Origin of the sequence: Caballeronia sp. SBC1 (assembly GCF_011493005.1) — a bacterium.
Classification (GTDB): domain Bacteria; phylum Pseudomonadota; class Gammaproteobacteria; order Burkholderiales; family Burkholderiaceae; genus Caballeronia.
In genome coordinates this window covers 1,724,167-1,781,837 of the sequence record NZ_CP049158.1, presented here as the reverse complement: position 1 = coordinate 1,781,837, position 57,671 = coordinate 1,724,167, and the positions used below count along the sequence as shown (strand labels likewise).

Sequence of the window (57,671 nt, the reverse complement as noted above, 5' to 3'; positions counted from 1 at the left end):
TTCGAGCCTGAAAACACGCAGTATTACCTCAACAACATTCCTTTCTCCGATCACGGCGCGTTGCTCGATCCGCCTACTGTTGATGTGTCGGGGCGTTGTCTTTCGATGCTCGCGCAGTTGGGTGAGCTGCCGGCGACGAGTGAGCCGGCGAAACGCTCGCTCGACTATATTTTGCGCGGTCAGGAACGCGATGGAAGCTGGTACGGGCGTTGGGGGCTGAACTATATCTATGGGACGTGGACGGCGCTGTGCGCGTTGAATGCAGCGGGACTGCCTCTTACCGATAGCCGCATGCAACGCGCCGCGCAGTGGCTCATCAGCATTCAGAACGCCGATGGCGGTTGGGGTGAGGGCGGGGAGAGTTATAAGCTCGACTATCGCGGATATGAAGCGGCGCCGAGCACGGCATCGCAGACATCGTGGGCGTTGCTCGGGTTGATGGCGGCGGGGTTTGTCGATCATCCGGCCGTGGCGAAGGGCGTGCAGTACTTGCATGCCACGCAGCGTGAACATGGCTTGTGGGACGAGACGCGATTTACCGCGACTGGATTCCCGAGAGTGTTTTATCTGCGATACCACGGGTATAGAAAGTTCTTCCCGCTATGGGCGTTGGCGCGGTACAGGAACATGATGCGCGACGGTACGTCGCGCGTGACGGCGGGCATGTGAGTTCGCGGTCTGGGTCCGGTGTTGGCTCTGGTTCTGGCGGCTCTGGCTTCAGTTCTGGCGATGTGCGTTTGCCCGTTATTGCCGCGACGGGGATGGCGTTTGAAGCGCGTATCGCTCGCGGGCCTGGGGTGGAAGCGGTGTTCGCGGCGCGATCGGATTTGCTTGAACGTGCGATCAGCGAAGCGTTGGCGCGGGGGTGTTCCGGGATTATTAGCTTCGGGACGGCCGGAGGACTTTCGCCGGAGTTGGAGCCGGGGACAGTGATTATCGCGAGTTCTGTTTCGGGGCCGTTCGGTGTGCTTGATACTGATCCGGAATGGTCCGCACGGCTGTTTGCGGCTTTTGCCGGGACGCCGCTGGAAGCGCGGGCGGTTCGAGGGACGATGGCCGGTGTGAGCGCGCCTTTGACCGGCGAGCAGCAGAAGAGCTCGCTTTATCGGGCTACCGGGGCGTTGGCCGTGGATATGGAATCGCATATTGCCGGGGCGATTGCCACGGCGCGGGGATTACCGTTTGCAGTTTGTCGGGCGATTGTTGATCCGGCTTGGCGGAGTTTGCCGAGTGCTGCAACGGCCGGGCTGCGGGACGATGGGACTACGACGATTCTGCCGATATTGCGCGAGTTGCTGAAGGAGCCTTCGCAGTTGGGTGCGCTGTTGAAGATTGCTGGCGATGCGCGGGCGGCAAGGACTTCGTTGGTCCAGGCGCGACACGCTATGGGCGCGGCGGGGGCTTTGGGGGTTTAGGGTTTTAGGTTTTTGCCTTGGCCGATGCGCGGCTGAGTAGGGAGTTGCGGTCGGTAAGTCGGCGTGCGACCGCGTTTCGATCTTGTTTCAATCATCCATGCAGCGATAAGCCCTTGATGGCTTTATCGACTGCTTTCTTCGGGCCTCTCACGGCCAGTCCGACCAGATCGGGCGCATCAGCCGGCTCCTTTAGAAACACTTCCCGATTGGCTTCATCGTGGCCAGTGGAAAACATCGCGCGGACGTAGACGGCGCGGGTTAGTTCTCGTTCTATCGCTTGGCGGAAGGCGCGGAGGAGGCCGGAAGGGTCGGCCTGGTAAACCATGATGGGCTGGCCGAGGAGGCGGGCGTGGGTTCTGCCAGCGGCATCGATGTACGGTTCGCCCATTGCGTCAGGAGCCGCGCCCGCGATGCCGGTCGCGAGGAACGCGGTTACGTTGAGCTTCTGCCAGACGGCGAGGTCGTCGAGGATGATGATGGCTACTTTGGTGTCGAATTCCATGGGGGTGGGGAGTTAAGGGATGGGCACTTTGGGATGGTAGTTAAATTGATGGGCGGGTGGGGTGGGGCCGTGTCAGAAACGAATATCCTTCGATGAAGTGAAGATTTGAAGCTGTCAGCAAGCTGTTTGGCTGAATGACATTCGGCGGATGGGCGGTCCGACGCCTGCCACCGCAGTTCTCTAAAACGGCAGCAAGAGTAAAAAGCCGTCGCGCCATCCGCACGTTGAACGTAGCCGATTGCTGCTTACATTTCTACTCAGGTCATCGCACGCTATAAACTGATTTGTATTGCAGGACGCGTTTGGGAGCGCGAATTCGATAGGCTACGTCTTGCAAAATCGCATAGGTGCGGCTGGCGGCGTGCCATGATCGATTGAGTTGGCCATAAAACGACGGTCGCCTTGGTTGGTTCGAACGTCTGTCCCTCAGCCCGACGCGGACATTCACGCTCGACGGGTTCCAGGCCCAGCGAACGGCTGCGCACAAGAAAGTCTTGGATCCGAAGTCGACCCGGAACTGCCAGTTGGTCGACATCGGCGGATATCCCGTCTCGGCTGCGAAAGAGCCAGTCGTCATTGACAACGATCGCCCTTGGCGGACGGGCAGGATGCGAAACGGAAACCGCTGAGGATGGGCCTCAGCTGGCCGCGGTTATCCACAGGGGTATGCAAAATAGCATATCGGTGGTCTCCATTCTTCGCCCGTCGCGGAAAATTTCGCACCCAGTAGAGCGTTTCGATTTGACGTCTAAAGGCGGACAGACAAATCCGATCTGCTCCAATGCCCGCACTCATTGCGGCGCTTCCCGTTTCCGAAGCGCCGAAAGTGGCTCATGCTCGCGTCTCCAAAATACTGTACAAATGTACAGTACAGGAAGATACTGGGTCGAGAAGACGCAGAACTCGATGGAGCCCAGCATACCGTGGGCGTGCTGTCGGCATCCCGCCGGCTGCTGTTGATTTGAAATCGCAAGTCTGAGTCATCGTTTAATAAAGTACACTACGGCAGTCAGCGCGACGCCGACGAATTGTCTGCCGACTACTCCTAACGACCGCTATGACGCAATGAATAAAAGATTATTTCAACTACTGCGAAGAGAAGTTGACGTGGATGTGCGTTCGGATTGAGACACTAGGCAAGCTAAACTTACTAAATCTTAATCTGCATGCAGAAGATTTTTATATAGAATTTTTCAACGTCTTATTTGGCTATGCTCTAGTGAACACTAATGCAACGAGCCAGAATGCTGAGGCTATTGATTTGATTGATAGCGGAGAAAAACTCGTCGTGCAAGTGTCTGCGACCGCTACCAAAGTCAAGATTGAGTCGGCGCTTGGAAAAAACTTGTCTGTGTACAAGGGTCATAAATTTCAGTTTATCTCGATTGCGAAAGATGCTTCACACCTTAGAAAACTGACGTATGTAAACCCTCACAGTCTCGTGTTCTACCCGAAGCAGGACATTCACGACCTCGCATCTATCCTGAGTCATTTGTTGCATCTGACGACAGCACAACAGCATGATGTCTTTGAGTTCATCAAGAAGCAGCTAGGCAGCGATACGGATCAGGCAAGGGTTGAAAGTAATTTGGCCGAGATAATTAAAATTCTCGCGCAAGAAGACCTTTCTGCAACCGGTAGTAGTGTCCCATCGACGGGATTCAGCGTGGATGACAAGATCAATTTCAACAACTTAGCGACGGCCGCTAGCGTTGTCCAGGACTACGCTGTTTATCATCCCCGGATGAATGGCATCTATGCGGAGTTCGATAGGGCGGGGAAGAATCGAAGCATCTCGGTGATGCAAGCTCTCAAGTCGGAGTACCTGCGGCTGCGAAAGGACTACAAAGACGATGATCTTTTTTTTCGCATCATTGACGCATCGATGGATCGGGTGATTGAAAGCCCCCGGCGTCAGAATAGTTGTCGTGTTATCTGATTCTTATAGACATGGTCCGGGGGCGGTAAAATCAGGGTGAATGAAAACCTACTCAGCAGAAAGAAAAGAAGCGCTGGTGCGGCGCATGATGCCACCGGAAAACGCGCTGGTTTCGGCGCTGGCCAGAGAAACGGGGATTACCGAACAGACGTTGTACACGTGGCGCCGACAGGCGAAAGGACAAGGGTTGGCCGTGCCGGGCGATGGGAAGAATCCCGAAGCATGGTCTTCGGAGGACAAGTTTGCAGTAGTGCTGGAAACCGCGCCGCTCAATGCAGCGGAGCTGGCCGAGTATTGTCGTCGAAAGGGTCTTTATCCAGAACAGATATCCGCCTGGCGAGCCGCTTGCCGTTCGGCCAATGCGAATGCCACGGAGCAGGCACGCGAGCAGCGCCATCAGTCGAAGGACGACAAGAAGCGGATCCAGCAGCTCGAGAAGGAATTGCAGCGCAAGGAGAAGGCGCTGGCGGAAGCGGCTGCGCTGCTGATTCTGAGAAAAAAAGCCCAGGCGATCTGGGGAGACAAAGAGGACGATTAATCAACGTCCCGGATCGCCTGTTATGTGTATCGTTGATACGCGAGGCGGCGCAGTCAGGCTGCCGGCTGGAGAAGGCTTGCGACGAGCTGGGCCTGAGCCTGCGCACGTTCCAGCGCTGGGTGGGTGACGGTGACGCGGTGCACGCCGATGGCCGTACCACGACCGAACGGCCGCCGCCGGGTAACCAGCTGAGTGAGGCCGAACGGCAACAGATTCTTGAGGTAGCCAATAGTGCGGAGTTTGCCAGCTTGCCGCCCAGCCAGATCGTGCCAAGCCTGGCGGATCGCGGCGTGTATGTCGCGTCGGAATCGAGCTTTTACCGCGTGCTGCGCAGCGCCTCGCAGCAGCATCACCGGGGTCGTGCGCGCAAGCCTTCGACCCGGGTGGTGACCAGTCATTGTGCGACAGCGCCGAATCAGGTCTGGTCGTGGGACATCACGTGGCTGCAGGCGGCGGTCAAAGGACAGTACTACTACTGGTACATGATGCTGGACGTGTTCAGCCGCAAGATTGTTGCTCACGAAGTGCATGAAGCCGAATCGGCGGAACTGGCCGCGTTGCTGATGCGGCGTGCCAGTCTGGCCGAGGGCCTGGCAGGACGTCCTCTGGTGCTGCACTCGGATAACGGCAGCCCGATGAAGGGTGCGACGATGCTTGCCACTCTGGAGAACTTGGGGGTTGCGGCCTCGTTTAGCCGCCCGCGTGTGAGTAATGACAACCCGTACGCAGAGTCGCTGTTCCGCACCTGCAAGTACCGGCCCGACTATCCACGCAGGCCGTTCGGCAGCGTGGATGAGGCCCGTGCCTGGACGCAGAAGTTCGTGCGTTGGTACAACCAGGAGCACAAACACAGCGGCCTGAAATTCGTCACGCCGGCGCAGCGCCACAACGGCGTAGCCGCCGCAGTGCTCGCGCAACGTGAAGCCGTTTATGCAGAGGCCAGGCAGCGCAATCCACAGCGTTGGTCCCGATCGACGCGCAATTGGGAATTGAAGGATGAAGTCTGGCTCAATCCGGAGCGTATGCAGCCGGAAGAACTAAAGCAGTTTGCTTGAAGTGACGCGACAACTACGTTGACAACCGCCGAAAGCAAGAATTACCTAGAAATGCCGAAAGAAGAATTGGAGCTGTGTGTCAGCTTGATTGTGGTTGATGCATTTGTCCGATGCAAGATTTTTGAACATCCGAGCATTAGTAAACATGCTTCTTCCTGACGATATTCATCCTACATTGAGTCTGTACTATAACGGTGGACTCATTTTAGAAGCACTCAAGAAACTAAAAGTGTGCAGTCTATTAGATTTATATGCGGAGGTCCGGAAGTTTCGTGACGTGACCATGCCGATCCTGGTGCTTAGCCTGGATTGGCTATTCATAATTGATTTGATTAAATTCAATCTCGAGGGGGATATCGAGTTATGTTCCTAAAAAGTCTTAGAATTTCGAATGATTTGGGAACGATCCGACATATAAATTTTCACGCCGGGCTGAATTTGATCGTCGATGAGACTCCCCAAGTAGGTGAGTCAGAGACTGGTAATAACGTTGGGAAGACGACCGTACTGGCTCTGATTGACTTTTGCGTTGGTGCGTCCACGAAAGGCATTTACACTGACCCGGAAAACAAGAAAAACGAATACTCTCTTGTTAAGAATTTTCTCGTTGACACGTCAGTGCTGATTACGCTTTCTCTCGTCGAGAATTTGAGCGATGAGGCCGCTCGGGAGATCAAGATCGAAAGGAATTTTCTTCCGCGCAAACGGATGATTCGTCGGATCGACGGGGAACAGAAGACTGAGGAAGAATTCGAGCAGGCGCTAACTGAACACTTGTTCCCCGGGCATTTCGGCAAGAAGCCAACGTTCCGACAGATCATCTCTCATAACATCCGATACAAAGATAATAGCGTTAACAATACCCTCAAAACTCTCGACACCTTCACGCGGGATGACGAGTACGAGAGTTTGTATTTGTTCCTGCTGGGTTGCCACTTTGAACGCGGTGACGAGAAACAGCAGCTAGTGGCGAGCATTCGAACCGAGACAACGTTCAAATCGAGGTTGGAATCGGAACAAACTCGTTCGGCCTATGAAACCGCTTTGTCATTGCTTGCCGAAGAGATTGGGACCTTGAACGCAAAAAAAGCAACGTTCAATGTAAACGCCGATTTCGAATCCGACCTTGGTGAACTTAACCAGGTAAAGCATCGAATCAACGCGGTAGGATCTCTCATTGGACGGCTTAAATTGCGGCGGGAACTGGTGTCTGAGGCTACCCAAGAGATCTTGGACGGGCGCTCCGATATTGATGTGCGTCAGTTGCGTGCCTTGTACACGCAAGTTTCCACAAGGGTAGAGGGCGTCCAGAAGACCTTTGAGCAATTGCACGAATTTCACAATCGCATGATTGATGAGAAGGCGCGTTACATCGGTCGAGAGTTGCCGCAGATCACTGCCGATATCCAACGGCGCGAAGAAGAGCTGGAAGCTTTGCTTACGTCAGAGAAGTCACTGACCGACAAGGTGACGCGGAGTGAGTCGTTCGAGGGTCTAGAGGCGTTAATCATTGACCTAAACGAAAAGCACCGCAAGATGGGCGAGTATGAGACAGTGATCCAGCAGATCTCGGACGTCGACACCACCCTTAAAACTTTGAATGAGAGCCTTAGCAGGCTGCGGAAATACCTCACCCCGGAGTCACCCAAAAGGTCAGTTCAAACGTTGTTAGTGAAGACCCCACAACTGTGAGAAGCGATGCGCGGCGCGGATACCTTTACCGAGAATTTGTTCACGTTGCGTAAGCTGGAGGACTTTGTTCCAGCCGATCATCCGCTGCGCTCGATTCGCAAGATGGCCAACGCAGCATTGGCCAGGATGGATCGCTTGTTTGCCGGCATGTACGAGGCTGATATCAAAGGTGGGCGGCCCAGCATTGCCCCGGAGAAGTTGCTGCGCGCGATGCTATTACAAGTGCTCTATAGCGTTCGCTCGGAGCGCCAGTTGATGGAGCAGGTTCAATATAACCTGCTGTTTCGTTGGTTCATCGGCCTGTCGATGGACGATGCCGTTTGGGTGCCCACTGTCTTCACCAAGAACCGCGAGCGCCTGATCAAGCATGACGCGGTCATCGAGTTCTTCAACGAGGTTGTGGGCATTGCCGAGAAGAAGTGCTGGCTTTGCGGTGAGCACTTCAGCGTCGATGGCACGTTAATTCAAGCATGGGCCGGCCATAAAAGCTTTGTGCGCCGCGATGATGATCAGGACCCCGAAGACGGTGGGAGCTTCAAGGGTGAGACGCGCAGCAATGAGACGCATGAATCGAAGAGCGACCCCGATTCGCGGCTGTATCGTAAGGGCAAAACGGCAAGCGAGCTACGCTACATGGGCCACACGTTAAGCGATAACCGCCATGGGCTGATCGCCAGCGCCGTGGTGACGCTGGCCGATGGCTATGCCGAGCGCGAAGCGGCCAAAGTGATGATCAACGATGCCCGCCAGGCGCTTGGCGATCCGACGCGCGAGATCACGCTGGGGGCGGACAAAGGCTATGACGCGGCAGAGTTCATCGAGGCCTGCAAGACCATGAAAGTCACGCCTCACGTGGCGCAAAACAACTCAGGCCGCCAGTCGGCGGTGCCCGAGTCAATCGCCCAGAGTGCGGGCTATGCGGTTTCCCAGCAAAAGCGCAAGCTCATCGAACAAGGTTTCGGCTGGGCTAAGAGCATCGGCGGTATGCGTCAAGTGATGGTGCGCGGCTTGAAGAAGGTCGATCAGATGTTTGTGCTGACCATGGCCGCGTACAACCTCGTGCGCATGCGCACCTTGGGAGAGATCCGGCCGTTGCAGCCGCTGTGAGCCAAAAATGCCCAAGAGAGCGTCATAAACAGGTCCGAAAACCGAAATTAACCGGTCCGCATTTCAAACTATGAGAAATTCCCCGCTGAAAATTCTGATTAAGCTCACGGCTCAGTAAAGTCGGCCTCTATTTCCGCAGCCTGTTAGCGAAATCGAGGACTCTTTGTTCTCGAGTCAATTCGAGGTCACAATAAAATCTCAGCTTAATAAGTTCAATAAATACTTTGCGGCGGTTGCTCAGACACTTTACGGGGAACGGTATGCTTTGAAGGTTGATCTAACCACGAACAAGGCAGGCCAGCGCATATATAAGTTCAATGCGTTCAACGTCAACTTCAGCTCGGGAAAAAAACAGGGCGAGATCTCGTGCTTTGACATTGCATATACTCAGTTTGCAGATAATGAAGGCATCCCTTGCTTTCATTTTCTATTGAACGATAAGAAAGAGCTGATGCATGATAACCAGCTAATAAAAATAGGCCAGCTTGTCGAGAGGGAGGCCAATGTCCAGTTCGTAGCATCGATACTCAAAGATAAGTTGCCACCCGCCCTCAACAAGGAGAAGTATTTCGTTGTTAGCTTGTCGCAGAGCGACAAGCTTTTTCGTATCGAGCACGGTACCCCAGACCGTCCTCGAACATCTGTTGATGCTGTTCTCAAGGCGCCGCGCTCTCCGAAGGGTACGAAGGGTTGAAGCTGTTCGAGAAGGTGCGGGTGCTGCGCTCGCCGTCTCAGGCAAGCTTTGGCCTCATCGGGAGGACGTTCGACTCCTTCCCTCAAGCGCAGTTTGAGATAAGTTGCGCCTCTACTTCAAGTGCGTGCTCCGCTCGGGATCGTGCCCCGATCGTCATAGATCACTTTCCACCCCGCGCGGGATCACGACAAGTAATCAAGGAATTGCATGCGCATCGATATTAGCGAATCGGATTGGCTCCGGACGTCCGCGACGCGAATTCGCTTCCGTCGCTTGCTCAGGCATGGTCACTGTCCCGTAATGGTCAGACCCGGTCCCGCGGAGAACTTCAGGAACCTACTCGAAACAGCCGACCGAATCGGTTTGGAGCAAATTTTCCAGATTCAACTGGCGGCACGGGCATCCGCATTAAGCCGACGCGCTAGATGACCGGAAGGTGAAACTCCGTGTTATTCTGCGCGTCGGGCTTGCGGACAGATTTTCTGTCGTGCTTCGCGACACGTGACAACGACATCCAATGGATTGCCGTTATTTGCCGATTTATCCTTATCTATGATACGTTGCAAAAGAGTGTCCGCGAGCCCTCCTTCGGACTCTGATTGCTAATCGTAATGTCTGCTCTCAAAAGAATAAAATCTGATACATCGCTTCGTGACGTTGCGAACACTCTGGGGTTTAAGCCCAAAGCGCTCGCATATGTAATTCACGGTATGTCTGATGAGTACAAGTATCATCAGTTTGATATTCCAAAAAAAACAGGCGGCATCCGAAGTATTAATGCTCCAAGCCCAGAATTAAAAAATCTGCAAAAACGGTTATCAATCCTGTTGCAGGACTGTATTGACGAGATAAACAAAGAAAAGAAAATTGAGGGTACTCTTTCTCATGGGTTTCGCCGAGGGTACTCAAGCATTACGAACGCCGCAAGTCATCGTAAAAGGCGATATGTTTTCAATTTAGATCTTAATGATTTCTTTGCATCGATAAATTTTGGTCGAGTAAGGGGGTTTTTTATCAAAAATCGAAACTTCGAGCTCGATGAGACTGTGGCGACAATTCTAGCGCAGATCGCGTGTTTCAAGAATTCGCTGCCACAAGGGAGCCCTTGCTCGCCAGTCATCTCCAATTTGATCGGGCACGCACTAGATATCGGTCTTGCAAAACTCGCGCACCACAACAGTTGTTACTACAGCCGATATGCGGACGACATCACGTTTTCTACAAATGAGCGTATTTTCCCGTCAGCCATTGCTGTGACATCCTCATTGGGCGAACTGGCTGGACAGTCGGAGCTGAGCTGCTGAAGATAATCGATAGAAACGGTTTCTCAATTAATAAAAGCAAAACGCGGATGCAGTACGTGAATTCACGGCAAGCCGTAACGGGTTTGGTCGTCAACGAAAAAGTAAATACACGCATAGAGTACAAACGTGCAGTCCGGGCAATGGCTCACAACCTCTTCACGACTGGAAAATTCAATCGTGTGCCGGCGGTATTGGGGTCTGCGGGGGTCACTTTGGACGCGGCGGTAGAGGGGACCGTTAATCAGCTAAACGGGATGCTTGCATTTATTGATGCGGTAAATCTCTATAATTTGCGGAAAATCGAAGACTCCTCAGCCAAGCACGCCGGTGGTCCACGCATTGAGCGACAATTGAACGGGAGCGAAAAGACATATCGTGATTTTATATTTTTCAAACATTTTTATTTCAATGATTTTCCAATAATTATTTGTGAAGGAAAAACTGACAACGTTTATTTAAAATTTGCCATAAAAGCCCTTGCTTCAGAGTTTACAAATCTCGGTGAGAAATCAGTCGAAGGAGAGATTAATTTAAAACTTTAATTTTTAGAATACACTGAGCTTACAGGGCGATTGCTTGGCCTCACTGGCGGATATGCGCCGCTTAATTCCTTTATTGGCTTGTATCGAGATTCCTGCGAGCCTTTCAAGGCTTCAGGATTGAGAAATCCGGTAATCGTGTTGGTAGATAACGACTCAGGTGGAAAGAAGACGTTCGGAGTGGTCAGCAAGAAAGCCGGTGGGCAGGTCGATGGAAGCGCGGATTTCTACTTTATTACAAAAAATCTTTATATGGTTGCCATACCGAAAAAAAATGGAAAGGATACGGCAACGGAAGACTGTTTTCAAGACAGTACTCTCTTAACGAAGGTATCAGGAAAAAGCTTTAACCGAAACAACGATCACGATACTAAGTCCGAATATGGAAAACATTATTTCGCGACCCACGTAGTGGCAAAACAGCACAGCGAGATAGATTTCTCTGGCTTCAGAGGTGTCTTGAAGCGTATTGATTTGGTTATACAAGAGCACAAAAAGAAAGTGACGCCGTGAAGTGTTGTGCCTCACGCTCAAACGTCTGTTTGCTGCCGAATTAGGCCACGCTGGGCGGCCAATGACTTGCCGAAACCCGAAAGCGACGCAAGTGAAACGTCGACGCGGCAGGAGCTTGCGCCTCTACTCGATGCTCTCACGGAGTGGATTTGCACTACCGGAGGGCGTATTGCAATCGTGTCGACTTGATTAGCTACAGAACTGCTATTGCACGTAGATGGACCATTGTTAGGCATGTTCGGGGCCAGTCATTTCACCCCTGAACTACCCCTGCCTTGAAGCAGCGGGACGAAGCGACTTTGGCCGGCTCAGTTGCGGTCGCTCGATCAGGTGTACCACGACGGCCGGTTCTCGGTCGACAAGGGACTCCATTTGGCATGCGGTTGTTAATGATCGTCCCGAGCCGAGCTATCGGGAACACGTGTCATGCAACGTTGACTATTGGTCCCCGAGGCGCCCATCACACTGCATTTTTTCCACACGTCCGCTGTCGTGTAGTAATGCACTATTTGTATAGCAGCTCGCTACCGGACGCTCTTCGTGCATTGCTTTCCGGCGAGGAATGACTGCTATGGCCGACGGTCGGGCATTCGACGGAAATCCGTACTATTGCCGCGCGCGCAACCACTGTCGATCGCGACCTCTCGATCAAGAACCACCCAAGAGCTCGTCTCACCCGCAATCACGCATCCCCAAACGGATTCCCTTTCTTAGTCGCTGGCGTTTGCGTCTTAGTTGCCAGATGGTTCTGCAACCAGAACATCGCTTTGTTCAATCCGAGCGCGTGCCAGTCCTGGCCCATTTCGCAGATGAACACTCGATCGTCGGCCGCCGTCGCACGCGAAAACGAACCGGCCAGTTCCTTGGCATTGCGATCCGTGTTCAGCACCAGGAACGCCCCCATTTGATGCAGGTGCAAGAACTCATAGTCGTCACCTGACACTTGCGCCGCGATGTCTTTGATCTGCGCGTGCTTCTGTGTCGGAGTACCGATAAATATGCTGACCAGATACGTCACTTTCTTGTTCGTGTTCATGTTCTTCCGCCGTGCCGTAGTTGAGTGGATCAGAACTTTGATTGTCACACAACGGGAAGCGGCATCTCTCGAAGACACGGACCAACATCGGCGAGAAAGCTGCCAACCCGCCTCAACCACCACCCGCAAAACAAAAAACTGGCGAGCCACCCACGCTCGCCAGTCTATCCACCCTTACCGCGCCACCAAATCAAACCGCGACTACTTCCCATGCCCCGCGTCCAACGGCTTATGCTGCTCCGCTCCTGACCCGGGGAAGAACGTATCCCAAACCGCTCTAACCCCTTCCGCCGCCGTCACTTCAGCGTCAATACTCTCGGCACCCTCAACCTTGCTTGGATCGCCAGAAAGGCCACGCCAGTGAGTAAAAACGAGCATCGGTTTTTCGGTCCATCCGTCCGTACCAAACTTCGCGAATGCTGTTTCGCCGCTCGCGAGTTGCACCTCGTACCATCCGTCGCGCACTGGCGAGTAATCACTTAACGGAAACCATGCAGTCGGATCGAGTTTCACAAGCTCCCCCATAGATCATTAGGACATTGCTGTCAGTGTAAGGATTGCGCGCATATGACGTGCCTGACATCGAGGCTAAAGCGCCCCAAGGCGTCGTCAGATTCGTCAAGCAAACCTAAGCGTCAGAATACGCCAAGGTAAAAAGGCACTGCAGGATCTTCCAGGCCGCCGCCTTTCATTGAGCCCACCGGCCCCGGAAATTACCCGGCAAAGCGCCCGGTCTCGCCGCAAAACCTAGCAATCCACGACGACCCAAACGTTCCGCCGGCTTCAAATCCAGCAACAACTCAACCCCACAATCGCCTTTCCGCCGCCAGAAGCATCACTCGCACAACAACAGTGCATCCATGCGTTGTCCCACGTAACTCATCAAATTGACATACTCTGTCTGTATAAGCATCTTTTCTGTCCGCCGCATGCACCAAATGGACGAAATAAATGAAGCACCCGCCACATAACAACAGGGTAATTCCACGTATAAACCCTTAATAGGGCAAATCCTGTTGATTCTTGTTTTCTGTTTATTGATAATGCCTAAACACAATGTCGTGCCAGACCAACTGGTGCGCAGAGAGAATAGTAAGTCGTCAACTTGGGGGGAATCAGTCATGCAATACGCTGAGATCGCTTACGAGAATGTCGTCTTGATTCCGCTGGCCGCGTATGACGATGGCTTGTACGCAGCCATGCTGATCGTTAGGGAGGTCGATGGCCTGCAGCGCGCGACTGGCGTGCTGGGACATTTCCCGTGCCCTGTCGATGCCCGTAAGTTTGCCCTTGCGTATGGCATGGCGGAAATAGACGAACGTCAGCATGCGCCGCAACAACGTGTAATGCAGCACTCTTTCGATCAGGCCGCATAAATCCGGCTGTCCAAATCGGAAGTCAAAGCCAAGCCGCTTTAAAACATACCGTATAGGTATCGATAAAACACGCCCGTCAAAAGCGGGCGCGTTACGTTTCGCATTGTTTATTTTGCGATGCAAAATCGTCGCGTTTAATCAATTAATTAAACGCTGTCTTTTCCTGCCCAATCGACCGCTGCGTCGAATAAAGCAATTCCCGGCGATGAAAGGTTGGTGAATGTCTCGTTACTCAGGAAAAACATCACGCGTCGCGCCGGAGCAAGCGCCTCGTAATCCATCGTCGCGCCTTTTTCGTAAGCGAAGATGGCGGCTTTCTCCGGCTGCCCATAAAGCGTCGCGATGATCGTCGCGCCCAGGCCCGGTTTGCCCCAACTCATTGGCGCCTGCTTGCCGTATACGTTCACGACGCCCGCAGGCAATCCGGCGGACATCGGATGCGGCGCGTTGACGAGCCACAAATAACGTTCTTTCGGCGCCTCGCCGAAATCGACGTCGTGGCGCTTGCCGGTCATCGCGAAGTCATCGAGGAGATCGTTTTCCCAGGTGAGGAGCGGCACGGGCAACGCGCGCCAGCCGCTCGGCACGTCCTTCGATGAAACCGTCGACGAGATGATCACCAGATCCACATCGCCCACCGAGTCCGGCGCCTGCGCCTGATCCACCATCCGAACCGAATACCCACGCGCTTCAAGATGAGCCGCGGCCTTCTGATCGACGCCGATATTCGGCCCGGTCATCTGCACGACCATCACCACCTTCCGACCGGCGCCAGAAGCGCCGCGAGCGCCCGGATCCGCAGCCAAAGCAAAAGGCATCGTCGACATCAACGCCACTGCCAATGCTGGCGTGAGCAACATCGCCCGTCGACGCGCCACCTGAACATCACTCGCATCCCACCACCGCTTCAAAATCTTCATCGTTTTTCCCGGAAAAGCCCAAATCGACCGAATTAAACCCACCGCTTAAAACTCCAGTGTGGTGAGCAACGAAAACTGTCTTGCGTCGCCCACGGACACGAAGTATTTGTTCACGCTCGACGGGTAGTAGGTCTTGTTAAAGAGGTTCTTGACGTTGAGCTGGAACGAGAGCCTGCGCCCGCCCAGCTTCGTGTCATAGGTGGCGAACGCGTCCGCGACGGTATAAGCGGGCAGGGTGAAGCTGTTAGCGGAATCGCCCGGCCGCCGGCCTACGTAATGCGCGCCTGCGCCCAAACGGAATTGATCGCCGCCGAAGATCGCGCCGAAGTCGTACACGACAGCCAGCGACGCCGTATGCGCCGCCACGTTCCAGAGCTGGTTGCCGGCATAGAGCGGATCCTCGGTGGTCTTGGCATCGATATACGCATAGCTCGCAATCACGCTCCAGTGCTGGCCGATCTGACCCGCCACATCCAGCTCCACGCCCCGCGAGCGCGCCTTCCCCGATGTGCGCCAGTCGGTCAGCTTGGTCGTGTCGTTGTATTGCGACACGAGCACGTTCGATTTATCGATATTGAACAGCGCCAGCGTCCCGGTCAGCCCACCTGGCATGACAACCTTGGTCCCCAATTCCCACGACGTCGCCTCTTCCGGCAACACGGAAGAATCGATCACCACGCCGGAACTCAGAGGCGCAATGGTCGACGTCGGCTTGAGCGACTGCGTATAACTGCCATACAGCGAAACCGTATCCGTCCACTTGTAAACCACGCCCGCACGCGGCAGCCATTTCGTGCCGTCTATATCCGTATTCGCCTTGAACGGTCGGCCCTTTCCGGCAATCTGGTTGTACGAAAGAAAGCGCGCGCCACCCACGAGAATCCACTTGTCGTTCAGGTGCAGGCTGTCCTGGAAGAAGAGGGATGTGTCGTGCAGCGTGTCGGTTTGATCGCTGTCACTGGCGGAGATGGTGCTCGACGGACTCTCCAGCCCGTACACCGGATTCAAATAGTTGAACGTGTATTTGGTCGCCTGCCGCAGCAGATCGCGACGATAGATTCGTCGATATTCATCGTCCACGCCCACCTGCAGGTCGTTGCGAAACCCGCCGACGGTGAAGTGGCCATCCACATAAGCAATGCCGTAGCTGTCGGTGCTGAGCGCGCCGTGCGTGGCGTCGTTGCTGCGCGACAGCACGCCCGTGGTGCTGTTCACGCCCTGCACGCGCAACTGGTTTGCATCGTAGGTCTCGCGGTTATAGCTGTAGCCCACGTGCGCTTTCCAGTCGGCGTTGATCTGGTGATCGACCGAAAGCTGCGCGAGGTGCGACTCGCCGGCCATCTGGTTGAAAGGCTCGTCAAGGCGCTCGCGGCTGGAAATGGCGAGGGGTTCGTTCGTCTTCGGATCGAGCGCGGTGCCGCGATCGAACGGATACAGGAACTTGCGATATTCATACGACACCACGACCTGCGTATCGCGTCCGTACCACGCAACCGAGGGCGCCACCATCGTCTCGCGATGCTCGCCGAAGTTGCGCCAATATTGCTCGTTGACCTGATCGACAACGAGCCTGTAAGCCAGCCCCGAATCGCCGATAGGACCCGTGGTGTCCAGCGTTCCGCCTGCACCGTTGCGACCGTGGCCGTAGGTCGAGCCCGACATCGAGATCGCGTGATATGGCGTAAGCAGCGGCTGTTTGCTCACCACGTTGACCACGCCGCCCGGGTCCATGATCCCGTAGAGGAGGGAGGTCGGCCCCTTGAGCACTTCGACGCTATCGGCCGAGGCGGTGAGCGAGCGCCCCTGCACGATCGGCATGCCGTTGCGCATGATGGAGCCATCGCGGTTGCCGCCGAAACCGCGCTTGAGCAACGTGTCCTGCGTACCCGCGAGCGTATTGCCCTGCACGATGCCGCTGACGTTCGCGAGCGCGTCGTCAAGATTGCGCGGCCGCTGGTCGTGCAGCACTTGCGATGGCACGACGTTGACCACTTGCGGGGTATCGATCAATGGCGTGTCTGAGCGCATCACCACCGCTTCTTTGGGCAACTGATAACCGGCGGTATGAAGGGCGCTCGCGTTCACCGCAACGGGCGGCAGGGTCATGCCGTCGGAAGCGGTAGTACCGACATCGACGACCTCCACCAGCGTATAACCGCCGTTGGCCTGCTGCACCGAAGCAACGCTTGTCCCATGCAGGATTTGCACGAATGCCTGAGGGACATCGTATTCACCACGCAGGCCCGCGCTCTGACGGTTGGCTGTGATCGCGCTTGGGAAGGACAACAGAATGCCGGCTTCGCGGCCGAAGCGGTTGAGCGTGGCTTCCAGCGGCCCCGGCGGAATGTCGTAGGTTTTGCGTTGCGGTGTCTGCGTGGCGCCGCTAACGTCGGCGGCTATCGCCAGATTGAACGGCACGCCGGCCGCAATCAGCGTGGCTGTCATCACACGTACAAGCCGGCGCGCCGGACTGGTTTTCCTCGTTTTGATACGACGGCAGAAGCCGGCCTTTCGATACTGTCCCATGTTCAACGCTCGCAGGAAGATAGACGATGTAGTGCTCTCATCTCCCTTGTCCCGCGAGAATCGAAAACAGCTCAACGCAGCTCAAAATTTTTTATCGTGGTTTTCAGTCACGACCGCGCGGCTTGCACCGTGACCCAATACCGCGTGACGAATTCAAGTTGGACGGGCAGGGTGCTGTCGAGCGTTTCCAGTACGCGGCCGGTATCGGCGAGAGGAAAGGTGCCGGATAAACGGAGGTCCGCAATCTCCGGTGCGCAACGCACCACTCCGCGCCGATAACGGCTCAACTCCGCGACGAAATCCCCCAGCCGCATGCTGCTCGCGACGATCAAACCATCGGTCCAGGCCGCGTCGTTTTCGGTGATGGTTTCTAGAGGACCTACATCGATGCGCGTGAAGCGCGCGCGTTGCCCGGCATGCAGCACAGTCGCGCGATGCGCGGCATCGAATGGCTGGATCCGCACGGCGCCATCGAAGACATCCAGGCGGCTCGCATCCGTCTGCTGTCGCGCGGCGAAACGCGTGCCGAGCGGTTGCAACGTGCCTTGCGCCGTCTCGACCACAAACGGGCGGGGCGTGGGGCCATCGGCGTGACCGGTGATCACCATGATCTCGCCGCTCAGCAGGCGCAGGCGGCGTTCGGTGCTGCTGTAGCGCACGTTGATGGCGCTATCGGTGTTCAAGGTCACCACGGTGCCGTCGCCGAGCGTCAGTGTGCGTCGTTCTCCCACCGCCGTCCGTTCGTCCGCGCTCCACGCGCGCCATGGCACGCGTTCTTCCACTATCCAAGCGCCGCTGCTGGCAAACAGCAGCACCGCCAGCGCCTTGACGTTCGCACGCCGCTTGGCTGAGCGCGGCGGCATCAGCGCGGCACGCGCGACGTTCGAGCCAATTGCATCGCTCAAACCGTGAAAGCGGCTGCTGGCAGACTGGATATGCCGCCACGCGCGCTCATGATCGGGATGCGCGGCGAGCCAGCGCTCGAAGGCGTTGCGCTGCGACGCGGTGGTGTCGCCGGATTGCAGCTCCATCCACCATTCGACGGCGCTGCGCGCGATCTCCGGCGCAATATCGGGGCGTGCGTTTGCGTTCAAGCGCGTCATTCCATCGATAACGCAAAGAAACATTGCGTACCGGCGCGCACCAGATGACGCTTGACCGTGGATATCGATATCTTGAGTTGCGTGGCAATGTCCGCGTGGCTCGCGCCGTCTAGCTGGGCGAGCAGGAATGCACGTTTGACAGCGATGGGTAGCCCGTTGAGCTGGGCATCGATTTCACAAAGGGTTTCGAGCAGCACCGCCCGTTCTTCCGGCGATGCCACCAGCGCCTCGGGCCTATGCGCCAGCGCTTCAAGATAAGCGCGTTCGATTTGCTCGCGCCGCCAGTGATTGAACAGGACGCGCTGCGCGACGGTGGTCAGGAATGCCCGTGGCTCATCGAGCGCGAGCGGTTCGTCGCGCGCCAGCAGACGCACGAACGTGTCGTGCGCAAGGTCCGCCGCACGATGCGCGCAGCCGAGCTTTTTGCGCAGCCACAATTGCAGCCAGCCGTGATGATTGCTGTAGAGCGTCTGCACGTCGCCATGCAGAAGCGATTTGTTTGCCGGCACGCTTGCCTGCCCCGACCAGTCGCCTGGCGCCAAAAATGGTAAATGAGAATTATTCGCGATAATAACATGGGAATTTTCTTATGTTCGATTCGTCTTTCAGCGCTTTTACAGCTTGCTTGTGGAGACGGTTGGTGTGATGTGGCCTTTCTGGCCGGCCCCGGCGCGTAACTCTTCCCCCAGAAATTCAACAAACGTCCGCAATTTCGCGGACAACTGGTGCCGCTCCAGATAGATCGCGTGGATATCCGCGTTCGGCAGCGCCCAGTCGTTCAGCAGCACGACAAGCTTCCCCTCACGCACCAGCGCCTCCGTTTCCCATTGCGAGCGCACGGCAATGCCGCGTCCGTCCAGCGCCCATTGCAGCACCGTAGTGCCGTCATTGCTGCTGAGCGGCCCGTCAACCTTGACGGTCTCCACCTTCTTGCCGCGCGTGAAATGCCAAGCCCCGTACGCTGATTCGTTCTCACGCAGCACGAGGCACGCGTGCCGCGTCAAATCGTGCGGCATGGCCGGCAGCCCGTGTTTCTCAGCATATCCCGGCGATGCACACACAATCCGCCGATTCCTGAGCAGCAAACGCGCATTGATGCGGGCGTCCGGGACATCGCCGAAACGGATGCCCAGGTCGAACCCTTCCTCCTGCAAATTCACCGGCCGGTCCGACAAATGAAGCTGGATCTTGATCGCCGGATATCGCTCGATGAACCTCGATACCGCCGGCGCAATCCGGCTGCGCCCAAATCCAAACGATGCATTCACGCGCAGCAAACCCGTCGGCTCCGCCCGGCTTTTCGTGACGAGTTGTTCGAGTTCGGCGAGTTCATCGAGGATGCGTGAGCCGTTCGCCAGATACAGCTCGCCCTCGGGCGTGAGGCTGACGCGCCGCGTGGTGCGGTTCAAAAGCCGCACGCCCAGCCGCCGCTCAAGCTGCGCGAGGCGCTTGCTGATGGAAGGCGGCGTCACGCCGAGATCGCGTGCAGCCGCCGCCAGATTGCGATGTCGAGCGACGAGCGTGAACAGGTTGAGGTCGGAAAAGCCGTCCATCGATTAGTTCCTGGAAGTTAAGTCTGGATTGCCTGAATAGAAACTGTATCGGGAAATGCATCAATTAAACTTCATAAAACTGCTGGAGACAATCATGTTCGATGACTTCAAGGACGTATCGGCAACGGTCGATGGCGTCAGGATCAAGGCAATACAAGGCGGCCATGGGCCGGCGTTACTGCTGTTGCATGGCCATCCGCAAACCCACGCGATCTGGCACAAGGTCGCGCCCGAGCTGACGAAACACTTCACCGTCGTGGCGGCGGATCTGCGCGGTTATGGCGACAGCGACAAACCAGAAGGTCTTCCCGATCACAGTAACTATTCGAAGCGTCGTATGGCGCAAGATCAGGTCGATCTGATGCGCACGCTGGGTTACGAATCGTTTGCTGTGCTCGCGCATGATCGCGGCGGCCGGGTGGCGGCGCGTATGGCGCTGGATCATCCGGCGGTCGTCAAGAAACTGATCACGCTCGACGTAGCGCCAACGCTCGCGATGTACGAAAAAACCTCGTTCGAATTCGCTCGCGCTTATTGGCACTGGTTTTTCCTGGTCCGTCCCGCGCCGTTCCCCGAGACGCTGATTCGCGCGGACGCGAACCTTTACCTGAAGCAGACTATCGGCGCGCGCAGCGCGGGGTTGAAGCCGTTCACGCCCGAGGCGTACGCGGAATATTTGCGTTGCCTGCAGCAGCCAGGTACCTCTCATGGCATTTGCGAGGACTATCGCGCGAGCGTCACCATCGACCTGGAACACGACCGCGAATCGCTGGCGAAGGGCGAGAAGATAACCTGCGATTTTCTCGCGCTATGGGGCGCGGAAGGTGTGATCGAAAAGTGCTTCGATCCGGTCGCCGAGTGGCGCCATTTCTCCGATACCGTCAGCGGCCACTCGCTGCCATGTGGCCACTACATTCCGGAAGAAGCGCCCGAGTTGCTGCTCGAGTGTGTGCTGCCGTTTCTTAGGGGTTGAGCATCATGTCGAACCACAATACCTTCTATAAGAAGCTCGTTGACTCGCATACGGTGACGCGTATCGACGATCAGAATGTGCTGCTCTACGTCGATCTGCATTTGATGAACGAGTACACGAGCCCGCAAGCGTTCAGCGGACTCACTGAAAAATCGAGGCCAGTACGTCATCCTAAGCAACAGCTCGCCGTAGTGAGCCACATCATTCCAACGCACGCGGAATCGCCGCGCGTGATTCGCGATGCCGCTTCATTGCTGCAAGCCGAAAACCTCGCGCGCAATTGCGACAAGGCGGGCATCCGGCTGTACGCGGCGAACGATCCGCTGCAGGGTATTGAACATATCATCGCGCCGGAACTGGGCTTGATCCGCCCCGGCATGGCGGTGCTCTGCGGCGATAGCCACACGACCACCTACGGTGCGCTGGGCGCGCTGGGGTTTGGTATCGGTACATCGGAGGTTGAGCACGTTCTCGCGACGCAGACGCTGGTGTATCGCGTGGCGCAGACCATGCGCATCACCATTGATGGCGCGTTGCCTTATGGCACGGCATCGAAGGACTTGATCATCTGGATCATCAGCCGTATTGGCGCTCAAGGGGCGCGCGGTTATGCGGTGGAATTCACGGGCACGACCATCGCGTCGCTCTCGGCGGAAGCGCGCATGACCTTGTGCAACATGACCGTGGAAGCGGGCGCGCGAGCGGCGTTGATCGCGCCGGATAAAACCACGTTCGACTATGTCCGTGCGCATGTCACATCGCTAGATGAAGCCGCATGGCAAGCCGCGCTCGCTGACTGGAGCGATTTGAAATCCGATGCCGATGCCACCTTCGACGCCGAATACTCCTTCGATGCCCGCGATATCGCGCCCTTCGTCACGTGGGGCACGAGCCCCGACCAGGCGATGCGCGTTGATGGCCTCGTACCCGATGCCAGCTCGCAAGCCACGCCCGCAGCCGCTGCCGCGTTGCGTCGCGCGCTCGACTACATCGGTCTTGAATCGAATCAGCCAATCGCCGGAACGCCGATTAACCGTGTGTTTATCGGCTCATGCACGAATGGGCGGATTGAGGATTTGCGCATCGTCGCGTCGATCGTGCGCGGGCGCAAAGTTGCTCAGGGCGTACGCGCGATGGTCGTGCCGGGTTCGGGCTCGGTGCGTCGGCAGGCAGAAGCGGAAGGCATCGCGGAGATTCTAAAAACAGCCGGCTTCGAATGGCGCGAGCCGGGATGCTCCATGTGTCTCGCGATGAACGACGACTTTCTCGAAGCGGGCGAGCGCTGTGCATCCACAACGAATCGCAACTTCGAAGGCCGGCAAGGACGCGGCGGCCGCACGCATCTGATGAGTCCCGCGATGGCCGCCGCCGCCGCGCTCACCGGCAAGATCACCGACGTCCGTTCGCTGGAGAATCACCATGACTAATTTGACCGTCATAGAAGGCAGCGCGGTGCCGTTGCCGATAGAGAACCTGGACACCGATCAGATCATGCCGAAGCAGTTCCTTCGCATCATCGATAAAGCGGGTTTGAGCAAAGGCTTGCTCTACGACCTGCGCTTCGATGAACACGGCGAACCGCTTAAAAATTGCGTGCTCAACCAGCCCGCTTATAACGGCGCGCGCATCCTGATCGGCGGTGCGAATTTCGGTTGTGGATCGAGCCGCGAACATGCTGTGTGGGGACTTCAGCAATACGGTTTTGACGCCGTGATTGCACCAAGCTTCGCCGAAATCTTCTACTCCAACGCGATGAACAATCGCTTGCTGCTGGTGCAACTCGAACGTGAAGCGGTGGATGTATTGCTGCGGGAATCGACGGATGATCCTGCGTCGAAGATCCTTATCGATCTGGAAGCACAAACCGTTCGCTCAACAACCAGCGCTCAGGTTTTCAAGTTCCCGCTGGGCGCGCGGCACAAGCGCATGGTGATCGAAGGCATGGACACGATCGACCTGACATTAACCTCTCTCGCCGAGATAGAAGCCTTTGAAAAGCGCCACTTCGAGCGCTATCCCTGGTCCGCTGTGATGTAGCCCGTGCGGCTTCGGCCGTACTCATCAAAGACACCGTAAACCCGACCGCCTTGGCGAAAACGCGTAAGCCAACGCGGCGGGGACACGCTTTGCCCAAAAAAGGAGGAGACATGAAACGCAAGCCGTTCTACCGCATTCTGTACGTGCAAGTGATCGCCGCAATCTTCGCGGGGGTCCTGCTCGGGCATTTCCTTCCAGGGGATGGCATCGCGATGAAACCCCTCGGCGATGCCTTCATCAAACTCGTTCGCATGATCATCAGCCCGGTGATTTTCTGCACGGTCGTGACGGGCATTGCGAGCATGCATGACATGCGCAAGGTCGGGCGCGTGGGCGGCAAGGCGCTGCTGTATTTCGAAATCGTCTCCACAGTAGCGCTCGCCATCGGTTTGTTAGCGGCGCATCTGCTTCAGCCGGGAAAGGGCTTCAACGTCGATCCCTCCACGCTCGATGCCAGCGCGGTATCCGGCTACGCCGCACAGGCGACTCATGGCGAAGGGCTCGCCGGCTTCTTCATGCACATCATCCCTGACACCTTCGTGGGCGCATTCACGCAGGGCGACATCCTGCCAGTGCTGCTGATCGCGATGCTATTCGGCTCTGCGCTTGCCGTCATGGGTGAACCGGCAAAGCCGGTGATCAGCTTGATCGAGGCGTTATCGAAGGCGTTCTTCAAGATCGTCCACGTGATTACGAGCCTTGCGCCAATCGGAGCGTTCGGTGCAATGGCATTCACCATCGGCAAGTACGGCATTGAATCCCTGCTGCCGATGATGAAGCTGATCGGCACGTTCTATCTCACCGCGTTTTTGTTCGTGATCTTCGGGCTGGGCATGGTGGCGAAGGCCTGCGGTTTCAGCATTTTTCGTTTCCTTGCGTTTATCAAGGACGAGTTGCTGATCGTGCTGGGCACGTCGACATCGGAAGCCGCATTGCCGCAGTTGATGGAGAAGCTTGAACGGCTCGGCTGCGCGCGCGGGATCGTGGGGTTGGTCGTGCCGACGGGTTATTCCTTCAACCTCGACGGCACCAACATCTACATGACGCTCGCTGTGCTGTTTCTCGCCCAGGCCACGAACACGCACATGACCGTGATGCAGGAGGTGACGCTGCTCGCCGTGACCATGCTGACGTCGAAAGGATCGACCGGCGTGACCGGCGCGGGATTCATCACGCTGGCTGCGAGTTTGTCAGTCGTGCCAACCGTACCCGTGACCGCAATGGTGCTGATCCTCGGCATCGACCGGTTCATGTCGGAATGCCGGGCGCTGACGAATATCGTGGGGAATGGGGTGGCGACGATCGTCGTGGCTTCGTGGGAGAAGGAACTGGATCGTGGGATGCTGCACGCTCAGCTTGGGATGCCGCGACGTGTGGGAGATGTGGAAGAGGAACGCTCGACGCTGATTGGCCGTTGGAAACAACGCAAGGCCGAGCGGTCTTCATAGAGCTAAAGCACTCGCGGTACGACGGTCGTATCGCGAGCCAAGACCAAATTACTTCCCAGCCGGTGCCGACGCCGGTTGGGCCGCGCCCGGATCGGAGTAGTTCGGCAAGCCTTGCGACTTGCTGCTTCCGCCCATGCCCGGCTTCGCCGGCGCAGCCGTCGCACTCGCACCAGCCGCGGGCGCTGCGGTGGCACCGCCTTCATCGCCGTAGTCCGGCAGCGCTGCGTTCGCCGCACCCGTCAACTGGTACTGCCGGCGCTGCGTGTAGGCATCGCGGACGAACGCATATTTATCCAGTGCAGCTTGCGACAGGATGTCCGTTGCGCCCAGCAAATCGGCCCGCGCGCTCACAAACCGCATGACGAACAACGACACGTCCGCTTCCGTACTCAGGTAAGTACCCGGACTGAGCGGATAACTCGCAATCCAGTTCGTTGCATCGCGCACCGAACTCGGGCCGAGCAACGGCAACACCAGATACGGTCCGGCTGGCACGCCGTAATGGCCCAGCGTCAGCCCGAAATCCTGATCGTGCTTCGGCAGCCCCGCAGGCGTCGCCCAGTCGATCAGGCCGCCAATACCGAACGTGGAGTTGATCGCGATGCGCATCAGGTCTTCGGTCGCGTCGGTGATCTTCAACTGCAGCAGGTTGTTCGCGAAGTTGCCAATGTCGCCGATGTTCGAAAAGAAGCTGCTGACCGCCGTGCGGAACGGCGCTGGCGTGACCTTTACGTAGCCGGTTGCAATCGGGCGGGCAACGTATTTGTCGGCAGCGTCGTTGAACTTGAAGATCTGGCGGTTCATCGGTTCCAGCGGATCGCCCGGCTTGGCGTCGGGGCCCGTGGCGCAACCGGACAGGGCGAAAGCAGCGGCGAGCAGCACGCCGCCAGAGAGCGCTCGCAGGGTGCGGGCGGCATCGGGCGTTTTTGCCATCCTCATGGGTCGGTTTCCTTGGGTCGTGCGTAAGTAGTTAATGCGTTTAAAGGGACGGTCTAAACGGTGTCAGCCACTTCGGTTTTGGCCACTTTCCGCCGCACCCGGGGTTTTCCCATTAGAACCGGCTGAAATACCACTGCGCCAATTAACGTCGTAAAAAGCGCCAGAACGAGGAGCCTGCCCATGCTCGATGTGCCCGGATGATGCGAAAACCACAAGCTGCCAAACGCCGTTGCCGTGGTCGCGGCGCTGAACATCACGGCGTGCGTGAGGCTGGATTGCAGCAGGCCGGTTTGTCCCGAGCGCCACGCCATGACGAAGTAGATCTTGAACGCCACCCCAATGCCCAGCATCAACGGCAATGCAATGATGTTCGCGAAGTTCAGCGGCATGTCGAACACCACGCATAACTCCAGCGTGACGACGGCGGAAACCAGCAAAGGTATCAAAGTTCTCAAAACGTCGCCGATACGGCGCAAAGTCAGCCACAGCAGGATCGCGATGGCGATCAGCGACCACGCCGCCGCCTGCTCGAACGCCTTGATGATCGTATTGGCCGAATGCAGCACCGAGATTGGGCCGCCGATCGCATTCGGCTCGATTTTCTGCACGGCATTCGCGAAGCGGGCAAGCAGTTTGTCGTCGTCACGGTTCTTGCCGGCCAGCGCTTTAGGCGACGCTTCCACGAGCGCTTGACCGTCGGCGGCGAGCCAGCCTTCGGTCATCGATTTAGGCAGCGACGCCAGCGTGATCGGCGACGGTTGTAGCAGCGCGCGCATCTGACCCAGCGCGATGCGCAGCGGGTCGGACATCGCGTGCTCCGCACGGTCGCGGGTGGCGGCATCGGCTGCGGCGAGCTTTTTCAGCGTCGCCGCGAGGTGACGCGCTTCACTGTCACCGGGGCCGGGATGTTCATCGGCGGCGAGTTCCAGCGAGGTTGACAGCCGCTTGAGCGTGGCGACGCGCACGGCGTCGTTGGCGGGCGTGGCGACACGCTGATCCAGCGAAGGCAGCAGTACCGACGCCGCGGCGGCAATCAAATCGAGCTTTTGCGGTTGATCGGCGGGAATGAGCGTCGACAAAGTTGTTGCGCGTTCCACTTCCGGCAGCTTTTCGAGCTTCGCCGCGATCTTGTCCGCTTCCTCAAGCGAAGGCGCGAGCACCTTCACGTCGTTCACGGCCGCTTCGGGCGCATCTTTCAGCGAGAGCAGCGTGGCCATCGACTCCGTTTTCGGGTCCTTCAGGTTCAGCGGATTGAAGTCGAAACGCAGATGCAGCAGCAACGGCAGCGCGCAGATCACGACCAACAGCGTGCCGATCAACACCGGCTTGCGATTGCGCGCGAGGTAATCGTCTACCGGCGCGAGCTTCGGGAAGCCCGGCGAGCCTGCTTCACCCGGCGGCGCGAACACCTTGATCAGCGCCGGAAACAAGGTCATGTTGGTGACATACGCGACCAGCATGCCGACGCCCGCAATCTGCCCGAGTTCGGACACGCCGCGATACGCGGTAGGCAAGAACGAGAAGAAACTGGCGGCCGTCGCGGCGGCGGCGAGCGTCAGCGGAATGCCAACGTGGCGCGCCGTATTCACCAGCGCGACGTCCAGCCGGTCGTCCTTGAAGCGTTCCTCGCGATACCGCACGCCGAACTGAATGCCGAAATCCACGCCGAGCCCGACGAACAGCACCATGAACGCGATCGAAATCAGGTTCAGCGCGTGGACCATGAGCAGGCCGAGCGCGGCGGTGATTGCCAGTCCGACGAAGAGCGTGACGAACACCGCGATGATCATCTTCCCCGAGCGCAGCGCGAGCCAGAGGATCACCAGCACGACAATGAACGTCAGGATGCCGTTGAGCACGGCGCCGTCTTTCAGCGACGCGAATTCTTCGTCGGAGAGCGGCTGTTCGCCGGTCAGCCGCACGACGGCCCCATATTTCTCCGATAACTTCAGCTCATTGGCCGTCGCCCGAATCGCGTTCGATCCGCTCGCGCCGGGTTCCAGCGCGTTGTAGTCCACCACCGGCTGCACGGTCACAAACGCACGCGCGGGATGCGTGGCCGAGGTATCGACCAGATTGCGCCACGAGAACACGGCGGGTTGATTGGTGAGGACTTTATCTAGCACGTCCGCGCTCTGGCCCAGCAGCTTCGACATTTGCCCGAGCGTCACTTGCCCAAGTTGCAGTGGCAGGTTGAGGCTGGTGTTGAGCGTGCCGGCAAGGCCGGTGAGCGTGGGGTCATGCGCCAGCGCGTTAATCAGCGGACGCGCTTTCACGAGTTGCTGGGTGGTGTCGGAGACTTTATCGGTGGAAAGGTACAGCAGGCCGTTGTGCTCGAAGAAGTCGCCGCCCGAGGGCTGCGACACCGCCGTGAAGTGCTGCGTGTTCTTGGCCAGTGCGGCGGCGAGCTCGTCGGCGGCGGCATCGGCGAATTCGGGCGCTTGCGCCTGAACTACCACGAGCACCGTCGATCCCCGTTGCGGAAAGGCTTCGTCAATCGCGTGGCTGCGCGCGGCCCATTCGGGTTCCGTCTCGATCAACTGGCTGATATCGGTGCTGATCTTGAAGTGATGCACCACGTAATAGCCGCTCAGCACGGCGATCAGCAGCGACAAAACGATGATCCAGCCGGGTCGGCGAATCGATAACGTGACGAGACGGGCAATGAGAGGCGTGAGCATGAAGACGAATGCCTCGGAGGGCGTGTTCTTAAGTTTTGCTGATTGGACAGGAGTGCCATGAGGCGCCGCGTGAGTATACCGGGCGCGAGGAGGTGCTGGCAGAAGGGGCGCTCGCTAAGCGGTGCAGGCTGGGCGCGCCGGGCGGACAAAAACTCTTCGATCGGTCCTTTAATATGCCGACCGCGGTCTGTCGGGCGCCGAGATCAGTGCACACTTAATGACAAATTGTACTAACATTGTGCAACCGCTTAGTTCGATTTCGGACTAACATTGTCATTACGGTGAAGCGATGAAAACAACGATTCGCAGGATGGGTAACTCGCAAGGCGTGTTGATTCCGAAACCCATCCTGGCCCAACTTGGGCTGGAGGACGAAGTGGAGATGGAAGTGGAAAACGACGCAATTGTTTTAAGAAAACCGCAGAAGAAGGCCCGCCAAGGCTGGTCTGACGCAAGCAAGGCCATCGCACAAGCTGGCGACGACGAACTCGTATTGGGGGAGTTTCCGAACGCCGATGATGCGGAGCTTTCGTGGTAGTGCGCGGAGAGGTCTGGCTCATTAAAATGGATGAGCTGGACCCCACCGTAGGCAGCGAGATTCAGAAAACCCGGCCGTGCGTGGTGATATCGCCGCCTGAGTTGCACGACCATTTGCGCACCGTGATTGTCGCGCCCATGACAACCAAAAGCCGGCCGGCACCGTACCGTGTGTCCGTGGTATTCAGTCAGAAGAAAGGACTGATCCTGCTCGATCAGATCCGTACCATCGACAAAATCCGTCTGGTCAAAAAGCTCGGCGCCGTGCCGGCCAATACGTTGTCGGTCGCATTGCGGACCTTGCAGGAAGTCTTCGCGGTCTAGCTCTAACCAACCCCTACGTCTCGCTCCAAAGCCTCAACAGATTGTGATAACAGCCCACGAGCGTTCGCCTCGCGGCGTCGTCGGCGTTTTGTGCGTTGAGCCTTTGAATGGCGTTGTCCATATCGAATAGCAGGCTGCGGCGGGTATCGTCGCGAACCAGGCTCTGCGCCCAGAAGAAACTCGCGACGCGCATTCCACGCGTCACCGGCCGCACCTCATGCAAGCTGGTCGCCGGATAAACAATCGCATGCCCCGCCGGCAGCTTCACTTCCTGCACGCCGTACGTGTCCTCGATCACCAGCTCGCCGCCGTCGTAGTCCTCCGGCGGCGTGAGGAACAGCGTGATCGATACATCGGTTCGTACCCGCGTGCCATGTCCCGGCACAAGCCGGATGGCGCCATCCACATGACTGCCGAAATGCATCCCGCCTTCGTACCGGTTGAAAAGCGGCGGATAAACGCGGTTGGGGAGCACCGAACTGATGAACAACGGATGCCGTTCGAGCGCGCCAATAATGATGTCGCCGAGTTCGAACGCAATTGGCGCTTCCTGCGCGATCTGCTGGTTGCGCTTTACCGGCGCGCCCTGATAGCCGGCCGTCGCGCGGCCGTCCACCCATGCATCCGATGCATCGAGCCGCTGGCGCATGGCGGCGGCGTCCTCTGGGCTGAGGACGTTGGGTATCGAAAGGATCATGTTTTTTTGGGGTCCAGCGGCCGCGCGACGTGTATCGCGCGGCTCGCGTGTCCTGCAGTCGATCAATAGAACCGGTAGTTTAGCGTCGCGAGGAACGTCCGGCCGTAACCCGGCACCGCGCGGCCGCCATCCGATGGAATCAGCGCGTCGTAGTAGTGCTTGTTGGTCAGATTCTGCACGTTGAACTGGACGTCGTAGTGTTTCTGGTGATACGCGGCCATTGCGTCCCAGCGCGTGTACGCAGGCACTTCCACGAAGTTGTTGCTGGCCGCATATCGCGACGATGTGTACACCGGGCCGCCACCGAAGGTCCATTGGGGCGTGACGTCATACGTCGTCCACAACGTGATCATGTTGCGCGGCGTGTTCGCCAGCGTCTTGCCATTCGTGTTGTCCAGCGCCTTCACCACTTGGCCGTCCATGTACGTATAGCCGCCAAAGACCTGCCACTTGTTGGTGATGTGGCCAGCCAGCCCGAGTTGATAACCTCGCACGCGCACGTCGCCGTCGAGCGTGTAGCTGCCGTCGGCCTGGAGCGTGCGGGCATTGGTTTTATCGATATTGAACAGCGACTGCGTCACCGACAACCCGCCGTTCAGCAAATCCCATTTCGTTCCCACTTCATACGAACGGTTCGATTCCGGCGGCGTGTTCTGCTGGTTGTTCGTCAGCGTCAGCGCTTCCAGCGATGGGTTGAAGGACGTGCCGTATGAAACGTAGTACGACTGCCAGTCGGTCGGCTGGAAAATGATCCCGCCGCGCACACTGGTGAAGTAGTTCGTCTGCGTGGCGTACGAAGGCAGGTTGAGGGTGTTCTTGATCGACGCCTCGTAGCGGTCCCAGCGCAAGCCGCCCACCACCTTCCAGTACTGGCCGACCGACACCGTATCGTTGGCATAAACGCCGACCCCGTTCGCGCTCGATTCCGCGAGGTTGGTCGCCACTTCTTGCGTGTTGGCCGGTCGCGTGGTGTATTGCGGATTGAGCAGAGGAACGATTGCGATGGTGTTCGACGGCAGGCCCGGCGTCGTCGCGGTGAACGACTGGTTGCTGTAGGTCTCGTGGCTCAAGTCAATGCCCGCTATCACCTCATGCTTGAGGAAACCGGTGTTGAATTTGTAATCGATATCCGTCGTGTTGTAGACCGAATGATCGTTGATGTTCCGGTCTTTGCCCTGCAACTTCACATACAACGACGACAACGGCAACGACGTGTAATTGCCGTTGGTCAGCGCCGTCGATGTTCCCAGTGGCCCGGTCAGGACAGCCGCCGCATTGGTCGCGGTCGCTTCGGTGCCGTAGTGACTGAACTGGGTCTCGTTGCGCAGCGTGAGGTTGTCGTCGAAACGATGCTGGATGCGCGCCGAGAGCGTCTGCACGTCCTGGATCGTCCGGTCGCCTTCGAAGCCGTAGAACTGGCCCTTGCTGACCGGGACCGGCGCGCCGTTCACCGGAGGAATGCCATAGTCCGGCTGGTCGCGGTTGTGCTGGATCAACGCTGACAATGTGACTTCCGTCGGCGTGCCAATACCGAAGCGCACCGTCGGCGCGAAGCCATAGTCCTTGCTCTTCATCACGTCGCGGGTCGAGCCGAGGTCTTGCCCGAACGCGTTGAGCCGCACGGCGGACGTGTCGGAGAGCGGCTGGTTGATGTCTACCGTGGTGCGGTAGCGGTCGCTCGTGCCGACCATCGCGGACACCGATGCATGCGCTTTCAATTCCGCCTGCTTGCTCACCTGGTTGATCACGCCGCCCGTGGAGCCGCGCCCGAAATAGAGCGAGGACGGGCCATACAGCACGTCGATGGATTCAAGGTCGAACGTGTCCCGATAGTACTGGCCGCGATCGCGAAAGCCATCGAGATAAATGTCGGTGCGCGCCGAGAACCCGCGCAAGTTGATGTTGTTGCCGATTTGTCCGCCTTCCGCTGCGCCAATGGTGACGCCGGGGACGTTGCGAAGGGCATCGGAGAATGAGGTTGCTGCCTGGGACTGCAGCACGGCTTTCGGGACCACCACAGCCGCCTGGGGGATATCGCGTAACGCGGTTGGGACCTTGGCGCCTACGCTCGACTTTTCGGGCTGGAAGTCGGGCGTGGTAATGGCCTGACCGGAGACATGGACGGCCGGCAGCGCGGCGTTTTCAACAGGGGGTGCGGCTTGTGCGGATTGTTCCGCCTGGGCGGTTTGATCGGTCTTGCTGACCGGCGCGGCCTGCGCGTGAGCATAAAGCGGAATGGCAGCAGGAGCCGCCAGCGCGGTCATGATCGCCGCGGCAAGCGGTGTCTTCCTCAACATGTGTTTCCCCGAGTACTGGATGGTCGAAAAGCCGGCGCCGTTGCGCCATGCCGGTCAGTTGTTTCCGCGATGCCCGCGGCGGCGTGAGTGGTCGGCAACAGGCGCGGCCGGAGCGTCAGTTCGTGTCAGTTCGTCTTTGCGAACGGGATGCGCCGTTTGCCTGATATTTCGGAAATGCGAATCAATATCATTACACAAGTAACAATTGTTTTCAATACGGCTTCGGGAACTATTCGGATAGCTGACGAACGAAGGCCCCGCGATTTACACGAGGCGGTTTTATCGGGGAGATAAAACGCGCCACGGAGGGCGGGGCTTTATGGGGCGTGGATGAGAGGGGTTAATCCGGAACCGGGAGGGGGAGAAGTCGTGCCGCAGAGCGCGGTCAACTGTAACCATCTTACAAAAACGCAGCTTTCATTCAGGTGAGCTAGGGGTGTCCTCAAACGCCCTGAGCGCCGCCGCCACGTCGCGCTGCAATTGCCCGAGGGCGGCGACTTTCGGATTGGGAGGTTGCAAACCTTGCCAAAGAAGCAGGGACAATCGCTTCGACGTCTCTTCAATATCCACCGTTTTCTTGCTGATCGCGTCCCAGAGCACGTGTTCCATCGGTCCATAGATGCTGGAGCGCAGCAGGCTTAAGGGGAGGTCGTCGCGGATATCGCCGGCGGTCACGCCATCGGACAGAACCTGCATCAGCGGCGCGGTATAGCGCCGCTGGAGTTGCACGATTTCGTCGCCGAAGGTGTCGTCTTTCGCGCGCCCTTCGGACAAGATCAGCGCGCACAGCCCCGGCCCATCGATCATCAGCCGGTACAAGTGCGTGCGGATCAGGAAAAACAGTTTGGCGCGCGTCCCCGTGATGTGCGGCAGCGTGGCTTCAATCTCCGCGATGATCTCGTCGTACCAGTCGCAGATCACCCGCACGCACAGGTCGCGCTTGCCGGAGAAATACGTGAACACCGTCGCCTCCGATACCCCAAGCCGACGCGCCATATCGATTGTCGTCGCCGATGCATATCCGCGCTCCGAGAACACTTGCCGCGCCACGAGCAGGATGTCCTTGATGCGTTGTTCGGACTTGACGCTCGACGGTGCGCGGCGTGCGGGAAGGGTTTTGGGCTGGCTCATATAGGCGATGAAAGTCGCTCGTCAGGGGTATTATTTTGAGTCTAGCTCAATTGAAGTTGTAGGGGAATTCAAGCAATATTGTGAGCTTTGTTAAGGTTTAACTGGCTTGACGTTGTTATGTAATTGAGTTTTACTCAAATGCATTAAGGCGCACTCACCCGGTCACGTTGAGAATCATGGAATCCAATCCGAATAATCCGCGCGGTCAGCATCGTTATCGCTCCGTCTTCCGTCCCGGCCTGTTCGCCGGCAAGGTTGTCATGGTGACGGGCGGAGGCAGCGGGCTTGGCCGATGCACCGCGCACGAACTCGTGTCGCTCGGCGCCTCGGTGATCCTGATCGGACGGTCGCTGGAGAAGCTGGAAACCGTGCGCGACGAGCTGGCTGAGGATTACCCGGAGAGCGTCGAACGCGTGGGCTGCTATTCCTGCGACATCCGCGACGAGGCGAGCGTCAAACAAGTCGTTGCTGCGACGCTCGCCGACTTCAACCGGCTCGATGGCCTCTTCAATTGCGCGGGCGGCCAGTTCCCCGCGCCGCTCGACAAGATTTCCCTGAATGGCTGGGACGCCGTTGTGCGAAATAACTTGCACGGCACTTTCCTGATGTCGCGTGAATGCTTTACGCAATGGATGCGCGATCACGGCGGCGCGATCGTCAACATGCTCGCGGACATCTGGGGCGGTATGCCCGGCATGGGCCATTCGGGCGCCGCGCGCGCTGGCGTCTGGAACTTCACCGAAACGGCCGCGTGCGAATGGGGTTACGCCGGCGTGCGGGTCAATGCCGTGGCGCCGGGATGGATTGCATCGGCGGGTATGGATAGTTACGACGAACGTTATCGTGCGTTGCTGCGCGAGCTCAGGCACAAGGTGCCGTTGCAGCGCTTTGGGACCGAATCCGAACTGTCCGCGGCGGCGGTGTTCTTGTTGTCGGAGGCATCGGCTTTTATCAACGGGACGGTGATTCGCGTTGATGGCGGCGTGCCGAACGCACGGCATTCGTGGCCCTTGGCGGCCGCTGCGCGTGCGCTGGAATTCAACGGGTTTTCGCGTTATCAGCCGCCTGTCGGGTTGCAGGATTTGGTCGACGCCGAGGACGCCAAGCATTCAACCGATTTAATCGATAAAGCCGCGCCAACCAGTGCCGGCGAGTGAGACTCAACTAAGGAGAAGCGATGCTTCCCGCAGCCGATTCATATGAAACCCTCGCCGCGGCTTTCGAGTGGAAGGTGCCCGCGCACTACAACATTGGCGTGGACACCTGCGATAAATGGGCCGACGGTTCCGGCTGCCTCGCGCTCATCTACGAGACCCGCGAAGGCTCGGAAACGCGTTTTACCTTCGATGACCTCAAGGCGCTCTCCAACCAGTTTGCCAACGCGCTTGCCCGCGCGGGGCTGACGCGCGGCGACCGCGTCGGGATCTTCCTGCCGCAGTCGCCGGAGACGGCCATTGCGCATCTGGCCATCTACAAGGCGGGTTATATCGCGGTGCCGCTGTTTGCGCTGTTCGGCGTCGATGCCATCCAGTACCGGCTCGCCGATAGCGGCGCGGTGGCGCTGATCACCGACCACGCCGGTTTCGAAAAGCTGGAGCAGGTTCGCGACACGCTGCCGTACCTGAAAGCGGCCTATACCGTTGATACCGCCGATACCACCACGCGCAAGAACGCTCATTCCTTCTGGGATTCGTTGCGTGCGGAAACGGACGTCTTCACCCCTGCCGATACCTCCTGCGACGACCCCGCCGCGATCATCTACACCTCCGGCACGACGGGAAAGCCCAAAGGCGCGTTGCTTGCGCATCGGGCGTTGCTGGGGCATTTACCGGGCGTCGAGATGTCGCAGGGACTTTTCCCGTTGCACGCCAGGCTGATGTGGACGCCCGCCGACTGGGCGTGGATTGGCGGTTTGTTCGATGTCTTGCTGCCTGCGTGGCATCACGGCGTCGCGGTGCTCGCGCGGCGCTTTGAAAAGTTCGATGGCCCCGCCGCCTTCGACCTGATGGCGCGTCACGGCGTCACCCATACGTTCCTGCCGCCGACCGCGCTCAAGATGATGCGCTCGGTGGCGCGCCCCGAGCAGTGGCGGTTGTCGTTGCGCGCGGTGGCGAGCGGCGGGGAATCGCTGGGCGAGGAGTTGATCGCCTGGGGCCGGACGGCGCTTGGCGTGACCATCAACGAGTTCTACGGGCAGACTGAGTGCAACGTGGTGGTGTCGTCGTGCGCGGCGTTGTTCGAGCCGCGACCGGGGGCGATCGGGCGCAGCGTGCCGGGACATCGCGTGGCAATCGTCGACGATGAGGGCACAAAACTTCCGCCCGGCACGCCGGGAAATATCGCGATTGCCGCGCCCGACCCGGTCATGTTCCTGCGCTACTGGAACAACGAAGCGGCCACGCGCGATAAATTTCGCGGCCAGTTCCTGCTGACCGGCGACCTCGGTTTATGCGACGCCGACGGTTTTATCCGCTTCGTCGGCCGCAACGACGACGTGATTACCAGCGCGGGTTATCGGATCGGACCTGCGCCTATTGAAGACTGTTTGCTGCGCCATCCCGCCGTGAGCATGGCGGCGGTGGTGGGCGCACCGGACGCGGCGCGTACGGAGATCGTGATGGCGTTCATCGTGCTGAATGCGGGGTTTGTCCCGGACGAAACGCTTGTCCGCGAGCTTCAGCAGCACGTCAGGACGCGGCTGGCCGCGCATGAATATCCGCGCGAGATCAGGTTTGTCGATGCATTGCCGATGACGCCGACCGGCAAGGTGATGCGCAAGGAATTACGGGCAGGGTTACCGGATCTGAGCAATTCAAATTCGACCAAACCATGAGGATTCGCCGATGACCTCAGCCACGGCCTCGCCCAGACGCCAACCTCCTGCGGCCCTCGACGCCACCGATCGCAAGCTGCTGGCCCTGCTCGCCGAAGACGCTACGCGGACCTACGCCGAGCTTGGCCGTTTGCTGCATTTGTCCGCGCCCGCCGTGCACGAACGGGCGAAGCGCCTGAAGCAAGATGGCGTCGTCAAGGCGACCGTGGCGACGCTGGATGGCGCAAGCGTTGGCCGGCCGCTGTTGGCGTTTGTTCACGTCGATACCTCCAGTTGGGCCGTCACGCGCCAGCTTCTGCAACTGACGGAGTTTCCGGACGTCGAAGAGATCCATACGGTGACCGGCGAAAGCGCGATGCTGCTGAAAGTGCGAACCCGCGACACGCAGACGCTCGAACATCTGCTTGAGCGCATTCATTCGATAGAGGGGTTCACCGGCACGCGCAGTTATATCGCGTTGACTACCTATCTGGAGCGCGGGCCGAGTCCGCAGGTTTGAGGGTGTCAACGTGACTGAGTCTCGGCTCCGACACGGGTGAAGGAGAAAACCTTTCGAGTGTTGTTGATCGGCAAGGACAAATCGACTCACCACGACCCATTTCGTCGCAGCATTGATCACCACGATTGACGCCATGCCGATGCGCCGCCACGAAGTGCCCTAACAAGCCGCTACGGGTAAGGGGTAGAAGAGCCAATAATCGGAGGTTTTTCGTTTCCGCCGACTCCTACGTCAGCCTTGATCCAACAATCCTCCGAACCTACTGAACTGTCACGGCAGACGCGGGTCGATATACTTACTGCGTTTTCCCGCTAACGGGCGCGTCGGGCTGAACGCCGCCCTCCCTTACTCGATAACGGTCGTATGAAACGCTATTTGCCTGTCCGTGTTGTTCTGTTCGCCCTGGCTTTCTCAGCGGCGCTGTTTTCCAGCACGTCGTTTGCGCAGACGAGCCCCGATGCTGTTGTTAAAGGCGCGGTGGAAGGCACTGTCAATGCAATGAAGGCTGATCCTGCCGCGCGTGGCGGCGACATGGCCAAGATCACGCAATTGGTGCAGTCGCGTTTCGTGCCGGCAACCGATTTCCAGCGCACCACGCGAATTGCCGTTGGTAAGGCGTGGAGCACGGCGACGCCCGAGCAGCAGAAGGCGCTCTACGAGCAATTCCAGACGCTGCTGGTGCGCACCTACTCGTCGTCGCTGTCGCAATTACGCGATGACGACGTCAAGTTCAAATTCGACACCCCAACGCTCGACGCCGCTGGAAAAGACGCTGTCGTCCAGTCGCACGTGTACTCGACCGGCGGCGACAACCCGGTGCGTTATCGATTGGAAAAGACGCCGGACGGCTGGAAGATCTACGACATCGACATGATGGGCGCGTGGCTGATCCAGGTGTATCAGACGCAGTTCGCGGGTCAGTTGTCGAAGGGCGGCGTAGACGGTCTGATCAAGTTCCTGACCGCACACAACGAGCGGACGGCGGAGTGAGGAAGAGGTAGAGCCTCGACCCGGATTCGCCCATGAGGCGTGGGTGAGCGAGCCCGAGATATCTCGCAGTAGCAGCATGACCAATTGGCGCAACTGGCGACAAAGCCGGGTGCGCCTTTTTTTGCGCGGCCGTCTGTAGCGCTCATCGCCTTACAAAGTATCGCTTCATCCGCCACGATGAGCATTGACCTATGACCAGAGGCACAAAATGCCAAATCAACGAGTATCGAAATCCGAATTTAGAGCGAAAGCATCTGAATTCTTCAGGCTGGTGGAGTCGTCGGGGGAGAGTTTGATCGTGACCGACCGTGGACGGCCGACACTCGAGTTACGGCCGTATCAAACGGATGCAAAAGACCCACTCGATCTTCTGCGCGGCTCGCTATTGCGTTACGACAATTCCATAGCGCCCGTGGGGGAAGATGACTGGGTAGCGGCGCGGTAATCGTATCCGGCGTACTGGGTATGCACGCTAACTTGGTTGGCAGCTCGGCGCCCCAAGCCACTACCGAAACTTTATGCGCACCAAGTTTCGCCCCTACGCCTTCACTCCCGCATCAACACTCCGACACAAGCACCATTGCCTTCGACGAAACGCTCTTCGCCGACTTCAGCGCTTTCTCCCTCACTGCGGTCATGTTTTCGGTCTCGCTGGAGTACTTGAACGAAGCGGGTAGCAGCCGATAGTCTGCCGCCACCTGCGCGGCTTTCGTCTCGCTGAAGCCAGTCTTGTGCAGCATCTTCGTCAAGAGAGAGTAGTCGTCCAGATCGGCTTTGCCGAGATTGATCATTACACTGAATTCAGCCATTGCTTCCTGCTTGTTTACCTTGAAAACCCGCGATGCTACACGGGTGCGCCACCTGCGCATCTTGAAATACAAAACGGGTGGATAACGCCGCTCGTCGCGACCTTATCCACCCGTTCTTTTTACCGTATGCGATTGGCTGGAAAAATCAGCCAATACTCAATCGGCGGGTTGACTGCCAAAGACTCAAACTCAAGCCGCAATCGTGGTTTGCTTGCCGCCCTTGTTATTCTTCGCGCGGCCAATTTCTTCCAGCTTGATCTCGACGTGCTTCGAGAACACGAATTCCGCCGGGCGCTGGTTATCGACCGGCAGGTCTTTCGCATAAGCACCTTCGGTACGCGGACCGCGCAACGCGACGCGCGCCGCCTTCAGCGGATGCGCAACCGTGTCCATTACGGCGGTGGCTTCAAAGCCGCAATGCACCATGCAGTCCGCACATTTCTCGTACTTGCCCGTGCCGTACTTGTCCCACTCGGTGGTTTCCATCAATTCCTTGAAGGTCTTCACATAGCCTTCACCGAGCAGATAGCACGGACGTTGCCAGCCGAACACGGTACGCGCCGGGTTGCCCCAAGGCGTGCATTCGTAGGTCTGATTGCCGGCCAGGAAGTCGAGGAACAGACTCGACTGGCTGAACGACCAGCGCTTGCCGTTATCGCCGCGCTTGAAGATGTCGCGGAACAACGTTTTCGTCTTTTCGCGGTTCAGGAAGTGTTGCTGATCCGGTGCGCGCTCGTACGCATAACCCGGCGACACCGTGATGCCGTCCACGCCCATGGGGCCGAGCGTGTCGAAGAAATTCGCAACACGCTCCGGGTCGGCGTCGTTGAACAGCGTGCAGTTGATGTTCACGCGGAAACCACGGCGCTTCGCTTCCTTGATTGCCGCAACCGCCTTTTCGTACACGCCGTCTTGCGAGACCGAATGGTCATGCGCCTGCTTGTCGCCGTCGAGGTGAACCGACCAGACGAAGTACGGATTCGGCTGGTAATCATCCATCTTCTTTTCCATCAGCAGCGCGTTCGTGCAGAGGTAAACGAACTTCTTGCGCGCGATGATGCCCTTCACGATCTGGGGCATTTCCTTGTGCAGCAGCGGCTCGCCGCCAGCGATAGACACTACCGGTGCACCGCATTCGTCGACGGCTGCGAGGCAGTCTTCCATCGAGATGCGCTGGTTCAGGATGGGGTCCGGATAATCGATCTTGCCGCAGCCGTTACACGCCAGGTTGCACCGGAACAGCGGCTCGAGCATCAGCGCGAGCGGATAGCGCTTGTTGCGCATGAAATGCTGGCGCGCGATGTAAGCGCCAACCCGGACCTTTTGCAGCATTGGAATAGACAATTGCGTGTGCTCCTTAATCTTCGCGAAGGGCGCCGGCGGAAGCCGTTGCCGCAGCCAGCGGCTTCGTCAGCTTCGCGGGGAGTTTGAATTCAACTTTTTCTTCGCGGCCGGACATCGTCGTGACTTCAACGGGACCCAGCGCGCGCAGTGCATTAATAACGTGCTTGACCATTTCTTCCGGCGCGGATGCGCCGGCCGTAATCCCGACAGTCTGCGCATTCGCAAACCAGTCGGCTTTCAATTCCGAGCCGTCCGCCACGAGGTAGCTCGGCACGCCGGTTTCGGCGCCGATCTCGCACAGACGATTCGAGTTGGAACTGTTCGTGGCGCCAACCACCAGCAAAACGTCAACTTGTTTGCTCAGCTCGCGCACCGCCGCCTGGCGGTTTTGCGTCGCGTAGCAGATGTCGCGCGTATCCGGGCCCACGATGTCCGTAAAACGGCGATGCAATGCGTCGATGATGTCGCGCGTATCGTCCACCGACAACGTGGTCTGCGTGACATAGGCGACGGGGGCATCGACGGGCAGCGCGAGCGTTGCCACTTCCGCTTCGCTTTGCACGAGCACCACCGTGCCGGGAATCTGGCCGATGGTCCCTTCCACCTCCGGGTGCCCCGCATGGCCGATCAGGATCAAAGTTCGGCCCTGCGCGACATATTGCCGCCCCTGCACATGGACCTTCGTCACCAGCGGGCACGTGGCATCCAGCACATCAAGGCCGCGCGCCTCTGCGTCGGCTTCCACTGTTTGCGCCACGCCATGCGCGCTGAAAATAGCAACGGCGCCGTGCGGCACTTCGTCGAGTTCTTCGACGAAACGCGCGCCCTTGCTACGCAGGTTGTCGACGACGTGCCGGTTGTGAACGATCTCATGGCGCACGTAGACGGGCGCGCCATGTCGTTCGAGAGCGCGATCGACAATCTCGATCGCGCGGACCACGCCCGCACAAAAGCCGCGGGGTTGAGCAAGGATAATACGCATATTCGGGCGAACTCCGACTGGCGCGGGTTTCGAATGGAACCGGCTATAAGCTTGGATCAAATCCGGTCGATTTGTTGTAAGCGAAATTAAAGCTTCTCGGAAAAAGCTTTCGGAAACAATTGGCTGGAAATGAGCCATTCGTTTCAACTTTAAGGCCGAAGTTGACCGCGTATTCTAACTCGTTCGCTTTTTGGATGCTTGTAAGAGGGTGTTAGAGGGTGTTTCCGTTTCTGTCGACAGGGTTGAATTACTGCGTGGACACGGAAGCCGGTAAACTAGCGGTTCGCCGGGTTGTCCGCGAAGCGGCCTTGAAGCCGCCATGGCGGTGCCGTGATCCGGCTTTTTTAAGCGGCTGAAGCACGCGCGCGTAGGTAGCTGGATCAGTAGCCGGATCCGTGCCGCGAGGGTCGATGAAAAGCTCCGGTTAAACGGCCTGCCGGGCTGAATCAGCGGGGGTCTGCGGCAGTCGGAGCATGGATCCTGGCAGCAGGATCAAGCCGAAGCTGGCCCGATTTTAAGCCACACCTGCGTTGGGGCGAATGCCCGATAAGCCGCAAGAGCCGGCTGCGTAGGTGGCTGCATGCGTGGACTACATACGCGGGCTGCATAACTGCACCGGATTCACGCCTGGTTCTCCAACAGGTTTTCGGGCAGCGCGCGACAAGAATTTTTCCCGTGTCGAGTCGTTGCGCCTAACCAACATTTACGTCGCCCTGGAGCGCAATGTTGTTACGCGTCAGCGACCCGGCACGCACGACCTGCGTGCGTCGATGTCCATTCTGGCATCCGCGCGCTGTGTCGAATACCTGGACCGTGTTATGGAAGTCGATCACTACGAAAATTTTCCGGTAGCCAGCATATTGCTGCCGAAACGGCTGCGTGCGCCGGTCGGCGTGATTTATCACGTCGCGCGCACGGCGGACGACATTGCCGACGAAGGTGTCTTCGACCCGGCCGAACGCCACGCCCGTCTCGCCGATTTCCGCGCGGGGCTGGATGCGGTCGCCGCCGGTCAGCCGGCACCGGTTCATCCCATGCTGTTCGAGAAACTTGCCGGCACCGTCTCGCAATACGGGCTGCCGCTCGGGCCGTTCTACGATCTCGTCTCGGCGTTCGATCAGGACATCGACACCACGCGTTACGCCGACTGGCCTGCGCTCATGGACTATTGCCGGCGCTCGGCGAATCCGGTCGGGCGGCTGATGCTGCATCTCTTCCACGCCAGCACGCCCGAGAATCTCGCTGATTCCGACGCGATCTGCACCGCGTTGCAGCTGATCAACTTCTGGCAGGACGTGGGTATCGACTGGAAGAAGAGCCGCATTTACATGCCGTTGTGCGACCTCGAGCGTTTCGGCGTGACCGAACGGCATATTGACGAGCAAATCTGCGACGATGCCTGGCGAGCGCTCATGCGTCATGAAGTCGACCACGCACGCGCGATGATTGTTGGCGGCGCGCCGCTTGCCGTGCGCATGCCCGGGCGCTTTGGTCTGGAACTGTGCAGCGTCGTGCACGGCGGTTTGCGAATTCTTGAAAAAATCGAACAGGCCGACTACGACGTGTTCCGCAAGCGCCCGGTGCTGAAAGGCCCGGACTGGGTGGTGATCGGCATGCGTTCGCTCGCGATGCGGCTGCGTGGCCGGGTGGGTGTGCAATTGCGCTCGGTCGAGAGCTGACCGAAGCTGACTTGACCTGATCGCGGCGCCCCTGTCGATGAATTTGCTTAACCCGAATAAACGATGCTCCTGATTGCTTGGTTGTCCCTCCTCATCTGGCTTGTCCTGCTGTTTGGCCGCGGCGGTTTCTGGCGCGCGCAAGCCCTCGAACGGCTCAGCGAGAGTACCGTTCACGCAGTCGGCCAAGCGGAGATTGCGCGTCGCGGCGCGTGGCCGGCCGTCGTCGCGATCGTGCCGGCGCGCAATGAAGCCGATGTGATCGGCCGCGCGGTGACGTCGCTGCTCGCTCAGGACTACGCGGGTTCATTCCATCTGATCGTCGTCGACGACCACAGCACCGACGGCACCGCCGACGCTGCGCAGGCCGCCGCGCGCGACGGCGGTTTCGAAGACCGCCTGACCGTGCTGACGGCCGCGCCCTTGCCGCCAGGCTGGTCCGGCAAGGTGTGGGCGCAGTCGCAAGGCATTGCGGCTATCGACGGGCTGGGTTTTCCGGCCGATTACCTGCTGCTCACCGATGCCGACATCCGTCATCCCGCCGACGCCGCCTCGCAACTCGTCGCGCGCGCGATTCTGGAAGATCGCGATCTGGTCTCGCTGATGGTGCGGCTGCGCTGCGACTCAACATGGGAAAAAGCGCTCATTCCCGCGTTCGTGTTTTTCTTCGCGAAGCTGTACCCGTTTGCGTGGGTCAACAACGCGAGTAACCGCACGGCAGCGGCGGCGGGCGGTTGCATGATGGTGCGGCGCGCGGCGCTAGTGGAGACGGGCGGGATTGAATCGATTCGCGGAGAGCTGATCGACGATTGCAGCCTCGCTTCGCGCATCAAGTTTCGTAACGGCGTGAACGCGGCGCGGCCGATCCGGCTGGATCTCGCCGCTGACAGCGAATCCCTGCGGCCGTACGACGACTGGCGCGACGTCTGGAACATGATTGCGCGCACGGCGTTCACGCAGTTGCGTTATTCGGCGTTGTTGCTGGTCGGGACGGTGCTCGCGATGTGCGTGATCTATCTCGCGCCGCCCGTGGTTGCGTTGACGTTGGGAGCCAAGGGATGGCCGGCGTGGCTCGCGTGGATTGCGATGTGCTGCGCGTATTCGCCAATGCTGCGTTACTACCGGCTGTCCATACTCTGGGCGCCGATATTGCCGGTGATCGCGCTGTTTTATGTCAGCGCGACGGTTGGCTCGGCAATACGGTTCTGGCGCGGCAAAGGCGGGCAGTGGAAGTCGCGAGTCCAGGCGCCTTGAGCGGATGACGGCGAGTCGTGCGTGGGCGAACGGTGTCTAGCCGCCGGGTGTAGCCGATTTCGCCCACCCGGTTCAACTCACCGTTTGGTCAGCATCGCGTACATCTCGATCACCATGTCGGGTGAGAACGAGAACGGTACCCAGCCATGTCCGGTATGACGCAACACCAGCAACCGATCGCCGTTCGCATAACGTTGCGTGGCCATCACCGGGTTTTTCGTCGCGACAAAGCGCCAGCCGGACGGCAGGCCGCCCGGCTGTTCGACGTCCATCGAAGCGCGCGCGTTCGATAATTCCTCGATCAACTCCGATACCCCCTCGGGGCTCAACGCCACTGACACTCCGCCAATCGTCATCGCGATCACGTTCTTTTCGGGGCGCGAAACGTTCAGCGCGGGCTTTTCTTCAGCCACGGGCGGTTTTTCTTCAACCACGGACGCAACTGCCGTTGCCGGCTCATTAGCCGCGTCGGTAATAGAAGCAGTGGAAGATTCGGGAGAAACTGGAATGGAAGCGGCGGCGAGAATCAGCTCATCGAGGCTTGATTCCAGCGCGCCGAGCTGGTCGGTTAAGTTCATGCGTTGTTTGCCTTGCTAGCCTTGCATCGAACCTGCGATTTTAACTGCTGCGTACCGCGCAACGTCGCCACACGTTGTAACAAAATGCGTGTATGACGCTAAAAATGCCATCAAAACAACAGGCAACGCGCGCCATGGATCATCGGTTCATCGCGCTTTATCGTTTCAGGTAGCCGTTCGCGCGGAACCAGTCCAGCGCGTGACTCAGGCCTTCGCCATAAGGCCGCGCCTTATACCCCAGCTCCCGCTCCGCTTTCGCCGACGTGAAGTACATCTTGTTCTTCGACATCCTCAATCCATCGACAGTAACAAACGGCTCCTTGCCACTGAACTTCGCGTAAAGCTCCGCGCCGATCGCGAGCGGATAAAGCGGGCCGCGTGGCAGCTTGATGGTCGGCGGCTTGCGCCCGGCCAGCCCGGCAATATCCGCCAGCATTTGCTGCAGCGACAGATTTTCGCCGCCGAGAATATAGCGTTCACCGATCACCCCGCGCTCCAACGCGAGAAAGTGGCCGTTCGCCACGTCGTCCACATGCACGAGGTTCAGGCCGGTATCGACGAAAGCGGGGATCTTGCCCGTCGCCGCTTCCACGATGATTCGCCCGGTTGGCGTTGGCTTGACGTCGCGCGGACCGATCGGCGTGGACGGGTTCACGATCACCGCCGGCAAGCCGTCATTCGCGACCATGCGCTCGACCGCGCGTTCCGCCAGCACCTTGCTGCGTTTGTATGCGCCAATGGTCTGATGGGCTTGGGCAGGCTTCGTTTCATCGACGATCTCACCCGCCGGACTCACCTTCAGCGTTGCCACGCTGCTCGTGTACACGATCCGCTCCACGCCTTCCGCCAGCGCTGCGCGCATAGTAGCCTCGGTGCCTTCCAGATTCGCGCGCTCGATCTCGCCAGGATCGCGTGCCCAGATGCGGTAATCGGCGGCAACGTGCAGCAGGTAGCGAACGCCCTTCATTGCGGCGCGCATGGAGGCTTCGTCGCGCATGTCGCCGATTACGACTTCGGCGTCCAGTCCTTCGAGGTTCTGCCGGGAACTGGTCTTGCGTATGACTACGCGAACATCGAACCCGCGTTCCCGCGCGATGCGCGCCACCGCCGATCCGACGAATCCGGATGCGCCGGTGACGAGCACGCGTCCACGGGCGTATCCACTTAACGGGTCAGTCATTTTTGCCTCTTTTTGTCTTGCAAAGGTAACAGTTGCGCGTCTTCCGAAGCGTCACGATCAGCCGAGAACCCATATGTGACAAGGGCTTACGGCTCGTGCTATGGTCCGGTGCTGCTTCAGTCCGCCAGACCCCAAATTTAAAGAAAAGTCTTCAGCCAATGTTCATAGACAGTCGAAATCGATCCGTGTGGCTGTACTTCGCGACCGCGATGCTGCTCCTGATCGTGTTTGCGGTCGACTGGCTCACGCCGTTGCGCGTCGCCATCTGGGTGTTCTACATGCTGCCGGTCGCGCTCTGCATGTGGGTCGACCGGCCCAACGTGCCGTTTATCACTGCCGGCGCGGCCTCCGTGCTGATGTTCACGGCTTATGTCCTCACGAATGCCGATGCGCTCACCGGCCCGATCGTGCTGCAGCTCAACCGCGTGATCGGCGTGATCGTGATGTTCGTGCTGGCCGGCGTGGGGCATCTCTATATCAAAACGCGGCTGAACCTGCAACGCAGCGCGTGGCTCAAGCAGGGCGAAGTCCAGATCGGCTTGCAGATGCGCGGTGATCTCGACCCCGCGGCAATCGGCAACGGCATTCTCCGCTCGCTCGTGCCGTACGTGGGCGCGCAGGTCGGCGTGCTGTACAGCCGTGAAGGCGACGCGCTCGAGCGCATTGCAGCGTGGGCGCTGCCTGCCGAAAACGCCGTGCCGCAGCGGATCGCACGGGGCCAGGGGCTGCTCGGGCAAGTACTCGACGAGAAGCGGGCGATCGAGATCCGGGGCGCGGGATCGGATTTCCTGACAGTGGGCTCGGCGCTGGCATCGGCGCCTGCGACCCACTGCGTGGTCGCGCCCATGATGGCCGATGGCGAAGTGATCGGCGTGCTGGAAGTGGGTTTTATCGGCGATGAAAACGCGGTGGACGATACCCGCCAGTTGCTCGAAAACGCCGCTGAGGCCATGGGGATGGCGTTGCGCTCTTCACAGTATCGCTCGCGGATGGTTGACTTGCTGGAGGAAACGCAGCGGCAGAGCGAGGAATTGCAGGTTCAGCAGGAAGAGTTGCGGGTATCGAATGAAGAGCTGGAGGAACGCGGCCGGGTCTTGATGGAAACGCAGGCGCGGCTCGAAACACAGCAGGCCGAGCTCGAGCAGACGAACGTGCATCTTGAGGAATACACGCAGCACCTTGAGCGGCAGAAAACGGAGTTGGTGCGCGCGCAAAAGGAACTGGAGGCGAACGCGCTGGCGCTTGCGCGCGCGAGCCAGTACAAGTCCGAATTCCTCGCGAACATGTCGCACGAGTTGCGCACGCCGCTCAACAGTTCGCTGATCCTCGCGAAGCTTTTGCAGGACAACAAGCACGGCAATCTCTCCGACGAACAGGTGCGTTACGCCGCAACCATTCATTCGTCGAACAGCGATCTGCTGTCGCTCATCAACGACATCCTGGATTTGTCGAAGGTGGAAGCGGGGCAGATGGACGTGCAGTTCGCGCCGGTTGCTATCGACGGGATGTTGCAGTCGTTGCGGCAATCCTTCGCGCCGATCGCGGACTCGAAGCGCCTGAAGCTCGTGACCGAACGCGCGGAAGGCGTGCCGGAGTATTTCGTCACCGATAATCAACGGCTTCAGCAAGTCCTGCGCAACTTGTTGTCGAACGCGTTCAAGTTCACCGACCAAGGCCAGGTGACGGTCTCCGTGCACAAGGCAAGCAACGATGAGAACGCGTTGCGCTTCGATGTACGCGATACCGGCATCGGCATTGCCCGTGACAAGCAGGACCTCATTTTCCAGGCGTTCCAGCAAGCCGATGGCACGACCAGCCGCAAGTACGGCGGCAGCGGTCTGGGTTTGTCGATATCGCGGGAATTCTCGCGATTGCTGGGCGGTTCAGTGAGTGTCTCGAGCGAGCCAGGCAAAGGCAGCGTGTTTTCGGTCACGCTCCCGCTGACCGTTCGCGAAGGCACGGTCACCGCGAAACTTGATGTGATCGGGCATATGAGCGAGCCGGAGCCAGCCCTGGTGAACGGCGCGGCGCACACGTCTCCGAGCGCTGCCGTCGTGCAGACCCACGCGCCCGCGCACCTCGCGGCAATGGCCTCTTCCTCTTCTCTTGAGCCTTCGTCCTGGCGCGCGCCGATTGCGAACTACCCGGCGCCGCGGCCTATTGCCGACGATCGCGCCAACCGCAAGCGCCCGGACCGCGTGATCTTGGCGATCGAAGACGACTTGCGTTTCGCGCATATCCTGCACGACCTCGCGCATGAACTCGAATTCGACTTCGTGCACGCGACCACGGCGACACAAGGCGTGGAACTGGCCCGCGACCTGCAGCCGAACGGCATCTTGCTCGATGTCGGCTTGCCCGATCAGTCGGGGCTGACCGTGCTCGAATGGCTCAAGCACGATCCGCTCACGCGCCACATCCCGATTCACATCGTCTCGTCGACGGATCATGCCGATGTCGCGCTGCATCTCGGCGCGATCGGGTACACGCTCAAACCGAGCGCACGCGACACGCTTGCCGCGGCCATCCGCAAGCTCGAAGCGCGCTCGGCGCAAGGCACGCGGCGCGTGCTGGTGGTCGAGGATGACCCCACGCTGCGGCAAAGCATCCACGCGTTGTTGAAAAGCGCGACGGTCGAGATCGTGGAAGCCGGGACGATTGCGCAAGCGCTCGAGCACTTGAACCGCTCGACTTTCGACTGCATCGTGATGGACCTGGCCTTGCCGGATGGTTCGGGGTACGACTTGCTGGAACGGGTATCGACGTCGCAGGAGCATGCGTCGCCGCCCGTGATCGTGTACACGGGGCGCGTGTTGTCGCCGGACGAGGAGCAGCGTCTGCGCCGCTATTCCAAGTCGATCATCATCAAGGGCGCGAAGTCGCCGGAACGGCTGGTGGACGAAGTGACGCTGTTCCTGCACAGCGTGGAAAGCGCGTTGCCGCCCGAACAGCAGCGCATGCTGCGCGCGGCGCGTCAGCGTGACGACGTATTCGAAGGCCGTACGATCCTGCTGGCGGAAGACGATGTCCGCAATATCTTCGCGTTGTCGCATGTGATCGAGCCGCTGGGGGCGAAGCTGGAAATCGCGCGTAATGGCCGCGAAGCGCTGGATTCGCTCGCCCGCCATCCGGATATCGACCTCGTGCTGATGGACATCATGATGCCGGAAATGGACGGGTTCGCCGCCATGACCGAGATCCGTAAGAACCCCGATCATGCACGGCTGCCGATCATCGCACTGACCGCGAAAGCAATGGCGAGCGATCGCCAGAAGTGCCTGGAAGCAGGGGCGGACGACTATATTTCGAAGCCGATCGACGTCGACAAGCTGGTGTCGCTGTGTCGAGTCTGGTTGCGCCAACGGTAGCCACGATCCGCCATGCCGCATCGAAACCTGAAAAACACGGAAGAGGCGATCTTCGATATCGAGTTGAAGCTGCTGCTCGAAGCCGTTTATCTGAAGTATCAGCACGACTTCCGCCATTACTCGGTGAGTTCGCTTCGACGGCGCCTGACGCAGGCGCTGCACGACCTGGGTTTTACGACGCTGTCGCAGTTGCAGGAGCGCATTCTCCGCGACGCCACGTTGTTCTCGCGCCTGTTCCAGTACCTGACGGTGCAGGTCAGCGAGATGTTCCGCGATCCGCCGTATTTCCGCGCCATTCGCGAACAGGTTGTGCCGATCCTGCAGACGTATCCGTCCATCAAGGTGTGGGTGGCGGGGTGCAGCAGCGGTGAGGAACTGTGGTCACTCGCCATTCTGTTCGCCGAGGAGAACATTGCGGACCGTACGGTTTTGTACGCCACAGATATCAACGCCGACGCCTTGCGCCAGGCCGAGAACGGAATTTATCCGCTGGATCGACTGGCCAGTTTCAGCCAGAATTATCTGGCGGCGGGCGGCAAACGCTCGCTTTCCGACTACTATCACGCGGCCTACGGCGCGGCGAAATTTTCGCAGACGCTCAAGTCGCGCGTGGTGTTCGCCGATCACAGCCTCGCCACCGACAGCGTGTTTCTCGAAGCGCATCTCGTGTCGTGCCGCAACGTGCTGATCTATTTCGACCGTGCGCTGCAGGACCGTGCGCTGGGTCTGTTCAGCGATTCGCTGGTGCGCCGCGGATTTCTCGGACTCGGCAGCAAGGAGAGTCTGCGGTTCTCAAAACACGCAGACAGCTTCGCCGATTTCGATGCGCGCGAGCGTTTGTATCAAAAGGTCTAGCGATGACACCGTCGACATATTCCCTGGATGCAATCGAAGCCATCGTGATTGGGGCATCGGCGGGTGGCATCGAAGCGTTGAACCACATTCTGCCCGCGCTACCGGCCGATTTCCGCCCGGCCGTGCTGGTTGTCGTGCATGTCAGAAGTGAGCAACCCAGCCTGCTGCCCGCGTTGTTTTCCGCGCGCTGCCGGCTGCCGGTCGTCGAGCCCGACGACAAGGACGAGATCGTCGGCGGCACGATCTATCTTGCGCCGCCGGGGTATCACATGCTGGTTGAGCCCGACCACTCGATCTCCCTTTCCGTCGATCCGCCCGTGCGATTCTCGCGGCCATCGGTGGATGTGTTGTTTGAATCGGCGGCACTGTGTTTTGCCGATACGCTGCTCGGCGTCGTGCTCTCTGGTGCCAACGACGACGGCGCGCGCGGGCTGGTCGCAATCTCGCGGGCAGGCGGGCGCTGCTGGGTGCAAGACCCGCATACCGCGGTGGCCGACGCCATGCCGCTCGGCGCCATCGCGCGCGGCGGCGTGCACGACATTCTGACGCTCGACGTCATGGCCGCTCGCCTGGCGCAGCACGGCTGCGGGCACCCGCCGCGAAACCGGTTGACTTGGAGCTGACACGCTAATGGAACTCCGCTAATGGAACACATCAGGCAACCGCTCGGGCAACCGGTCAGGCAGCCGCTCAGGCAGCCCATTTACGTTCTGATCGTGGACGACGTGCAGAACAACATCACTGCGCTGGAAGCCTCGCTCGCGCGGCCGGACATCTCGGTGCTCGCGGCAGCCTCCGGGCCGGCCGCGCTCGAACTGCTGCTCAAGCACGAAGTCGCGCTCGCCATTCTCGATGTCAACATGCCCGGCATGGATGGCTTCGAACTGGCTGAACTGATGCGAGGCAGCCCGCGTACCGCGCATGTGCCGATCATCTTCCTGACCGCGACCGCGCAGGACACCGGGCGCACGTTTCGCGGTTATGAAGCGGGCGCGGTGGACTTCCTGTACAAGCCGTACGACTCGCGCATCCTGAATTCGAAGGTGGATGTGTTCATCCAGATCGAGAAACAGAAGCAGCAGCTCGCCACGCAACTCGCGACTGTCCAGCAACTCCTCGACGCCAACGAAATGCTTATGGCTGTGCTCGGCCACGATCTGCGTACGCCGTTGTCGGCGGTGATTGCGTCGGCGGAATATCTTGCGCGCTTCGTGCCGGATGAGAACGTGGCGAATATCGGCACGCGTATCAAGAGCAGCGGCATGCGGATGGTGCGCATGGTCGACCAGTTGCTCAATCTCGCGCGGCTGCGCGGCGGGCGAGTGACGCTGCAGCCGCGGGCGGTGGAGTTGATGACACTGGCGAAAAATATTGTTGAAGAATACGAGGCGCGGGTGGGCAAGGGCCGCATCTTCATTTTCCGCGATGGCGATACGTTATTGCAGGGCGATGGCGATCTGTTGTCGCAGGTGTTTTCGAATTTGATCGGCAACGCGCTGACTCATGGGCGTGACGGCTCGGCCATTCAGGTGCGTCTGAACGGCGAGGCTGCCGACGACGTTCTGATCAGTGTGCAGAACGCGGGCGAGATTCCCGTTGAAGTATTGCCGACCATTTTCGCGCCGTATCGGTCTGGGAGGTCGCAGCAGGAAACGGGCGGCCTGGGACTTGGGCTCTACATCACGCGCGAGATTGCGCAGATGCATGGCGGGCGGGTGGAAGTGAGCTCCGACGCGGAGAGCGGCACGGTATTCGAAGTAACGCTGCCGCGCGAGGCGGTGGCGCGGCGGGTGGGTGGAGAGATGGCCGAGGGTGCACAGCCGTTTCGGTTGGGGTGAGAGGCGAAGCGGTGCGTTGATTGTTGCAGCGTCCGATGCCTTTCGGGCTGCGTGAGGTCAGCAATCTCATGCGCACTGCCGGTTTTTCTGGTCTTGTCTAAAATGCGGCCTGATGGCGTTTGCCGGGGTGTGCCTTCGGCACAAATCTGGCGGCGTGACGAATCAGCACTAATCGGGAGAAGCAAACATGCCGAGTCCAGACCTGGATATTCGAATAGAGACGTATTACGTGCACGTGAAGGGGTTGGTGCAGGGCGTGGGGTTCCGCCATGCGACGGTGCGTCGGGCGCATGCGCTGGGTGTTCGCGGCTGGGTAGCCAACCTGGAGGACGGATCGGTTGAAGCGATGATCCAGGGACCGGCGAACCAGGTCGACCTGATGCTCGAATGGCTGCGCCGGGGGCCGCCGCATGCGCGAGTCACGGATCTGGTCAGCGAGGAGCGGTATATCGAGAAGCGGTTCGAGCGGTTTGAGCAGCACTGAAAGGGGGTACGCATGCCGGCGGCAGCGCGTCCTACGGCGCGACAGGCTCGATCGCCTTGACAGACCGGCAACGCGAGATTCCCGGGCCTCAAACATGCCCGGGGCGCGGCCTTCAGCGCCTGCTCCACGTCCATCGCGAGTAACGAACCTCGCTACTTTGCTACCAGCAAACTCTCGGCAAATCCCCATTCGTCATCCAGCCACTGCCGCGTGCATTCGAATCCCGCGTCCGCCGCCAACGGCCCCACCTCTCCGGGGAGATATTTGTGGCTGCTCTCCGTCCAGATCGTCTCCCCCTGGCGGAATTCCACGCTCAATTTCGCCGCGCGAATGGTTGCTCTCACCGGACGCTTCGCGCGCAAATGCATTTCCACGCTGCGGGCATCGGGATTAAAGCGCGCAAGATGCTCGAACGCGTCCAGCGGAATGTCCGCGTCCAGTTCGCGATTGACCCGTGCAAGCAGATTCAGGTTAAACGCGGCCGTTACGCCAATAGGATCGTCGTACGCCGCAATCAGCACATCCAGCGGCTTGAGCAAGTCCATCCCCAGCAACAACGAATCGCCCGGCTTCAGCATGCCGCGAATCGACTTCAAAAACCGCGTGGCTGCCAGCCGCGCAAAGTTTCCGATCGTGCTGCCGAGAAACAGCACCAGTAGAACCTCGCCCTCTTTTCGGTTGGCACTGACTTCCGCCAGCCCGGCCAGATAATCGCGCTCGTAGCCCACGATCGAAATCCGTTCTATATCGCCCAGCTCCCGCCTGCACAATTGCAACGCGGTAGGCGAAATTTCGATGGGACAGTATTCGGTCGGCCGCTTTTTGCACAGCGCCTCCAGGATTCGCCGCGTCTTCCGGCCGCTGCCGCTGCCGAGTTCTGCAACAGTCACATTTCGCGGCAACGCGGCCACGATATCGGCGGCATGCGCATTCAATACACGTTCTTCAGCACGCGTTACACCGTACTCCGGCAACGCGGTGATGACTTCGAACAAGGCGGAGCCGACCTCGTCGTACAAATACATCGATGGCAATTCTTTTTGCGGCGCGTGCGTGAGACCTTCGTGAACGGCTGCGGCGAACGGGGACGAAAAGTGCGGCGACTGAACGGCCTGCGTCGTGGCTTGAGGCATGAGACGTCTCCATGTTGCCGCGGCGCAGCGCGCGCGGCGGGTTATCCATGACGAGAACTACGCGTCGAAAAACACGGCGAGAATGGGTCGATCAGCGTTCCGGCCGTGACAGGGGCCGCGCGACCGGGGGAGCAAAGCCTTTGGGTGAGCAAGAAGCGCGCACGACGGCCCCCTGTCCTGATGCAAGGACCTGCATCTTCACGGCGGTCGTGTGGCTAAACGACCCCAAGCGACCCCAAATGTGCCTTTTCACGCGCTGTCCGGCGAAAGCCGCGGGGAGATTCACGGCTAACAATATTTCGCGTGAGACCCTGGTATCGACTGTACCTATGTCTTCGATATCACGCTGAAACCACCCCGGGAATTGGATGATCACGCAATAACTACGTGTTGTCGGGTTGGTTTTTACACGCGCCGTGTGACCGTTGCGGGGCGATGCCCGCATGAAGCGGACGCTGCAAAAGCCTCAGCCACGCGTGAGGCCGTGTTTTCCGCACTGGCGCAATGCTTGCTCTCTATTGCCGATCACGTTGCAGCGCATCGACTTGAAAAACGCCTTGCGCTGTCCTCGCCGTTCTCTCTTCAGTGCCCGATTCATGACCGACTCAGCTAGTCCCGATCCCGTGATCGCACGTCTCGACGACACGGGTGCGTACAGCATCCCGGCGCCGGTCCAGCAGCCCGACCCTGCGGCCCTTGCCGACAAGCCGTTCGGTTTTCATGGCGCCATAGCGGCTGAGCAAGAGCTGACGAGCCCGCCCGCGACAGATACCGCGCCCGATAACAAGCCCGCACTTTCGCTCGATTCTGGCGGATTTTTCCTGAGTGTGCTGAACGGCAGCACCGATTGCATCAAGATTCTGCGGCTCGACGGCACGCTCGAATTCATGAACGCCAACGGCATCTGCCTGATGGAAATCGATGACTTCGCCCCGCTCAAGGGCAAGTCGTGGGCGTCCCTGTGGCCGGAGGAATCGCGGCATCTGCTGGTGGACGCGATCGATAACGCCCGGCAAGGCCGTCATTCGCGCTTCGAAGCGCCCTGCCGGACAGCCAAAGGCACGCCGAAATACTGGGACGTCTCGGTGTCGCCGGTGAACGGGCCAGGCGGTGCGGAATGGTTTGTATCGATTTCCCGCGATATTACCGAGCGCGTGCTTGGCGTGCGTTCGCTCGACGCCGCGCTGCAGGAGCAAAAGCGCTTGAGCGATGCGCTGGAACGGCATCGAGAGACGCTGGAGGGCCGCATTGAAGAGGCGCTGGCGGCGCTGCGGGCGAGTGAAACGGAGCAACGCGAAACGGCGGCTGCGCTGGCGCAATCGCAGAAAATGGAAGCTGTTGGCAAGCTGACCGGCGGCGTGGCCCACGATTTCAACAACGTGCTGCAGGTGATTGGCGGAAACCTTCAGCTCGCCGCACAGGAGTCGAACGGCAACGAAACCCTGACGCGGCGCCTCGCCTGCGCGCATGAAGCAGTCGAGCGCGGCGCGAAGCTCGCGCAGCAATTGCTGGCGTTCGCGCGCCGGCAACCGCTCGAACCGGTGGCGCTCGATATTTCGCGGCTGCTGCGCAGTTCCGACGACATGTTGCGCCGGGTTCTTGGCGAAACCATCGAACTTGAAACGGTGGTGTCAGGCGGCTTGTGGAACACGCTTGCCGATCCGAATCATTTGCAGAACGTGATCGTGAACCTGGCGATCAACGCGCGTGACGCGATGGACGGCGCGGGCCGCCTGACCATCGAGGCGGGCAACGCGATGCTCGACGACGACTACACGCGCCATCACCATGACCTGGCGAGCGGCCAGTACGTGATGGTCGCCGTCTCCGACACGGGTTGCGGCATGACGCCGGAGACACTCGCGCGCGCCTTCGAGCCGTTTTATACGACCAAGGCCGAAGGCCGCGGCACCGGCCTGGGCTTGAGCATGGCGTACGGTTTCATGAAGCAGACCGGTGGTCATATCAAGCTCTATAGCGAGCCGGGCCACGGTACGACGGTCAGACTTTATCTGCCTCGCTCCATGGAAGACGAGGCCGCACGCGCGGAAGCGGCGAATGATCCCGTGACGGGCGGCACGGAAACCATCCTGGTGGTGGAGGACGATCCGAACGTACGCGCGACCGCTGTGGACATGCTGACCCAGCTGGGCTATCAGGTGCTGAAAGCCGCGGATGCCCAGAGCGCGTTGAGTGTGCTTGAAAGCGGCATGCACGTCGATTTGCTGTTCACCGACGTTGTGATGCCGGGACCCATGCGCAGCGTCGAACTGGCGCGCCGCGCGAAGGAAATGCTGCCGGCGCTGGAAGTGCTGTTTACGTCGGGATACACCGAAAACGCGATTGTTCACGGTGGCCGGCTCGATCCGGGCGTGGCGTTGATCAGCAAGCCGTATCGGCGGGATGCGCTGGCGCGCAAGGTGCGCTGGATGTTCCGCACGCGGGTTTATGAAGCGCCCGATATGCCGGACGCGTCTCATGTTCCGGTCGCGCCTCAGCCTCAGCCACTACGCGTCCTGATTGTGGAGGACGACGCCAACACCCGCGAAGCGACGCGCGAGCTGCTGGAGTTGCTCGACACGAAAGTGCTGGCAGTGGACAGTGCGCAAGCCGCGCTGGACCTGATCGCGCAGCAATCCTTCGATGTCCTGCTCACCGATGTCCGCATGCCCGGCATGTCGGGCCTCGACCTCGCCCGCGCGATGAAGCGTTTGCAGCCGCGCGTGCATGTGGTGCTGGCATCGGGTTATGGGACGGGCATTGCGGCCGAGCTTGGCGACGAGTTGAGCGGCGCGACCCTGCTGCCGAAGCCATTCAACTTCGATGAACTCGAACAGGCGGTGTTCAGGAAGCCATGACGGCTTCGGGCACACGGGCGGAGTGTAAAGCCGCGCTGCAACCTGCGCGAGTGGGTTCGGCCATCGGAATGACGATCCGCACGCTGAGACCACCGTCTTTCGCGTTGCCGATATCGCAGCGGCCGCCGAGTTCGTGCGCGAGGCGTACAACAATGGCGAGTCCCAGTCCGCAATGACCATCGCCCGCCCGCGCCGGGTCCAGGCGGACAAACGGCTTGCGGGCATCGTCCAGACGCTCGGGCGGGATTCCATCGCCGTAATCGCGCACCGTGATGAACCACTCGTCATTGCGCTTGCCCGTACTGATGTCGACGGGCGGGGCGCCATGTTCCAGCGCGTTATCGACCAGATTCGTCACCAGCCGGTCCAGCAGGGTGCGCGGCAAGTGGAATGCAGCGCCGGCGCCCAGGTCGAGGCGGAACAGAGGGGTATCGCCGGCTTCGTCCTGCGCGAACTGTTCCGCGAGAAAATCGTCCACGTTGATGGTCGGTCCGCTCGTGGACACGTTGGCGGCAAATTCCAGGAACTGCTGCACGATGCGCGTCAGGGAGTCAATGTCGCGAATGAAATGCGCGCGCTCGGCGTCGTCCTGCACCAGCACGCTCGCGCGCAGCTTCAGGCGCGTGAGCGGCGCTTTCAGATCGTGCGCGATGCCGGCGAGCATGACGGCTTTCTCGTCGTCGGCGTCGTTGATCCGCCGCATCATCTGGTTGAACGCGCGGATCAGGTCACGCAGCTCACGCGGTCCGCGCTCGTCTACCGGGACCGGCCGCTCGCCCGCGCCGAACTGACGCGCGCCTTGCGCCACGCGTGACAACGGCCGCTGCAATTGCCACGCCGCGACCAGCGACAGGATGACGGCAGCCAGCAACATACCCACCGATTCAACCAGGATAGGCGGCGCGGGCGGCAGGTCGACCGGCGTCACGATCCAGTTCGGACTGTTCGGATAACGCACCCAGAGACGCTGCGCGTGCTTGGGGCCATCGACGGCGAGCCGCGTGCCCGGCGGCAGCACGTTCCTCAACTCACGCAGCAAATGCACGACGGGACCGTTGTCGGGCTCGCGCAGCGTGATGCCTTCGGGCAGGTTCGAGGACAACACCAACTGCACGCTCAACGCGGGCGCGAGCCGCACGCCTTGACGCGCGTCGTCGTTGGCTGCGGCGAGTACAAGCATCAATCCGCGCGCGTAACCTTCCGCGTCGTGATGCGGCCGCTGCACGGTGAGCACCGTGAACCAGCAGGCTTGCACGGCAAATAGCACGACCAGTGAAATGAGCGCCATACGCCCGAACAGCGTGTTGAACGGATTGCCGCGACGGGGGCCACCACGACTCCGGTCGTGAGCTGACCCCATGCGGGCGCGTTGGCTGCCGCGCGAATTGTTACCCCGCGCCGTGCCGAAGAGTTTCATACGGTAGAAGCGCGGTCGGGCGCGGCCGGCGCCGGTTGCGTCGCCGTGTTCGTGTTGCGTGCACCATCGGGATCGGGAATGAACACATAACCCTGGCCGCGCACTGTCTGAACATGACGCGGGCTAGCCGGATCTTCTTCGATAATTCTGCGCAGCCGCCAGATTGGCACGTCGAGGCTGCGGTCGCTGAAGGTGCTGTCGTCGCGATGCACGAGGTCGTGGATCAGCACGCGAGACAAGACTTTGTACGGATGCCGTACGAGCACCTTGAGCAACGCGAATTCGCTGTCGCGCAGCGGGATGCGCTCGTTGCCGCTCACCAGCGCTCGCGTGACGAAGTCGAGCTCGAAGCGCCCGAACCGTTCGCTCGCACAGGCTTCCGGCCGTCCTGTTGACGCAGGCGCACGCCGCCGCAACACGGTGTCGATACGGGCGAGCAGTTCGCGCGGATCGAAGGGTTTCGACAGGTAATCGTCCGCGCCGAGTTCCAGCCCTTCTACCTTGTCCGTCACGCTGTCGCGCGCGGTGACGAAGATCACGGGGATGTCGTCACCGGCGGCGCGCACCTGGCGAAGCGCAGCGAGGCCGTCCATGTTCGGCATCATCACGTCGAGCACCACGATGGAGGGGCGTGCATATTCCAGCCGCCGGCGCAGGCCGGTGCCATCGTGAAGAACGGAAATATCCAGCCCGCGCG

53 protein-coding genes (2 of these 53 only partly in view) are annotated in these 57,671 nt (G+C 59.4%); 32 read left to right on the top strand and 21 right to left on the bottom strand.

Annotation, left to right across the window (positions count from 1 at the left end; translation table 11 throughout):
- Together shc and SBC1_RS34760 are read left to right on the top strand one after the other, a co-directional pair.
- A protein-coding gene (gene shc, locus SBC1_RS34765; protein ID WP_165104808.1) for a squalene--hopene cyclase crosses the window boundary here: on the top strand, positions 1-669 show its end. The gene continues 1,311 nt to the left of window position 1, outside the view; only the last 669 of its 1,980 coding nucleotides appear in the window; its start codon lies beyond the left edge, outside the window; its stop codon occupies positions 667-669.
- Between the two features lie 92 nt (positions 670-761).
- Positions 762-1,415 carry a phosphorylase gene (locus SBC1_RS34760; protein WP_241202388.1) on the top strand — a complete coding sequence of 218 codons (654 nt, stop codon included), beginning with the start codon at positions 762-764 and terminating at the stop codon, positions 1,413-1,415.
- 91 nt (positions 1,416-1,506) lie between these two features.
- Here the strand turns inward: SBC1_RS34760 and SBC1_RS34755 are convergent, their stop codons facing one another.
- A complete protein-coding gene (locus SBC1_RS34755; RefSeq protein WP_165104806.1) occupies positions 1,507-1,917 on the bottom strand; it encodes a DUF2000 domain-containing protein in 411 nt (136 codons plus the stop codon).
- Between the two features lie 1,111 nt (positions 1,918-3,028).
- Here SBC1_RS34755 and SBC1_RS34750 point away from each other — a divergent pair.
- The 10 genes from SBC1_RS34750 to SBC1_RS34715 all read left to right on the top strand — a co-directional run bounded on the left by SBC1_RS34750 (position 3,029) and on the right by SBC1_RS34715 (position 11,298).
- On the top strand, positions 3,029-3,856 hold the full coding sequence (locus SBC1_RS34750) for an ABC-three component system protein (RefSeq protein ID WP_165104805.1): 828 nt from the start codon (positions 3,029-3,031) through the stop codon (positions 3,854-3,856).
- Between the two features lie 40 nt (positions 3,857-3,896).
- Positions 3,897-5,449 (top strand): IS3 family transposase gene (locus SBC1_RS34745; protein ID WP_241202151.1). Its coding sequence is split into 2 segments (ribosomal slippage): positions 3,897-4,359 and positions 4,359-5,449, totalling 1,554 coding nucleotides; the frame shifts between segments, so codons are not numbered across the junction.
- Between the two features lie 51 nt (positions 5,450-5,500).
- Positions 5,501-5,608, top strand: a complete 108-nt coding sequence (locus tag SBC1_RS40710) for a hypothetical protein (RefSeq protein ID WP_370469704.1) — start codon at positions 5,501-5,503, stop codon at positions 5,606-5,608.
- Positions 5,595-5,822, top strand: a complete 228-nt coding sequence (locus tag SBC1_RS40705; RefSeq protein WP_370469684.1) for an ABC-three component system middle component 6 — start codon at positions 5,595-5,597, stop codon at positions 5,820-5,822. Before SBC1_RS40710 ends, SBC1_RS40705 begins: the two co-directional genes overlap by 14 nt.
- A gap of 65 nt (positions 5,823-5,887) precedes the next feature.
- The gene (locus SBC1_RS34740) at positions 5,888-7,141 is read left to right on the top strand and encodes a DUF2326 domain-containing protein (RefSeq protein WP_165104804.1); all 1,254 of its coding nucleotides are present in this window, start codon (positions 5,888-5,890) and stop codon (positions 7,139-7,141) included.
- A gap of 6 nt (positions 7,142-7,147) precedes the next feature.
- Complete coding sequence (locus tag SBC1_RS34735) at positions 7,148-8,248, top strand: IS5 family transposase (RefSeq protein WP_165102028.1); 1,101 nt, start codon at positions 7,148-7,150, stop codon at positions 8,246-8,248.
- Positions 8,249-8,411: 163 nt separating this feature from the next.
- Positions 8,412-8,942 (top strand): DUF2326 domain-containing protein, encoded by a 531-nt coding sequence (locus SBC1_RS34730; protein WP_370469683.1) that lies wholly within the window; start codon positions 8,412-8,414, stop codon positions 8,940-8,942.
- A 611-nt stretch (positions 8,943-9,553) separates the two neighbouring features.
- The gene (locus tag SBC1_RS34725; RefSeq protein WP_165104803.1) at positions 9,554-10,246 is read left to right on the top strand and encodes a reverse transcriptase domain-containing protein; all 693 of its coding nucleotides are present in this window, start codon (positions 9,554-9,556) and stop codon (positions 10,244-10,246) included.
- 56 nt (positions 10,247-10,302) lie between these two features.
- Positions 10,303-10,788, top strand: a complete 486-nt coding sequence (locus SBC1_RS34720) for a hypothetical protein (RefSeq protein ID WP_165104802.1) — start codon at positions 10,303-10,305, stop codon at positions 10,786-10,788.
- A gap of 30 nt (positions 10,789-10,818) precedes the next feature.
- The gene (locus SBC1_RS34715; protein ID WP_165104801.1) at positions 10,819-11,298 is read left to right on the top strand and encodes a hypothetical protein; all 480 of its coding nucleotides are present in this window, start codon (positions 10,819-10,821) and stop codon (positions 11,296-11,298) included.
- Positions 11,299-11,980: 682 nt separating this feature from the next.
- Here SBC1_RS34715 and SBC1_RS34710 read toward each other — a convergent pair.
- Together SBC1_RS34710 and SBC1_RS34705 are read right to left on the bottom strand one after the other, a co-directional pair.
- Entirely contained in the window at positions 11,981-12,334 is a 354-nt protein-coding gene (locus tag SBC1_RS34710) for a hypothetical protein (RefSeq protein ID WP_165104800.1), read from the bottom strand.
- Positions 12,335-12,535: 201 nt separating this feature from the next.
- Positions 12,536-12,847 carry a hypothetical protein gene (locus SBC1_RS34705; RefSeq protein ID WP_370469682.1) on the bottom strand — a complete coding sequence of 104 codons (312 nt, stop codon included), beginning with the start codon at positions 12,845-12,847 and terminating at the stop codon, positions 12,536-12,538.
- 608 nt (positions 12,848-13,455) lie between these two features.
- On the opposite strand from SBC1_RS34705, the gene SBC1_RS34700 reads away from it, so the two are divergent.
- Positions 13,456-13,710, top strand: a complete 255-nt coding sequence (locus tag SBC1_RS34700; protein WP_165104798.1) for a hypothetical protein — start codon at positions 13,456-13,458, stop codon at positions 13,708-13,710.
- A gap of 146 nt (positions 13,711-13,856) precedes the next feature.
- Here SBC1_RS34700 and SBC1_RS34695 read toward each other — a convergent pair whose 3' ends face one another.
- From SBC1_RS34695 to SBC1_RS34675, 5 genes are all read right to left on the bottom strand, one after another.
- Positions 13,857-14,630: a hypothetical protein gene (locus tag SBC1_RS34695; protein ID WP_241202339.1), complete on the bottom strand. Its 774-nt coding sequence runs from the start codon at positions 14,628-14,630 to the stop codon at positions 13,857-13,859.
- Positions 14,631-14,675: 45 nt separating this feature from the next.
- A complete protein-coding gene (locus SBC1_RS34690) occupies positions 14,676-17,156 on the bottom strand; it encodes a TonB-dependent receptor (protein ID WP_165104797.1) in 2,481 nt (826 codons plus the stop codon).
- A 107-nt stretch (positions 17,157-17,263) separates the two neighbouring features.
- Positions 17,264-18,259 carry a FecR domain-containing protein gene (locus SBC1_RS34685; protein ID WP_206366133.1) on the bottom strand — a complete coding sequence of 332 codons (996 nt, stop codon included), beginning with the start codon at positions 18,257-18,259 and terminating at the stop codon, positions 17,264-17,266.
- Complete coding sequence (locus SBC1_RS34680; protein WP_165104795.1) at positions 18,256-18,768, bottom strand: sigma-70 family RNA polymerase sigma factor; 513 nt, start codon at positions 18,766-18,768, stop codon at positions 18,256-18,258. Before SBC1_RS34680 ends, SBC1_RS34685 begins: the two co-directional genes overlap by 4 nt.
- A 105-nt stretch (positions 18,769-18,873) precedes the next feature.
- Entirely contained in the window at positions 18,874-19,812 is a 939-nt protein-coding gene (locus SBC1_RS34675) for a LysR family transcriptional regulator (RefSeq protein ID WP_165989142.1), read from the bottom strand.
- 94 nt (positions 19,813-19,906) lie between these two features.
- Here SBC1_RS34675 and SBC1_RS34670 point away from each other — a divergent pair, with 94 nt between their 5' ends.
- The 4 genes from SBC1_RS34670 to SBC1_RS34655 all read left to right on the top strand — a co-directional run bounded on the left by SBC1_RS34670 (position 19,907) and on the right by SBC1_RS34655 (position 24,270).
- Positions 19,907-20,785 carry an alpha/beta fold hydrolase gene (locus SBC1_RS34670; RefSeq protein ID WP_165104793.1) on the top strand — a complete coding sequence of 293 codons (879 nt, stop codon included), beginning with the start codon at positions 19,907-19,909 and terminating at the stop codon, positions 20,783-20,785.
- A gap of 5 nt (positions 20,786-20,790) precedes the next feature.
- The gene (leuC, locus tag SBC1_RS34665; protein ID WP_165104792.1) at positions 20,791-22,212 is read left to right on the top strand and encodes a 3-isopropylmalate dehydratase large subunit; all 1,422 of its coding nucleotides are present in this window, start codon (positions 20,791-20,793) and stop codon (positions 22,210-22,212) included.
- Positions 22,205-22,822 carry a 3-isopropylmalate dehydratase small subunit gene (gene leuD, locus SBC1_RS34660; protein WP_165104791.1) on the top strand — a complete coding sequence of 206 codons (618 nt, stop codon included), beginning with the start codon at positions 22,205-22,207 and terminating at the stop codon, positions 22,820-22,822. The genes leuC and leuD overlap by 8 nt, the downstream gene beginning before the upstream one ends.
- Before the next feature lie 110 nt (positions 22,823-22,932).
- The gene (locus SBC1_RS34655) at positions 22,933-24,270 is read left to right on the top strand and encodes a dicarboxylate/amino acid:cation symporter (protein WP_165104790.1); all 1,338 of its coding nucleotides are present in this window, start codon (positions 22,933-22,935) and stop codon (positions 24,268-24,270) included.
- Between the two features lie 48 nt (positions 24,271-24,318).
- Here SBC1_RS34655 and SBC1_RS34650 read toward each other — a convergent pair whose 3' ends face one another.
- A complete protein-coding gene (locus SBC1_RS34650) occupies positions 24,319-25,203 on the bottom strand; it encodes a VacJ family lipoprotein (RefSeq protein ID WP_165104969.1) in 885 nt (294 codons plus the stop codon).
- Positions 25,204-25,262: 59 nt separating this feature from the next.
- Positions 25,263-27,890, bottom strand: coding sequence for an MMPL family transporter (locus SBC1_RS34645; RefSeq protein ID WP_165104789.1), 2,628 nt, complete (start codon positions 27,888-27,890; stop codon positions 25,263-25,265).
- Between the two features lie 289 nt (positions 27,891-28,179).
- Here SBC1_RS34645 and SBC1_RS34640 point away from each other — a divergent pair, with 289 nt between their 5' ends.
- Entirely contained in the window at positions 28,180-28,428 is a 249-nt protein-coding gene (locus SBC1_RS34640; protein ID WP_031361939.1) for an AbrB/MazE/SpoVT family DNA-binding domain-containing protein, read from the top strand.
- Positions 28,422-28,751 carry a type II toxin-antitoxin system PemK/MazF family toxin gene (locus SBC1_RS34635; protein WP_165104788.1) on the top strand — a complete coding sequence of 110 codons (330 nt, stop codon included), beginning with the start codon at positions 28,422-28,424 and terminating at the stop codon, positions 28,749-28,751. Before SBC1_RS34640 ends, SBC1_RS34635 begins: the two co-directional genes overlap by 7 nt.
- 13 nt (positions 28,752-28,764) lie before the next feature.
- Here SBC1_RS34635 and SBC1_RS34630 read toward each other — a convergent pair whose 3' ends face one another.
- From SBC1_RS34630 to SBC1_RS34620, 3 genes are all read right to left on the bottom strand, one after another.
- Positions 28,765-29,448: a Fe2+-dependent dioxygenase gene (locus SBC1_RS34630; RefSeq protein ID WP_165104787.1), complete on the bottom strand. Its 684-nt coding sequence runs from the start codon at positions 29,446-29,448 to the stop codon at positions 28,765-28,767.
- Between the two features lie 62 nt (positions 29,449-29,510).
- Complete coding sequence (locus tag SBC1_RS34625) at positions 29,511-31,745, bottom strand: TonB-dependent siderophore receptor (protein ID WP_165104786.1); 2,235 nt, start codon at positions 31,743-31,745, stop codon at positions 29,511-29,513.
- 417 nt (positions 31,746-32,162) lie between these two features.
- Positions 32,163-32,876 (bottom strand): TetR/AcrR family transcriptional regulator, encoded by a 714-nt coding sequence (locus SBC1_RS34620; protein ID WP_165104785.1) that lies wholly within the window; start codon positions 32,874-32,876, stop codon positions 32,163-32,165.
- Between the two features lie 176 nt (positions 32,877-33,052).
- Between SBC1_RS34620 and SBC1_RS34615 the strand changes: the two genes are divergently transcribed.
- The 5 genes from SBC1_RS34615 to SBC1_RS34595 all read left to right on the top strand — a co-directional run bounded on the left by SBC1_RS34615 (position 33,053) and on the right by SBC1_RS34595 (position 37,643).
- A complete protein-coding gene (locus SBC1_RS34615; RefSeq protein WP_165104784.1) occupies positions 33,053-34,033 on the top strand; it encodes an SDR family oxidoreductase in 981 nt (326 codons plus the stop codon).
- Between the two features lie 20 nt (positions 34,034-34,053).
- Positions 34,054-35,709 carry an acyl-CoA synthetase gene (locus SBC1_RS34610; protein WP_165104783.1) on the top strand — a complete coding sequence of 552 codons (1,656 nt, stop codon included), beginning with the start codon at positions 34,054-34,056 and terminating at the stop codon, positions 35,707-35,709.
- Between the two features lie 10 nt (positions 35,710-35,719).
- Positions 35,720-36,208, top strand: a complete 489-nt coding sequence (locus SBC1_RS34605) for an Lrp/AsnC family transcriptional regulator (RefSeq protein WP_165104782.1) — start codon at positions 35,720-35,722, stop codon at positions 36,206-36,208.
- Between the two features lie 363 nt (positions 36,209-36,571).
- Positions 36,572-37,198, top strand: coding sequence for a phospholipid-binding protein MlaC (locus SBC1_RS34600; protein WP_165104781.1), 627 nt, complete (start codon positions 36,572-36,574; stop codon positions 37,196-37,198).
- A 208-nt stretch (positions 37,199-37,406) separates the two neighbouring features.
- Positions 37,407-37,643 carry a type II toxin-antitoxin system Phd/YefM family antitoxin gene (locus SBC1_RS34595; protein WP_165104780.1) on the top strand — a complete coding sequence of 79 codons (237 nt, stop codon included), beginning with the start codon at positions 37,407-37,409 and terminating at the stop codon, positions 37,641-37,643.
- 112 nt (positions 37,644-37,755) lie between these two features.
- On the opposite strand, the gene SBC1_RS34590 is transcribed toward SBC1_RS34595, so the two are convergent.
- From SBC1_RS34590 to ispH, 3 genes are all read right to left on the bottom strand, one after another.
- Positions 37,756-38,007, bottom strand: a complete 252-nt coding sequence (locus SBC1_RS34590; protein WP_165104779.1) for a hypothetical protein — start codon at positions 38,005-38,007, stop codon at positions 37,756-37,758.
- A gap of 189 nt (positions 38,008-38,196) precedes the next feature.
- A complete protein-coding gene (gene hpnH / locus SBC1_RS34585; protein WP_165104778.1) occupies positions 38,197-39,351 on the bottom strand; it encodes an adenosyl-hopene transferase HpnH in 1,155 nt (384 codons plus the stop codon).
- Positions 39,352-39,364: 13 nt separating this feature from the next.
- The gene (gene ispH / locus SBC1_RS34580; RefSeq protein ID WP_165104777.1) at positions 39,365-40,333 is read right to left on the bottom strand and encodes a 4-hydroxy-3-methylbut-2-enyl diphosphate reductase; all 969 of its coding nucleotides are present in this window, start codon (positions 40,331-40,333) and stop codon (positions 39,365-39,367) included.
- An 818-nt stretch (positions 40,334-41,151) separates the two neighbouring features.
- Between ispH and hpnC the strand changes: the two genes are divergently transcribed.
- A complete protein-coding gene (gene hpnC / locus SBC1_RS34575) occupies positions 41,152-42,012 on the top strand; it encodes a squalene synthase HpnC (protein ID WP_165104968.1) in 861 nt (286 codons plus the stop codon).
- Between the two features lie 63 nt (positions 42,013-42,075).
- A complete protein-coding gene (locus SBC1_RS34570; RefSeq protein ID WP_165104776.1) occupies positions 42,076-43,263 on the top strand; it encodes a glycosyltransferase in 1,188 nt (395 codons plus the stop codon).
- 77 nt (positions 43,264-43,340) lie between these two features.
- Here SBC1_RS34570 and SBC1_RS34565 read toward each other — a convergent pair whose 3' ends face one another.
- Both SBC1_RS34565 and hpnA read right to left on the bottom strand, forming a co-directional pair.
- Positions 43,341-43,841 (bottom strand): hypothetical protein, encoded by a 501-nt coding sequence (locus SBC1_RS34565; RefSeq protein WP_165104775.1) that lies wholly within the window; start codon positions 43,839-43,841, stop codon positions 43,341-43,343.
- A 157-nt stretch (positions 43,842-43,998) separates the two neighbouring features.
- Entirely contained in the window at positions 43,999-45,021 is a 1,023-nt protein-coding gene (gene hpnA, locus SBC1_RS34560) for a hopanoid-associated sugar epimerase (protein ID WP_062092065.1), read from the bottom strand.
- Between the two features lie 158 nt (positions 45,022-45,179).
- On the opposite strand from hpnA, the gene SBC1_RS34555 reads away from it, so the two are divergent.
- The 5 genes from SBC1_RS34555 (at position 45,180) to SBC1_RS34535 (ending at position 51,566) form a co-directional block, all read left to right on the top strand.
- Positions 45,180-48,389, top strand: coding sequence for a response regulator (locus SBC1_RS34555; protein WP_165104774.1), 3,210 nt, complete (start codon positions 45,180-45,182; stop codon positions 48,387-48,389).
- 12 nt (positions 48,390-48,401) lie between these two features.
- Entirely contained in the window at positions 48,402-49,244 is an 843-nt protein-coding gene (locus tag SBC1_RS34550; RefSeq protein WP_165104773.1) for a protein-glutamate O-methyltransferase CheR, read from the top strand.
- A gap of 2 nt (positions 49,245-49,246) precedes the next feature.
- Complete coding sequence (locus tag SBC1_RS34545; protein WP_165104772.1) at positions 49,247-49,867, top strand: chemotaxis protein CheB; 621 nt, start codon at positions 49,247-49,249, stop codon at positions 49,865-49,867.
- Between the two features lie 21 nt (positions 49,868-49,888).
- The gene (locus SBC1_RS34540) at positions 49,889-51,082 is read left to right on the top strand and encodes a hybrid sensor histidine kinase/response regulator (protein WP_165104771.1); all 1,194 of its coding nucleotides are present in this window, start codon (positions 49,889-49,891) and stop codon (positions 51,080-51,082) included.
- Positions 51,083-51,269: 187 nt separating this feature from the next.
- The gene (locus tag SBC1_RS34535; RefSeq protein WP_031362405.1) at positions 51,270-51,566 is read left to right on the top strand and encodes an acylphosphatase; all 297 of its coding nucleotides are present in this window, start codon (positions 51,270-51,272) and stop codon (positions 51,564-51,566) included.
- Between the two features lie 152 nt (positions 51,567-51,718).
- Here SBC1_RS34535 and egtD read toward each other — a convergent pair whose 3' ends face one another.
- On the bottom strand, positions 51,719-52,699 hold the full coding sequence (gene egtD / locus SBC1_RS34530; protein WP_165104770.1) for an L-histidine N(alpha)-methyltransferase: 981 nt from the start codon (positions 52,697-52,699) through the stop codon (positions 51,719-51,721).
- Between the two features lie 596 nt (positions 52,700-53,295).
- Between egtD and SBC1_RS34525 the strand changes: the two genes are divergently transcribed.
- Positions 53,296-55,557, top strand: coding sequence for a response regulator (locus SBC1_RS34525; protein WP_241202336.1), 2,262 nt, complete (start codon positions 53,296-53,298; stop codon positions 55,555-55,557).
- Here the strand turns inward: SBC1_RS34525 and SBC1_RS34520 are convergent.
- Positions 55,544-56,917 carry an ATP-binding protein gene (locus tag SBC1_RS34520; RefSeq protein WP_165104769.1) on the bottom strand — a complete coding sequence of 458 codons (1,374 nt, stop codon included), beginning with the start codon at positions 56,915-56,917 and terminating at the stop codon, positions 55,544-55,546. The genes SBC1_RS34525 and SBC1_RS34520 overlap by 14 nt on opposite strands.
- A 53-nt stretch (positions 56,918-56,970) precedes the next feature.
- Positions 56,971-57,671, bottom strand: the 3' portion of a protein-coding gene (locus SBC1_RS34515; protein ID WP_165104768.1) for a response regulator. The gene runs 70 nt beyond the window's last position; the window shows 701 of its 771 coding nt (coding positions 71-771); its start codon lies beyond the right edge, outside the window; it ends in the stop codon at positions 56,971-56,973.

Bases quoted from the DNA above. Each gene is read 5' to 3' on its own strand.
- SBC1_RS34760 (WP_241202388.1), top strand. From the start codon at position 762: ATGGCGTTTGAAGCGCGTATCGCTCGCGGGCCTGGGGTGGAAGCGGTG.
- SBC1_RS34755 (WP_165104806.1), bottom strand. From the start codon at position 1,917: ATGGAATTCGACACCAAAGTAGCCATCATCATCCTCGACGACCTCGCC.
- SBC1_RS34750 (WP_165104805.1), top strand. From the start codon at position 3,029: ATGTGCGTTCGGATTGAGACACTAGGCAAGCTAAACTTACTAAATCTT.
- SBC1_RS40710 (WP_370469704.1), top strand. From the start codon at position 5,501: ATGCCGAAAGAAGAATTGGAGCTGTGTGTCAGCTTGATTGTGGTTGAT.
- SBC1_RS40705 (WP_370469684.1), top strand. From the start codon at position 5,595: ATGCTTCTTCCTGACGATATTCATCCTACATTGAGTCTGTACTATAAC.
- SBC1_RS34735 (WP_165102028.1), top strand. From the start codon at position 7,148: ATGCGCGGCGCGGATACCTTTACCGAGAATTTGTTCACGTTGCGTAAG.
- SBC1_RS34725 (WP_165104803.1), top strand. From the start codon at position 9,554: ATGTCTGCTCTCAAAAGAATAAAATCTGATACATCGCTTCGTGACGTT.
- SBC1_RS34710 (WP_165104800.1), bottom strand. From the start codon at position 12,334: ATGAACACGAACAAGAAAGTGACGTATCTGGTCAGCATATTTATCGGT.
- SBC1_RS34700 (WP_165104798.1), top strand. From the start codon at position 13,456: ATGCAATACGCTGAGATCGCTTACGAGAATGTCGTCTTGATTCCGCTG.
- SBC1_RS34695 (WP_241202339.1), bottom strand. From the start codon at position 14,630: ATGAAGATTTTGAAGCGGTGGTGGGATGCGAGTGATGTTCAGGTGGCG.
- SBC1_RS34690 (WP_165104797.1), bottom strand. From the start codon at position 17,156: ATGGGACAGTATCGAAAGGCCGGCTTCTGCCGTCGTATCAAAACGAGG.
- SBC1_RS34685 (WP_206366133.1), bottom strand. From the start codon at position 18,259: ATGACGCGCTTGAACGCAAACGCACGCCCCGATATTGCGCCGGAGATC.
- SBC1_RS34675 (WP_165989142.1), bottom strand. From the start codon at position 19,812: ATGGACGGCTTTTCCGACCTCAACCTGTTCACGCTCGTCGCTCGACAT.
- SBC1_RS34670 (WP_165104793.1), top strand. From the start codon at position 19,907: ATGTTCGATGACTTCAAGGACGTATCGGCAACGGTCGATGGCGTCAGG.
- leuC (WP_165104792.1), top strand. From the start codon at position 20,791: ATGTCGAACCACAATACCTTCTATAAGAAGCTCGTTGACTCGCATACG.
- leuD (WP_165104791.1), top strand. From the start codon at position 22,205: ATGACTAATTTGACCGTCATAGAAGGCAGCGCGGTGCCGTTGCCGATA.
- SBC1_RS34655 (WP_165104790.1), top strand. From the start codon at position 22,933: ATGAAACGCAAGCCGTTCTACCGCATTCTGTACGTGCAAGTGATCGCC.
- SBC1_RS34650 (WP_165104969.1), bottom strand. From the start codon at position 25,203: ATGGCAAAAACGCCCGATGCCGCCCGCACCCTGCGAGCGCTCTCTGGC.
- SBC1_RS34645 (WP_165104789.1), bottom strand. From the start codon at position 27,890: ATGCTCACGCCTCTCATTGCCCGTCTCGTCACGTTATCGATTCGCCGA.
- SBC1_RS34640 (WP_031361939.1), top strand. From the start codon at position 28,180: ATGAAAACAACGATTCGCAGGATGGGTAACTCGCAAGGCGTGTTGATT.
- SBC1_RS34630 (WP_165104787.1), bottom strand. From the start codon at position 29,448: ATGATCCTTTCGATACCCAACGTCCTCAGCCCAGAGGACGCCGCCGCC.
- SBC1_RS34625 (WP_165104786.1), bottom strand. From the start codon at position 31,745: ATGTTGAGGAAGACACCGCTTGCCGCGGCGATCATGACCGCGCTGGCG.
- SBC1_RS34620 (WP_165104785.1), bottom strand. From the start codon at position 32,876: ATGAGCCAGCCCAAAACCCTTCCCGCACGCCGCGCACCGTCGAGCGTC.
- SBC1_RS34615 (WP_165104784.1), top strand. From the start codon at position 33,053: ATGGAATCCAATCCGAATAATCCGCGCGGTCAGCATCGTTATCGCTCC.
- SBC1_RS34610 (WP_165104783.1), top strand. From the start codon at position 34,054: ATGCTTCCCGCAGCCGATTCATATGAAACCCTCGCCGCGGCTTTCGAG.
- SBC1_RS34605 (WP_165104782.1), top strand. From the start codon at position 35,720: ATGACCTCAGCCACGGCCTCGCCCAGACGCCAACCTCCTGCGGCCCTC.
- SBC1_RS34600 (WP_165104781.1), top strand. From the start codon at position 36,572: ATGAAACGCTATTTGCCTGTCCGTGTTGTTCTGTTCGCCCTGGCTTTC.
- SBC1_RS34595 (WP_165104780.1), top strand. From the start codon at position 37,407: ATGCCAAATCAACGAGTATCGAAATCCGAATTTAGAGCGAAAGCATCT.
- SBC1_RS34590 (WP_165104779.1), bottom strand. From the start codon at position 38,007: ATGGCTGAATTCAGTGTAATGATCAATCTCGGCAAAGCCGATCTGGAC.
- ispH (WP_165104777.1), bottom strand. From the start codon at position 40,333: ATGCGTATTATCCTTGCTCAACCCCGCGGCTTTTGTGCGGGCGTGGTC.
- hpnC (WP_165104968.1), top strand. From the start codon at position 41,152: ATGGAAGTCGATCACTACGAAAATTTTCCGGTAGCCAGCATATTGCTG.
- SBC1_RS34570 (WP_165104776.1), top strand. From the start codon at position 42,076: ATGCTCCTGATTGCTTGGTTGTCCCTCCTCATCTGGCTTGTCCTGCTG.
- SBC1_RS34565 (WP_165104775.1), bottom strand. From the start codon at position 43,841: ATGAACTTAACCGACCAGCTCGGCGCGCTGGAATCAAGCCTCGATGAG.
- hpnA (WP_062092065.1), bottom strand. From the start codon at position 45,021: ATGACTGACCCGTTAAGTGGATACGCCCGTGGACGCGTGCTCGTCACC.
- SBC1_RS34555 (WP_165104774.1), top strand. From the start codon at position 45,180: ATGTTCATAGACAGTCGAAATCGATCCGTGTGGCTGTACTTCGCGACC.
- SBC1_RS34550 (WP_165104773.1), top strand. From the start codon at position 48,402: ATGCCGCATCGAAACCTGAAAAACACGGAAGAGGCGATCTTCGATATC.
- SBC1_RS34545 (WP_165104772.1), top strand. From the start codon at position 49,247: ATGACACCGTCGACATATTCCCTGGATGCAATCGAAGCCATCGTGATT.
- SBC1_RS34540 (WP_165104771.1), top strand. From the start codon at position 49,889: ATGGAACACATCAGGCAACCGCTCGGGCAACCGGTCAGGCAGCCGCTC.
- SBC1_RS34535 (WP_031362405.1), top strand. From the start codon at position 51,270: ATGCCGAGTCCAGACCTGGATATTCGAATAGAGACGTATTACGTGCAC.
- egtD (WP_165104770.1), bottom strand. From the start codon at position 52,699: ATGCCTCAAGCCACGACGCAGGCCGTTCAGTCGCCGCACTTTTCGTCC.
- SBC1_RS34525 (WP_241202336.1), top strand. From the start codon at position 53,296: ATGACCGACTCAGCTAGTCCCGATCCCGTGATCGCACGTCTCGACGAC.
- SBC1_RS34520 (WP_165104769.1), bottom strand. From the start codon at position 56,917: ATGGGGTCAGCTCACGACCGGAGTCGTGGTGGCCCCCGTCGCGGCAAT.